Annotated in this window: 45 protein-coding genes and 1 tRNA gene (1 of these 46 only partly in view); 16 read left to right on the top strand and 30 right to left on the bottom strand. The window is 61.4% G+C overall.

The window, feature by feature from the left end; translation table 11 throughout:
• Nucleotides 1-37: 37 nt before the first annotated feature.
• From PXK01_RS05905 to PXK01_RS05785, 25 genes are all read right to left on the bottom strand, one after another.
• Nucleotides 38-643: a hypothetical protein gene (locus PXK01_RS05905; RefSeq protein WP_274859239.1), complete on the bottom strand. Its 606-nt coding sequence runs from the start codon at nucleotides 641-643 to the stop codon at nucleotides 38-40.
• Between the two features lie 344 nt (nucleotides 644-987).
• Nucleotides 988-1,335: a hypothetical protein gene (locus PXK01_RS05900; protein ID WP_274859237.1), complete on the bottom strand. Its 348-nt coding sequence runs from the start codon at nucleotides 1,333-1,335 to the stop codon at nucleotides 988-990.
• Nucleotides 1,336-1,429: 94 nt separating this feature from the next.
• Entirely contained in the window at nucleotides 1,430-1,948 is a 519-nt protein-coding gene (locus tag PXK01_RS05895) for a hypothetical protein (protein ID WP_274859236.1), read from the bottom strand.
• A gap of 50 nt (nucleotides 1,949-1,998) precedes the next feature.
• Nucleotides 1,999-2,208 carry a hypothetical protein gene (locus PXK01_RS05890; protein WP_274859235.1) on the bottom strand — a complete coding sequence of 70 codons (210 nt, stop codon included), beginning with the start codon at nucleotides 2,206-2,208 and terminating at the stop codon, nucleotides 1,999-2,001.
• A 229-nt stretch (nucleotides 2,209-2,437) separates the two neighbouring features.
• Nucleotides 2,438-3,166 carry a hypothetical protein gene (locus PXK01_RS05885; protein ID WP_274859234.1) on the bottom strand — a complete coding sequence of 243 codons (729 nt, stop codon included), beginning with the start codon at nucleotides 3,164-3,166 and terminating at the stop codon, nucleotides 2,438-2,440.
• 51 nt (nucleotides 3,167-3,217) lie between these two features.
• The gene (locus PXK01_RS05880) at nucleotides 3,218-3,676 is read right to left on the bottom strand and encodes a hypothetical protein (RefSeq protein ID WP_274859233.1); all 459 of its coding nucleotides are present in this window, start codon (nucleotides 3,674-3,676) and stop codon (nucleotides 3,218-3,220) included.
• 321 nt (nucleotides 3,677-3,997) lie between these two features.
• The gene (locus PXK01_RS05875; RefSeq protein ID WP_274859232.1) at nucleotides 3,998-4,348 is read right to left on the bottom strand and encodes a phage tail protein; all 351 of its coding nucleotides are present in this window, start codon (nucleotides 4,346-4,348) and stop codon (nucleotides 3,998-4,000) included.
• On the bottom strand, nucleotides 4,348-6,834 hold the full coding sequence (locus PXK01_RS05870; protein WP_274859231.1) for a hypothetical protein: 2,487 nt from the start codon (nucleotides 6,832-6,834) through the stop codon (nucleotides 4,348-4,350). Before PXK01_RS05870 ends, PXK01_RS05875 begins: the two co-directional genes overlap by 1 nt.
• Nucleotides 6,835-6,844: 10 nt before the next feature.
• Nucleotides 6,845-8,464 (bottom strand): terminase large subunit, encoded by a 1,620-nt coding sequence (locus PXK01_RS05865; RefSeq protein WP_274859230.1) that lies wholly within the window; start codon nucleotides 8,462-8,464, stop codon nucleotides 6,845-6,847.
• A 2-nt stretch (nucleotides 8,465-8,466) separates the two neighbouring features.
• The gene (locus PXK01_RS05860) at nucleotides 8,467-8,856 is read right to left on the bottom strand and encodes a P27 family phage terminase small subunit (RefSeq protein WP_274859229.1); all 390 of its coding nucleotides are present in this window, start codon (nucleotides 8,854-8,856) and stop codon (nucleotides 8,467-8,469) included.
• Entirely contained in the window at nucleotides 8,853-9,173 is a 321-nt protein-coding gene (locus PXK01_RS05855; RefSeq protein WP_274859228.1) for a phage head closure protein, read from the bottom strand. Before PXK01_RS05855 ends, PXK01_RS05860 begins: the two co-directional genes overlap by 4 nt.
• A gap of 2 nt (nucleotides 9,174-9,175) precedes the next feature.
• Nucleotides 9,176-9,595: a DUF3168 domain-containing protein gene (locus PXK01_RS05850; RefSeq protein ID WP_274859227.1), complete on the bottom strand. Its 420-nt coding sequence runs from the start codon at nucleotides 9,593-9,595 to the stop codon at nucleotides 9,176-9,178.
• Nucleotides 9,592-10,026 (bottom strand): HK97-gp10 family putative phage morphogenesis protein, encoded by a 435-nt coding sequence (locus PXK01_RS05845; RefSeq protein ID WP_274859226.1) that lies wholly within the window; start codon nucleotides 10,024-10,026, stop codon nucleotides 9,592-9,594. Before PXK01_RS05845 ends, PXK01_RS05850 begins: the two co-directional genes overlap by 4 nt.
• Nucleotides 10,013-10,309: a head-tail connector protein gene (locus PXK01_RS05840; protein ID WP_274859225.1), complete on the bottom strand. Its 297-nt coding sequence runs from the start codon at nucleotides 10,307-10,309 to the stop codon at nucleotides 10,013-10,015. The genes PXK01_RS05845 and PXK01_RS05840 overlap by 14 nt, the downstream gene beginning before the upstream one ends.
• Nucleotides 10,309-10,992, bottom strand: coding sequence for a hypothetical protein (locus PXK01_RS05835; RefSeq protein WP_274859224.1), 684 nt, complete (start codon nucleotides 10,990-10,992; stop codon nucleotides 10,309-10,311). The genes PXK01_RS05840 and PXK01_RS05835 overlap by 1 nt, the downstream gene beginning before the upstream one ends.
• The gene (locus tag PXK01_RS05830; protein ID WP_274859223.1) at nucleotides 10,989-11,588 is read right to left on the bottom strand and encodes a hypothetical protein; all 600 of its coding nucleotides are present in this window, start codon (nucleotides 11,586-11,588) and stop codon (nucleotides 10,989-10,991) included. The genes PXK01_RS05835 and PXK01_RS05830 overlap by 4 nt, the downstream gene beginning before the upstream one ends.
• The gene (locus PXK01_RS05825) at nucleotides 11,575-11,724 is read right to left on the bottom strand and encodes an HNH endonuclease (protein WP_274859242.1); all 150 of its coding nucleotides are present in this window, start codon (nucleotides 11,722-11,724) and stop codon (nucleotides 11,575-11,577) included. Before PXK01_RS05825 ends, PXK01_RS05830 begins: the two co-directional genes overlap by 14 nt.
• A gap of 194 nt (nucleotides 11,725-11,918) precedes the next feature.
• The gene (locus PXK01_RS05820; RefSeq protein ID WP_274859222.1) at nucleotides 11,919-12,545 is read right to left on the bottom strand and encodes a hypothetical protein; all 627 of its coding nucleotides are present in this window, start codon (nucleotides 12,543-12,545) and stop codon (nucleotides 11,919-11,921) included.
• A gap of 2 nt (nucleotides 12,546-12,547) precedes the next feature.
• Entirely contained in the window at nucleotides 12,548-14,104 is a 1,557-nt protein-coding gene (locus PXK01_RS05815; protein ID WP_274859221.1) for a phage major capsid protein, read from the bottom strand.
• Nucleotides 14,101-14,424, bottom strand: coding sequence for a gene transfer agent family protein (locus PXK01_RS05810; RefSeq protein ID WP_274859220.1), 324 nt, complete (start codon nucleotides 14,422-14,424; stop codon nucleotides 14,101-14,103). Before PXK01_RS05810 ends, PXK01_RS05815 begins: the two co-directional genes overlap by 4 nt.
• Nucleotides 14,421-15,611 (bottom strand): phage portal protein, encoded by a 1,191-nt coding sequence (locus PXK01_RS05805; RefSeq protein ID WP_274859219.1) that lies wholly within the window; start codon nucleotides 15,609-15,611, stop codon nucleotides 14,421-14,423. Before PXK01_RS05805 ends, PXK01_RS05810 begins: the two co-directional genes overlap by 4 nt.
• 89 nt (nucleotides 15,612-15,700) lie before the next feature.
• Complete coding sequence (locus PXK01_RS05800; protein WP_274859218.1) at nucleotides 15,701-17,275, bottom strand: DUF6538 domain-containing protein; 1,575 nt, start codon at nucleotides 17,273-17,275, stop codon at nucleotides 15,701-15,703.
• A gap of 89 nt (nucleotides 17,276-17,364) precedes the next feature.
• Nucleotides 17,365-17,440 (bottom strand) — tRNA-Val (locus tag PXK01_RS05795).
• Nucleotides 17,441-17,514: 74 nt separating this feature from the next.
• Nucleotides 17,515-18,090 (bottom strand): histidine phosphatase family protein, encoded by a 576-nt coding sequence (locus PXK01_RS05790; RefSeq protein WP_274859217.1) that lies wholly within the window; start codon nucleotides 18,088-18,090, stop codon nucleotides 17,515-17,517.
• Nucleotides 18,091-18,111: 21 nt separating this feature from the next.
• Nucleotides 18,112-18,582 (bottom strand): Lrp/AsnC family transcriptional regulator, encoded by a 471-nt coding sequence (locus PXK01_RS05785; RefSeq protein ID WP_274859216.1) that lies wholly within the window; start codon nucleotides 18,580-18,582, stop codon nucleotides 18,112-18,114.
• Between the two features lie 129 nt (nucleotides 18,583-18,711).
• Between PXK01_RS05785 and putA the strand changes: the two genes are divergently transcribed.
• Both putA and PXK01_RS05775 read left to right on the top strand, forming a co-directional pair.
• Nucleotides 18,712-22,137: a bifunctional proline dehydrogenase/L-glutamate gamma-semialdehyde dehydrogenase PutA gene (gene putA / locus PXK01_RS05780; RefSeq protein WP_274859215.1), complete on the top strand. Its 3,426-nt coding sequence runs from the start codon at nucleotides 18,712-18,714 to the stop codon at nucleotides 22,135-22,137.
• A gap of 61 nt (nucleotides 22,138-22,198) precedes the next feature.
• A complete protein-coding gene (locus PXK01_RS05775) occupies nucleotides 22,199-22,981 on the top strand; it encodes a rhomboid family intramembrane serine protease (protein ID WP_274846669.1) in 783 nt (260 codons plus the stop codon).
• Nucleotides 22,982-23,085: 104 nt separating this feature from the next.
• On the opposite strand, the gene PXK01_RS05770 is transcribed toward PXK01_RS05775, so the two are convergent.
• Nucleotides 23,086-23,871, bottom strand: coding sequence for an inositol monophosphatase family protein (locus tag PXK01_RS05770; protein ID WP_274859214.1), 786 nt, complete (start codon nucleotides 23,869-23,871; stop codon nucleotides 23,086-23,088).
• A 220-nt stretch (nucleotides 23,872-24,091) separates the two neighbouring features.
• On the opposite strand from PXK01_RS05770, the gene PXK01_RS05765 reads away from it, so the two are divergent.
• On the top strand, nucleotides 24,092-25,132 hold the full coding sequence (locus tag PXK01_RS05765; protein ID WP_274846667.1) for an NADP-dependent oxidoreductase: 1,041 nt from the start codon (nucleotides 24,092-24,094) through the stop codon (nucleotides 25,130-25,132).
• 63 nt (nucleotides 25,133-25,195) lie between these two features.
• Here PXK01_RS05765 and PXK01_RS05760 read toward each other — a convergent pair whose 3' ends face one another.
• On the bottom strand, nucleotides 25,196-26,101 hold the full coding sequence (locus PXK01_RS05760; protein ID WP_274846666.1) for a LysR family transcriptional regulator: 906 nt from the start codon (nucleotides 26,099-26,101) through the stop codon (nucleotides 25,196-25,198).
• A 95-nt stretch (nucleotides 26,102-26,196) separates the two neighbouring features.
• On the opposite strand from PXK01_RS05760, the gene metF reads away from it, so the two are divergent.
• Together metF and PXK01_RS05750 are read left to right on the top strand one after the other, a co-directional pair.
• A complete protein-coding gene (metF, locus tag PXK01_RS05755; protein ID WP_274846665.1) occupies nucleotides 26,197-27,066 on the top strand; it encodes a methylenetetrahydrofolate reductase [NAD(P)H] in 870 nt (289 codons plus the stop codon).
• A gap of 98 nt (nucleotides 27,067-27,164) precedes the next feature.
• Nucleotides 27,165-27,656 carry a PaaI family thioesterase gene (locus PXK01_RS05750; RefSeq protein WP_274846664.1) on the top strand — a complete coding sequence of 164 codons (492 nt, stop codon included), beginning with the start codon at nucleotides 27,165-27,167 and terminating at the stop codon, nucleotides 27,654-27,656.
• Nucleotides 27,657-27,674: 18 nt separating this feature from the next.
• On the opposite strand, the gene PXK01_RS05745 is transcribed toward PXK01_RS05750, so the two are convergent.
• The 3 genes from PXK01_RS05745 to PXK01_RS05735 are packed head-to-tail and all read right to left on the bottom strand — an operon-like array spanning nucleotide 27,675 to nucleotide 32,233.
• Nucleotides 27,675-28,757, bottom strand: coding sequence for a DUF2235 domain-containing protein (locus PXK01_RS05745; RefSeq protein WP_274846663.1), 1,083 nt, complete (start codon nucleotides 28,755-28,757; stop codon nucleotides 27,675-27,677).
• On the bottom strand, nucleotides 28,735-31,032 hold the full coding sequence (locus tag PXK01_RS05740) for a xanthine dehydrogenase family protein molybdopterin-binding subunit (protein WP_274859213.1): 2,298 nt from the start codon (nucleotides 31,030-31,032) through the stop codon (nucleotides 28,735-28,737). Before PXK01_RS05740 ends, PXK01_RS05745 begins: the two co-directional genes overlap by 23 nt.
• Before the next feature lie 43 nt (nucleotides 31,033-31,075).
• Complete coding sequence (locus tag PXK01_RS05735; protein ID WP_274859212.1) at nucleotides 31,076-32,233, bottom strand: type III PLP-dependent enzyme; 1,158 nt, start codon at nucleotides 32,231-32,233, stop codon at nucleotides 31,076-31,078.
• Between the two features lie 133 nt (nucleotides 32,234-32,366).
• Here PXK01_RS05735 and PXK01_RS05730 point away from each other — a divergent pair, with 133 nt between their 5' ends.
• The 11 genes from PXK01_RS05730 to PXK01_RS05680 all read left to right on the top strand — a co-directional run.
• The gene (locus PXK01_RS05730; RefSeq protein ID WP_274846660.1) at nucleotides 32,367-32,810 is read left to right on the top strand and encodes an Lrp/AsnC family transcriptional regulator; all 444 of its coding nucleotides are present in this window, start codon (nucleotides 32,367-32,369) and stop codon (nucleotides 32,808-32,810) included.
• Between the two features lie 282 nt (nucleotides 32,811-33,092).
• Nucleotides 33,093-36,230 (top strand): valine--tRNA ligase, encoded by a 3,138-nt coding sequence (locus tag PXK01_RS05725; protein ID WP_274859211.1) that lies wholly within the window; start codon nucleotides 33,093-33,095, stop codon nucleotides 36,228-36,230.
• A gap of 172 nt (nucleotides 36,231-36,402) precedes the next feature.
• The gene (locus tag PXK01_RS05720) at nucleotides 36,403-36,696 is read left to right on the top strand and encodes a DUF1330 domain-containing protein (protein WP_274859210.1); all 294 of its coding nucleotides are present in this window, start codon (nucleotides 36,403-36,405) and stop codon (nucleotides 36,694-36,696) included.
• Between the two features lie 41 nt (nucleotides 36,697-36,737).
• Nucleotides 36,738-37,202, top strand: coding sequence for a tellurite resistance TerB family protein (locus PXK01_RS05715; protein WP_274846657.1), 465 nt, complete (start codon nucleotides 36,738-36,740; stop codon nucleotides 37,200-37,202).
• Nucleotides 37,202-37,642, top strand: coding sequence for a tellurite resistance TerB family protein (locus tag PXK01_RS05710; RefSeq protein WP_274846678.1), 441 nt, complete (start codon nucleotides 37,202-37,204; stop codon nucleotides 37,640-37,642). Before PXK01_RS05715 ends, PXK01_RS05710 begins: the two co-directional genes overlap by 1 nt.
• Nucleotides 37,639-38,424, top strand: coding sequence for a phosphate/phosphite/phosphonate ABC transporter substrate-binding protein (locus PXK01_RS05705; RefSeq protein ID WP_274859209.1), 786 nt, complete (start codon nucleotides 37,639-37,641; stop codon nucleotides 38,422-38,424). The genes PXK01_RS05710 and PXK01_RS05705 overlap by 4 nt, the downstream gene beginning before the upstream one ends.
• A gap of 123 nt (nucleotides 38,425-38,547) precedes the next feature.
• Complete coding sequence (locus PXK01_RS05700; protein WP_274859208.1) at nucleotides 38,548-39,360, top strand: ABC transporter ATP-binding protein; 813 nt, start codon at nucleotides 38,548-38,550, stop codon at nucleotides 39,358-39,360.
• Nucleotides 39,361-39,401: 41 nt separating this feature from the next.
• Nucleotides 39,402-40,112, top strand: coding sequence for a transporter substrate-binding domain-containing protein (locus tag PXK01_RS05695; RefSeq protein WP_274846654.1), 711 nt, complete (start codon nucleotides 39,402-39,404; stop codon nucleotides 40,110-40,112).
• Nucleotides 40,113-40,239: 127 nt separating this feature from the next.
• The gene (locus tag PXK01_RS05690) at nucleotides 40,240-41,121 is read left to right on the top strand and encodes an ABC transporter permease (protein ID WP_274859241.1); all 882 of its coding nucleotides are present in this window, start codon (nucleotides 40,240-40,242) and stop codon (nucleotides 41,119-41,121) included.
• Complete coding sequence (locus PXK01_RS05685) at nucleotides 41,118-41,924, top strand: ABC transporter permease (RefSeq protein WP_274859207.1); 807 nt, start codon at nucleotides 41,118-41,120, stop codon at nucleotides 41,922-41,924. Before PXK01_RS05690 ends, PXK01_RS05685 begins: the two co-directional genes overlap by 4 nt.
• Nucleotides 41,925-42,070: 146 nt before the next feature.
• Nucleotides 42,071-42,492 carry the 5' portion of a glutamine synthetase family protein gene (locus PXK01_RS05680; protein ID WP_274859206.1) on the top strand. 898 nt of this gene lie beyond the right edge of the window, so the window shows 422 of its 1,320 coding nt (coding positions 1-422); it begins with the start codon at nucleotides 42,071-42,073; its stop codon lies beyond the right edge, outside the window.

Below are 42,492 nucleotides of genomic sequence, written 5' to 3'. Positions count from 1 at the left end.
GCCATCAACACCATGATTTATATAGGTAATGTCGAGTTCAGGACAGCGAAATCAGCGGGTTACTTGGGGAATACGGGACAAAATCAATAGCACTCAAAATCGCCTCAAGTCGGCGTCCGTAAATTGGTTCGTGATGGGCTAAACGGTTTCGTGTCTCGTATATGACCTCCAGATGACTCGCGATCAAAGACCGATCATAGGTCTTGTTCGGAAATACCCGTTTTAAGGACCTCTTCCACAGAGCTTTTTCATAGTGTTCGGAAAACAGACGCTTCCAAAAAAACATTGTCAATTGAGCCACGATCTGGCCGTCAACCACCGTGATTGTCTCTTGTCGTTTTTGCGCCAACTTTCGATGTTTAATGCCAGCAGGCACTCCGCCCGGAAAAGCCGCGGGATCCAAGGCACTTTTTTCACCACCGGTCATCTTGGAATAAGCTGCTCTTTGCGCATGCTTTGACGCAGTTTTGATGGAAAGCACCTCTAGTCCCGCCCACTTCAGGCTAGGGGGAGGTGAACGCAGCCAGCCAGCGGCACCAAGGTCCCGATCAAGAGCGTGACAAACGGCATTTCGCAAAGAGACCTCAATAAGCCCCGTCACCGCCAAAATCGCCACCCCAAGGCTCATTGTTGCTTGATGCAATTCGATTGCATCCTGGTCGGATCGCGTCAGATCCCGAAATGTTTGCAGTCTCGGCTGTGACAATAGTTGAGATATGTCCCCAACGTCCGAACTTGATAGAAACCTTGACAAAGCATCCTCCACCCTGTAACTATGGCCTTGAAACGTCGGGATCACGGTCGGCAGCGCGCTTTGTTCGTGACGGACCCCCGACGCTATAGAAAAAGGGTCGTTCAGAAATGAACGGCCCTTTAACATTTAGGCCTTCGCATCCACCAGAGCCTAAACGTATAGATTGAAAAGACACAAGAAAAATCCCGCCAGCTTGCACCGGCGGGTTCGTCTTTTTGTGGTGACCGGTAGCCCTACGCGACAGCCCCCACGCGCTTATTCTCGATCATCTCATCAATGAGCGTTTCCGCCGTGCGATAGGTGCCATCGCTGGGACGGTGCAAGGTCACATAGACATCTTCGGTTGACGCCTCACGCTGAGCGACGATGGGGCCAACCAGCGTATCGGTGAAAAATTCGATGCGGTCATACTTGGAGCTTGCCAATGCGCCGCCCTTCAACTCGATCTGTGCAGCCTTCCAGCTATCGCCGGGCGTATCGTGGATGAGACGAAGAAAGACATTAAACTGTTTGCGCCCGAAGGCCACGCGGATAGTTTCAGGGGGTGTCGGCTGAGAGTATTCTTTGATATTGTCAGTCAAGTGTTCATTCCTTCGGTTGAACATTTCAAAAAGCGGCTTGGTCTGGTGTCGAGTGTAGGAATTTGATTACCAGATCAGCCGCGACTATGAGCGCCTAGACGCCCGTTACTTTCCACTGTGGGAAAGACCTGCGAACCTGCTTGTTGAGCTGGTCCAGCATCTTGTTAAGCCGCACGGCCTCTTTCATGGCTTCGCCCCTATCCTTCTCGGTCGAGCTTTCCAGCTCTGACAGGCGCGCTTCAATCTCCTGGCGCTTGTAGCGGTTGACTGCTTCCGCGAGTAGCAGAGCAACATCTTGCAGAATTCCAATTGTCGCCTCTGCGCGGCCAAGCGCTCCTTTGGCATCGCCAAACAGATCACCATCGCCATGCGTTTCGCGGTCGAGCACGAATTCCTCGGGGTCGCGCTCATCAACGAATGGCGGCAACTCGAACCCCGCCAACGACGAATAGTTGATCAGATCGTCAATGCCGGGATCGTTCTGTGCAAACACCGAAAAGGGTGTGAGAAACAAATCAGCTGCGGCGTCACCACCTTTCTTGAATTCCTTTTGCTTCTTGTCTTTTTGGCGTTCGCGATAGGCACGCTGTTTCTCAGCCGGGGTCAGGGCCATTGGCTTTCTCCTTGGTGGTGGTAACGGTCTACTCCGTTACCGTGATCAAGTCAAGCAACGTCTGAGATTTTTTCTTCGCGCTCGGCATCATCCAAGACGCTCCGGGGCCAAACGCCACCTACCTCACCAAGGATGCGCACAATCTCGACCTCAGGGTGAACAGGCTGCTCGGCAACCAGCCGCAACAGCTCCGCACGGAGCGCGGCATAGGTTTCGTCGTCAATGTAGGTGTCGGTAGGCTGGGTGGTCGTCGTCTGCATGGTTGCGTTCCTCTCGAAGCGATTTGCACCCCGAGACTCGCACATGCGGAATCCAGCAATCAAGCCGGAAAATCACCTAAGTCATTGCTTTTAAAGGAAGTAAGAAGTTACTTACCTTGGTTCGGACCCCACACCGGCTAACTTACTAACGGTGAAAAATGGCGCAGGGTCCGATCCCAAGAGAAAGCGGCCTTTGCACCGCATGTTGCAAATTTGACACACCTTAGATTCAAGCACAAGCTCTTTTCGCAAGCCGACGCGCACGAGCTTGCTCAACGGCCACCTCAACCGCTTCGGTGAGCGCTGCTCCGGTCAGCCCCTGCCCATCGGGGCCGAACTTCGCTTTGGCGCGCGCCCGGTTGGCGCTGTCTGCTTTCTGGTCTTTAACGTGCTGCGCCCGTTCTTCCGGGGTCATGGCGTCCAGCACATCTTTCGGCGTCATGGTGTTGGGCCTGTCCTTGTCGCGGCGACTGGCGTTGTATTCTTCGCGACCCTCTCCGGCACGCCATTCATCGGTGGCACGGCGCTTCCGCCAGCCCTCGTCAGTCGCGCGGGACTGCTCTACCTTGAACATCCTCTTGGCCTCAGCCAGATCAGCCATCGCCCGGTGGTATTCATCACTACCCGGCTCCACTGCGTCGCGCCAGATTTCCGCCTCTGTAACGGCCTCACGCGCCTTGTCGTAAGGGGTGAACGCCGGTGCGTGGTCCACGCGCTCATAGGCCGGTTCCTCGGCTTCTGTGGGCGCGCTGGACGGTGCCTGGGGGGCTTCCTGCCCCAAGTCGTCCAGCTCCGCCAACAGCGCTTCATGCCGCGCCGCCTCACGGCGCTTGAATTCCCCATCGCTCACCCCGTTGTTCAGATCACGTTGGCGGTGGTCAGGGGTGGCACCATCAAAGAATTCACGCAGGCGCTCCGCTTTTTCCAGCTCATCCCAGTCACTATCTGCTATATTCATGGGTAGTCTTACCAGCATGAGGGGTCGGAGTTGGCGCGCCGCCCCTCTTTCCTATGCAGCGTCAGGCAAAGCCATTTCGATCAAGCGCGCGAACTCATCGGCAAGACCACGGTCGAACATCTTGGCCGGGGCGTCAGCCGGGATGGAAATCGCGATTCCCTGCCCCCTGCCTTTCAGGCCAAAGTTCATCTGCTTTTCTGCATTGATGCTGATCACCGTTTTCGCGCTGCGCTCACCGGAAAGGAAGTCGCGTATCTCGGATGCAAGCTGCGCGGCCTCGGAATGTGAAAAACCGATTGTCTCGCCATCATCGAACCTAATCGCCAAGCCATCGGCCAGCGCGTTGATTTTCACGCCGGGTATCTCATGCGCGATCAAGCCTTCGCTCTGGGCGAACTCGATCAGCTTGGCAAGAACCTCGCTCATGTTCACCGCGCCCATGTTCGCGGCCATCTGTTTGAGCTGGGTAATACGTTCCTGCGGAACCTTTAAGGTGGGGTGGTTAGACATTGGGCATCCTTGTGATTGGGTTGCCCTAAATGTAAGGGAATACCCTTTAGGGCGCAAGGCAAATTTCGCCGCGCAGATTAAGTCGTGGCTCAAGAACTGCACCGGAACAGCAACGCTAGCCGGGACGGTCTCTTGTAGCCGGAAAAGCCAAAAAGTAGAATTTTGCCCGCCACCCTTTATTTTCTTATGTATATGATAAGTAAGAGGTAGGAATAAGTCATAGTAATACGTGCAGAATTCTACTTTTCCAGCGGGCAGAATTCCACCCTCACCGGGTGGGCAAAATTCTACTATTGACGGGCAGAATTCTACTTTCTCCGGCTACCCCTCAGCCCCGAACCACTGCATCAGCTTGGCCTCAAAACTCCACGGTGCGGCGTCCGCTCCTGACCATGCCGGGGCAGTCCACTTCTGTGCAGTGTTGAACCCACGCGGCTGATACCAGAACGGGCGATAGCCGCCCCGATCTTCGAAGAATTGCCGGATTGTGGCGAACTGGGTTTCTGTGAGCGCATCCCAGTGCAAGGAAATCTCATATGCGATGTGGTTCAGCCCGTTCGGTGCCGCCTGTGTGTAGCCGTCGCCAAAATCTGCTTTCAACAATTTGATCTTGGGTGCGTGCTTGTTTCCCGGTGTAGGTGCTATCGGCGGGGTGAAAGTCATAAGTGCCATTAGCGCCGCCCTCTGTTGTTCAAGAGATTGCCGGGCCTGCCCTGCTTTCTAATCTCATCGACCACGACACCTCGCATGGTCATTTCCATTTCACGCGCCATCTTCTTGGCGAGGTCATTATTCTGTTCGGGGCTTCCCGCAGATCCGTTCACCGTCACCGGCGCGCTGATATTGATCACCTGCCCGGCGTCCTCCACAGGCCCGGAGCGCGCTGCCTGTGCGCTTCTCAGGGGTGCCGCACCTCCTACCAGGCCACCAGAGGCGTAACCCCTCTTGGCGGCGCTGTGCAGCGCTTCTAAGTTCCCAACACCAATCCGGCGCGTGGCCTCCTTTGAAAGAACATACTCGCCCTTGTGCACCACCCCGGCAGGTTCGAACTTGCCACCGTCGCCGGTGTAGCCGCCACTTGCGAAACCACCACTCAGCACGGATGCGAAGCTGTTGAGCCACCCCTGCCCACCACCGGCAAGGCCACCCAGCAGGCGCAGGAAGAACTTCTGCGCCGCATAGCGCGCCAGGTCTTTCATCAGGTTCGCCATCGCCTCGCGGAAGCTCATGGTGCCGGTGATCAGCCCTTCGAAAGCGGTTGCCGCCGAATTCTCGATCTGCATCCGGGCATCATCAATCTTGCGCAGCCCCTCGGCGGCCAGATCGGCTTTTCTGGAACTGTCGGCATAAGCCTGCGCCAGCCGCGAAATCTCAGAGCGCAGCGCCGGGGTGATGGACAGCCCCTGCATCTGGGCCGAATGCAGCAGCTCCGCTTCGCGCCGTGCGACCTCGATAGCCATCTCATAATCGGTGCCAGCGGCGGCAGCGGCCATCATGGCGGCGGCTTCCAGTTCAAGCGCTTTCGTTTCGTCGATAATCGACTGAACGGCGCGGCCAAAAGTGTCGCCCTTGCCGCCGCCGCCCTTCCCGGCGTTGCTGCGCGCCACATCGGCGGCGATCTTGGCCGTTGCGGCAACTTCTGCCTGTTCGCGTGTCAGCGTCACACCTTCGGCGGCGGCGCGCTTCATCACAGATGCGATTTCGCGCTCGATGGTCAGGCGCTCGCGCGACATAGCGTTGCGCTCTGCCTCACCGGAAAGGAATTCGTCTAGCTTGGCTTTTTCGGCTTTCCAATCGCGCATGGACTGCGCGTCAGCTTCCCGGAAGGTCTGCATGGGCGTCTTGGGCGCTTCCACCCCGGCGGCATCGGCCAGAGCTCCTTTAAGCGAGGACGCCAGCCCGAGAACGGTCTGCAAGACGCCGCCCAGCTTCATCACCTGCGAGATAGCGTTGCCAAACTCCACCTTGTCGGCTTCTTCCAGCGTATCAAAGGCGGCAGCCGCCGCCGTCTGCACCTCGTCCAGCTTCTGCGCGAAATCCTCGCCGGTCAGGGTGCCTTTGGCGAACTCGTCGGCCAGCGTGATCATTTCCGCCGCTGTGCCTGCCAGCTCGGTCGCGGCTTCATCATAGCCCCAGCTCCGGGCCAGATTGGACGCCTGCAAGAGCTGGGCGGCGGTCAGGCGCACGGCGTCACCAAGCTGATCGTAGGACTTCCGCAGCGCGCCCAGGTCGCGTTCCTGCGCGTCCACCACATCGCGGTTCTTCTCAAGGGCGTCATACAGATCATCGCCCAGCACCGCCCGGCCCTGTTTCTCACCCGGGAAAATGTCATCCAGCTTGGAGCGCAGGTCTGCGATTTCAACAACGCCATCGGCCACCGCCACGGCCACGCGCTTGCCGAACATGGCGATACGCGCGGTCAGCTCGTCGAACTTGCGCGAAACCTCATCGGCCTTGGCGATCACGTCATCACCCAGAACAAGGCCCAGTTCGTGCGCACGGTCCACGGTGCGGCGCAGCCCGTCCTCGCCCTGATCCACCAATTCAACAAAGCGCTCGCCAGCGGTGCCGCCGAACAGCTCATCTGCCACGCGGATACGTGCAGCCACGTTAAGCCGCTTCATCCGGCCCATGATCTCAAGCAGAAGGTCGGACGGGTCTTTCAGCTTCTCGCGCAGTTCGTCGGCACCATAGCCCAGCCGCGCGAACGCCTCTGCGCCGGTGCCGCCGCCTGTCGTGATGAACTCATCGGCCTGAATATTCATCTCGCGTAGGCCGTCCGTCATCGCATCTATACCGATACGGTTAGCTTCGGCCACATAGCGCCATTCCTGAAAGTCCCTGAGCGGCACCCCGGCGCGCTTAGCTTCGTTGCCGATCTCGGCAATCCCGCGCGTGGTTTCGCGCAGCGCCTGCACGGTCGCCGCCGATCCGATCCCAGCCAGCAGGGGCAGGCTCATACGCTTGAACGCCCCGGCCATCGCGTCGCCCATCTTGCCGTAGGTCTTGCCGATCCGGTCTGCCGACTGCTTGGCCCGCCGCTCCATACCCTGCGCGGCCCTGCGCTGCGCCCGGTTGGCGCGCTCAAGGCCCTTTTCCAGTTTGTCGATCCGCGCTTCAATCGGGACGATCAGGCCGGGCATACTCACATCATTCATTGCTCATACCTCAGAAGGTGAAAATCTCGGCATCTTCGCCGGTGTATTGGCTGCGGCTTGTTTCACCGGCGACGGCGCGCGAAACGGCCATCGCAGACGTAACCGCGCCGTCTATATGGTCGTGTTTCGGGTCGGCTTTGGTCATTCGGATATTGCCGCTATCCCCAGCGACAGCCGCCACCCCTGCGAAGTGATCACGCAGCACCGGGTTGCCGTTGTGCCTGATCCGCCGTCCGTTCACGGCGCGCACCAGTTCACCAGTGGCAGGCCCCATCGTCGCCGATCCCTGCCGCATCTCAACCATGGGCAGGCCCTCACCGTGCAGCTCAGTTGCCGCCACCTGAAATTTCCACGGGTCATAGGTGATCTGTTCGACATTGTGGCGCGCACAGATTTCGCGGATCAGGTCTTGCACGTCCTGTTGTGGGATCACCGGCCCAACGCTGGCCGTCAAATGGCCCTCACCAATCCAGCGCTGATAGGGCCGCCCTTCGTTCTTCTCACGCTCCTGCAAACCCTCACCGGCGACGATGAACCACGGCTTGATTGTGATCTGTCCATCATCATGCCGCCACGCGGCCACTACGGCGGCGAGGTCGCCCGACTGCGCATAGTCAACGCCCAGGTAGCAAGGCAGCGCCTCAAGGTCGCTTTCGTCATCCTCGAACTGCCGGGCGTCGTATGTGTCGAAGTTGAACAGCGGGTCGCGGCTGTTCCCGTGCCAAATGTTCAGATTGTATTGCTGGAACTCATAGCGCTTGGCGTGGTTATCCACCGCCTCTTTCGCATCGGTGCGCAGCTTTTTCAGGTCGTGAAAGCCCAGCGACAGGCCCGGATTGACCTTGTGCCAAAGCGCCTCGTCCTGCCAGTCGTCGCCCTTTTCAGGTTCAAAGATGATCGGCAGGAATGACGGGTTATCGATCTCGCCCAGAGCGATTTTGCGGGCATAGTTATAGCGCTCAGCAGCCAGCCCTTCACGGCCTCGCCCTGCGGTAGTGGCAATAACAGTCAGACCGCCGGGGCGCTTCGCCATCCCGGATTGCAGGGCTTCCCAAAGCTCACGGCCAGCGCTGCGCCATGCGTGAATTTCATCAACGAGAACGAAAGTCGGCGTGGTGCCGTGCATCGCCTTGCCGTCGCTAGACGCGGCCTCCAAGGTTGAGCCATCGCGCAAAGACTTGATGGTTTTGGGTGCGTTCGTAGGATCATAGATCTTCGTCGCCCGTATAAGGTGCCGATCTTCGCGCACGATATTGGCGGCCTCACGAAACCCGATAGAGGATTGCTTACGATCGGCAGCAGCAAAGATGATCTGACCGCCGGGCAGCTTCTGCGGCCCCAACAGATGTAGGATGGAAAGGGCGGCGGCGAGACTAGTTTTCCGATTGCCGCGTGGGATCATCAAGAAAACCTCGCGCACCATCCGTTCGCCGTCTTCATCAACAGGCCCATAGATGCGCCGAACAATCTGCTCTTGCCATTCCGCGAGCTGCAAGGCGCGCTTGGGGGCAGTGCTGGCCGGATGCTTGAGCGCGCGCAGGAACTGCACAGCCCGTTCACCGTGCCCCATCGGGTCCGGGAGCGAGCTGCCATCGAACAGCCAATGCGGATATGTGCTGGCGGTGCTCATACTCAGATATTCAGCGGGTTCACATCGTCGTCATCATCCGGCAGCCCTGCCCCGATCCGGGCGCGGCTTGTCGGGGTCAGGCCGTATTCGGCGGCGAGCTGGCGCGCGGTCTGCATGTAGCGGATTTGCAGGCCGCCAAGTTTCAGATCGGGCAGCCCTCCGGCGGTCATGGTGTCGGCGATGGTGCGCGTGGCACCTACAGCCGCGCAGTAGTTTTCCACCCCAGCCAAGTCACCCTTCGTGATGATCCGCCGGGCGATGAGCTGGGGCATGATCCGCTTCCACTCTGCCTTAGCAGGGGGTGAAAGGTGCTTGGGCACCGGCGGCGCTTTGGTCAGGGCGTCACTATCCGGGGTCAAGGACGGCTTCACGCCGCGCGAATGCACGCTCATGCCGCCACCTCAGAGCAGCGCAGCTCAAGGCCGCGTTTACGCCCCAGCTCCGCGATCTCGTCAATGTCATAGGCCTCGCCGTCACAGGTCACGCGGTCAGCCGTGGTGATCCCGGCAAGATACCGGATACGGAACACCGCGCCGCCTGCGTCAGCCTCGCCGAACCCAGCCAGGTATTCGTCGGCGCTGCGCTGCACCAGCTCCGCCCGGATAGTTGCAACGGGCAACCATTCAGACATGACAGCGCCGGACGCCGCCACGGTCTCACCTTTTCGTTCAATCGTAATCTGCCGATCAAGTTTGCCTGCCCTGATCATGGTCACACCCTCCACCGGATCACGCCTTCGACGGTGCCGACGCCGTGGCAGTAGGCCCGTTCCGGGTCAGGATCGCGCATGTAGGTGAAGCCGGGGCGCTCATAGGCATCAATCCCCACCGTGGCGCTGGCCGGGGCATCCCAGAGCGCCAGAGAAGCCGCCGCACCGATCTGCCGGGCCATGTCTGCCCCGTCTTCAAGCGCCCATATATGCAGGTCGATGATAACGCGCGTCAGGAACTGCCCGCCACTCGCCCGGCCCAGGTTGATCATCTGGGGGTTCGCCAAAATGATCGTGGGCAGCTTGTCGGGGCGCGTCGATCCGGCCCGGATGTGTTCGGCAGGCACAAGGGCGCTCACCTCGGGGTGCGCGATCAGAGCGGCCCGGATTGCGGTCTGGAACTCCAAGCTGGGGTCAATCATGCGTCACCCTCCGCTGCATTGCGCACCGCCCGGCCAATGGCGCGGCTGATCCGGCGCTTCGCCTTGGGCATTGCCAGCCGGGCACCGGGCCGCATGAACGGCTGTGCCTCCTGCCGCAAGGTGCCGAACTCCTGCAAATGCCCATGCCGCACCTTCTCATTTCCGGCAGTCACCAGCGCCTGATTTTCGCCAGCGTTGCGTTTGCCGCCGCCCTCGGCATAGGCCGGGGTGGTCTGACCGGGTTCTGTCACGGTGATGGACGCATCAAGGTCGCCTTCGTCCACAGGGACAAAGACGCGCATCATCGCGGCCACTTCCTCCGCACCCTTGATCAACGCCGGGCGCACGTCGCGCACCACGGCGTCAGGAATGGCACTCAGGCGCTTGCTCAGGATCCGCGACTGTTCAGACAGACTCTTAGGCTGCGACATGGCCGGTCACTGCCTCCCTGTAGGGTGCCAGCAGCTCATAGACGCCGAACGGCACCGGGCGCATGGTCACGTCGCTGGCCGTTTCACGCTGCTCATACCAGTAAGCGGCAAGCTGTAATGCGGCCTCGGTCAGCACCGCATCACCAGAAGCGAAGGCCGTGCCTGTGTGGTGGCCGATCCAGATTTCGGCAGCGTCCAGCTTGTGCACAAGCAGAGCGTCATCAAGATCATGGTCAAGATTGAGCTGCGATTTCAGCAGGCTCACGGGTGTTTGGGCAGTCATCAGCTCGCCTTCCTTTCTGAAAAACTTATTTTCGGTCTGTCTTGTGCGGACCTCCCCCCGCCGGTCCCCTCACACGTGCGAAAGTCGGAACCCACCCCCGGCCTCCCTTTAGACATCTTGCGAACAGGCTGGGTTAGCGCACGCTCAACACTCCACCCTTTGCGGATGCGGTTGTTCAACGTGCTGTAGGGAATTCCGGTCACCCTTGCCCATTCGCTCAAGTTCCGTTCCTCACCGTCATATGTGAGATAGATATCTGTTTCGCGCTTGTTGTAGCCCAACCGTTTCGCTGATCCGGTTTGCACTGGAAGCGTGAGAATATCCTCGATGCGCCACCCCTTTTTGTATCGTCTGCGCAAGGTGGCGTGCTTGATGCCGGTCAGCTTCGCCCAATCGTATAGGCTGCGTTCTTCGCCATTGAAGGTAAGAAACAGATCGGTTGAGCGGCGTCTGGGTTGCCGGGGTTTCTTCGGCTTGGGCTTCACCTCCCCAAGAGCTGCATCCAGGTAAGAGCCGGTCAGCTTGTCACCGGGCTTGGCTGTAACAGGCGTGGTGATTGCTTTCGCCACCGGCCAACCATTGCGCAGCCGCCTTGTGATGGTGTCCGGGGTAATTCCGTAGTCCAGCGCCCAATCGGTGATGGACTGGGTTACTCCATCGAAGGTGATCTGCTTGGGGGTCATGCGCAGCGCTCCTGCATATGCACGTTGTGATTGATCGCCTCCACTCCCCTCGCTATGGATGTATATGGCAAGAACACATGAGGAACGGATCGATGGATGTTGGGCAAATTGGCGAATACATCGGCCTCGCCACCAGCGCAGTTGGGCTTACCGGCAAGGCGACAGACACCATTGGCAGCATCAAGGCCCTGTTTGAGGGTGGAAAGACGCCAGATGATGAACAGGTTCAGCGCCTTTTGAATACCCTCGCTGCGGAATTGACCTCTGCTAACATGATGAATGTGCAGATCAGCGAAGCGCTCCGGAACCTCAGCCAACAGCTCCAAAAGGAAGACGCTTTCGAACAGGAAAAAGCGCGGTATGAGATGTTCCAGACCGGACAAAACGACATTGTTTTCCGGCTCAGGGAAGACGCAGCCAATGGCCAGCCAATCCACTTTATTTGCCCAGTTTGCCTTAACAGCGCAAAGCTGATTAGCTTTGTGTCTGGTGAAGGAGACTATAAACTCTGCCAAACTGACCGCAAACACAGGTTTCGCTTTAAGAACACGCCGCCGCAAAGAGTTCCGCGCAATAGGAGCTTTATCTAGCACCATACACCTCCTGCCTCTGCTTGTGGCGGTTGTGACAGGACGCACACAGCGGCTGCCAGTTGGTGCGACCCCAGAACAGGCGCTCATCGCCACGGTGGGCTTTGATATGGTCAACCACAGTCGCAGGTGCGCCGCACATGCGGCAGGTGGGATACAGCTTGAGAAAGGCGTCACGGGCAGCGCGCCAAGCACGGTTGTAGCCACGCCGGGCAGCACTGGGGCGGTTGGCATCGTGGCGCTTGTTCCGGGCACGGGTGCGCGCGATCTGACAGGCGCAGCGCTCACCGTGGGGCACGATGTTGCCACAGCTGCAGATATGGGGCGGTTTGGGCATTACAGGGCCATCCCCTCGCGCAACTCGGACAGGTCTTTCAGGGCGCGCAGCCCTGCCCGGTCGAAGTCAGGATCAAGACCCAGGTCGGCGTTCTGCTTGCGCTGTTCCTCAGTCGGGCCGGTGTCGGTGTCTTCTGCCTCACCGTGAATGGCCTTGAGCTTGGCGAAATGGGCGGTGATTGCGTCGGTGATCTCCCGCGGCGTAGCGTTCCACGCGGTTTCCGGGGGCCAGTGCAGCCACCCGGTAGCAAAGCCATACAGCTCCTTGAACAGATCGCCCCACGGCGTCGGGGTGGCCGTGCTGGACTGTTTGGTGGTGGTCTCCGGGGTCTCAGGGAAGAATGCCGCCACCAGCTCAAAGCACGGCACCTGTGCGGCCGTCTGGAAGTCCTTGAGGGGGTGGGCAGCAGCATGGGCAAAGAGCGGCTCTGTGGACTCCATACCGGCTGCGGTGGTGATCACCTGCCAGATGGTCAGGGTGTCGAATTCTTCGATCTTGCGCAGAAGCGCCGGGAAGCCACCGTGCAGACGTTCAAGGTGGAGTGCAGCCCGCAAAGACGGACGCAGGAACACGGCGTTGCCGCCGTATTCCAGTGCGATTGCATCATATGCGAGCTGCGACTTCATGGTTACGCGGCGGCCATCGTCAGCTTGCGGAAGGCATCCGGGCGAACCACACCAGCACCGACGCGGCGGCGCGCATGGTAGCGCATCAGGCCGTTGGCGCGCTGCGTGTAGGGGTCTGCCAGCACGGCCAGCGACAGCCGGTCATAGATGCGATAGCCGCGCTTGAAGTCGCCGAAGATGATCGGTTCGGCGCTTGCGCCGATGTCCGGCATGTCCACGGCTTCCACCACAGGGCGGCCAAGGATCGTTTCCGGCTGACCAGCCTGATAGGACGGCTGCCACAGGTAGTTGCCGTGGCCGTCCTTCAGAGTGCGCAGGGCTGCGAGCGTCTGGCCGTTCATCACCCAGGTGCCTGCGTTCCGGTAGGTGGCCGGCAGGGCATACATGAGCGCGATCAGCTCATCCGAGTCGATTGCGGCGGGCGCGGCTGCCACGGTCTCTGCGATGTTCGCGTTGACCATGAACCCGGCAGGCTCAAGCGCGGTGTTGCCGCTCACGAACGACACGTTCTCTTTCTGGCCGAAGTCTTCGGCAAGGGCGAGATTGACCTCGCTCAGCACGTTGGCGCTGTCTTCGGCAAGCTGAAGGGACATATCCACGAACGTGGCGATTTCCTTCACTGCGATTTCCGACTGATCGAAGGTCGGTTCGCTGCCGGTCCGGGCGTCGGTCTCGCCAACCCATGCGGCGTTGGTGATCCCGGTGCGCTTCGGCAGGATGATGTTCGCCGCGCCGGTGGTGCGCACATCAGCGATACCGCGAATGGGGCTGTATTCCACCAGATTGCGGATGAACTCGCCGCTGACGTCCTCGGGGGCAAGGATGTGGTTCGCGGTGTCGCTGGCCGTGGTCAGCGATTTCTTCTCGCCGGTGCACAGATAGTGGGTGAACGCCTTGACCTCTTCGGCAGGCATCACCGGGTTGGCAGCGCCGGTGATCTGGGGGCGGTTGCCTTTGGCTTCCAGCCGGTCCAGCCGGTCCTTGATCTCGTTGAACGCCTTGGTGTCGATCTGCGGCACCTGCGGCGTGTCATTGGCCGGGGTCGCGGCCTTCTTCTCGGTTTCGATTTCCTCGTTTTCCATGTTGGGGGTCTCCTTGAGGGGCTTGGGGGTCTGGGGGGCATCCGATTTGATGGAAGTGATCTGCGCGCCCGGATGCGCGGGGACAGCGACAACAGAAATTTCGTGCAGCTCTGCGGCGGTGATGGTGCGGCCCTTGGCGTGGCGCTGCGCCTTCTTGGTGACAAAGCCGATGGACAGGCCCGACACGGCCTTGGTGCGGATCATGGCGCGCACCTCGCGCGCCCGTTCCACATCTTCCACAAGCAAGCGACCTTTGACGGTCAGGCCCTCGGTAGTCTCGGCAATCTCATCCCAAACACCGACAACTTGGTTGTGATCGTGGGCAAAGAGCATCGGCAGGGTGCCGGGCGTAGTGAGCGCGCCCTTTTCGATCACGTCACCCACCCGATCAGGGCTACCGAACGGCCAAGCAATGCCGGTGATCTCCCCGGCGTCGGTGACGGCCAGCGCCGCCTTTATCTCGATACGGTCGGTCATGCGGCTGCCTCGTCGTCGGCAACACCCCCCCAGCGCGCGTCCAGAATGTCGAATGCCAGTGGGAACAGGTCGTCAATTGGCTGATTACGCGCGTAGGTATCAACAAGCTGAGCAGCCCTTGCCGGGCTGGTTCCGCCGCCGATCAGGCCAAGGCGGATAATCTCGATCAGATCGGTGAGCCTGAACTGCGATTTGACGGTGCGTAGGTAGAGCGTGCCGATACCCAGATCAGCGATACGTTCAAGCTCTGCGATCATGTCATCGGTCAGCGCGAAGGTATGTTCGCCATCACCGAAAAAGGCGGTGTGCGTCAGGTTCATGCGGCGTTGTCCTTGCTGCGGTTGTCCGGGGTTGTGATGTGCGGATTGTCCAGCGTGTCTCCGCCGGGCATGGGCGGAAGGTTCAGCCCGGCGCGCACCTCGTTGGCGGTGATAGAGCCCATGCTGCGATACTGGCCGTAGGCGGTGGCACGGGCTGCGACGTCGGTGGTCAACAGATCATCGGTGACGGCCTCAAGGTAGGCTTCCTTGCGTTCCTCGGGGGTCAGCAGGCACCGGGCGTATGACCAGCTCCACGCAGTCAGCCACGGCTTGAGCGTGATCTGCATGAACTGCCGGGCCATTTCCTCAGTATTGCTCCAAGTTCCACGGCTCAGCTCAAAAAGCATGGTGGGCGGCACCCGGAACACGCGCGCAATTTCCCTGATCTGTTCAAGCCGGTTTTCGGCGAACTGGGCATCGGCCAGCGTGGTGGACAACGGCAGGTAGTCCATGCCTTCGTCAAGCACGGCGGTGCCGCCTGACTTGGTGCCGCCGTGGGTGCTGAACCAGCTTGCGGCCAGTTTCTTCTTGGCGTCCACATCAAGGATTTTCTGCGCCTTGATCACACCAGAGGGGCGGCCACCGTTGGCAAACAAGCCGCCGATATGGGTTTCAAAACTCAGTGCCAGGGCGATAGCTTCCCGGCCCAGCGTGATCGGTGACACGCCGCCAATCGCTTCGACGCGCAGCACGTCGCGATAGGACAGCCGAACCTGCCCAGCGTCGGTGCTGACGCGATAGAAGGGTTCGCCGTCCGGTTCCTGATCGGGTTGCACCTTTCCGGGTTCCAGTCGGTGCAGCTCATAAGGGGTGCCATCGGCAAGGCGGATCACCTGGGCGTGGCCTGCCCCATGCAACAGGGCATCAAGTGTCAGGTCACGGCGCAGCTCTGCGGCGCTTGTCCACTCATTCGCCTCATCATGCACAAGACGATAGGCCGGGTGATCGGTGAGCGCGGCCTTAGTGCTGCGCTCATAGAGCTTCACCGGCAGCGCGCCGATGGTTTCCGAGATAAGCCCGACTGCGCAGGCCACGGCAGGAACGCGCATGGCGTTGCCGGGGCCGATGGATACGCCGGAAGCGGTGGGAAGCACCCCGAACAGGCTCAGGGCGTCGGGGTCGGTCAGGGTTAGCGCCTTTTCTTCGGTGCCGAACCCAAGTGCATGTTTGATCTTCTGAAAGGCCATGTTGTCCGCTGCGAAATTGTCAGTGTTGCAAAATTACCACACCTAGATTCGCAGCGGAAGGAAAAAGTTACAGTCGCAACCAATTGAGCCTAACTCAGGTCATAGAAGGTCAGCTTGTTGATTGCGTCGATCTTGGCTTTCATGCTCACATCGCCGTAATTGTCGGACTCATCACGGCCCGTGTGCCCCTGAATGGCATCATAGACACGCTTCAAGATACCCAGCTCAATACACTGGCTCTTAAAGCGGTGCCGCCATGCGTGATTGGGTGCCAGCCCCTCCGGGGTCAACTCGTTATTGTGAAGCCACGCCCTGAGCTGCGCCGCTGCCTGTTCCGACTTCTGCCTATACTTCTCCGGGTCGGTGCCGTTGTGAAACAGCGGGCCGGGGTGGGCAGCTTCAACAAATCTGATGAAGCCCTGTGAGATAATCTGCGGATGCAGCGGCACATCACGATAACCGCCTGACTTCACGGTCCCAGCGTCTGGGGTGATCCGCGCCACCCACTGGCTGTCTACCTTGCGAATATCCTCTTTGCGCATCTGGGTAATCTCAGACACGCGCGCGCCGGAGAAAGCGCAGATGATCGGCACCCACTCCTTGGCTGCGATCAGGTTGGGCTTTTCTCGAACGCGACCTTTCTCGTCTGAGTGTGGTGCATATCCCCGCGACGCCTTTAAGACCTTCTCCGCCTCTACGTCCGTATAACCACGTTCCCTACCGTAGACCTTTTTGGATTTGCCCTGCCTAACGTCCTGAGCGACATTCTCAGGCAGGCGCTCATTCTCCACAGCCCATTTCAACAGCGAACGCACCGTCGATAGATCAACGTCGCTCACTGTCTTAGCCGACTTGGTTTTCATCAGATGATCACGCCACGCCAGCAAGTCCTTCTTGGTTATGCGGGCAGCGTCGTCGTGTTTCAGAAACTTGCGCAACCCTTCGATCACCGGGCGTTGCCGTCTGGCACCGTCGCGCATGAAACCTGCTTGCTTGCGGGCAGTGACGTAGTCAGCCCAGAGCTTGGACAAACTGACCGGCTCCGGCGCGTTCTCTGGGGGCTGGGCATCCTTGATGATCGGCGCGCTGGGGGCACCAGTGAAATCGCCTTCGTCGCGTTCTGCGACCCGTGCCAGCGCCTCTAGCTCGGCATGACACAGGGCACGGGCAATCTCGCGCCACTCAGGGCTACCGGTTTCGGCGTCAAGGTTGCCAGCGGCCCGGAAGCGTTCGATCTGAGCACCCACAAGCGCGCCAAGCTCAGCATCGTTGGCATGACCGGCTATCGCATCGCGCAGTCGCTTCACAAGAAGATCATCTATCCCGATCTGCCCAAAACCCGCAAATGAAGGGCTATTCCGTATCTCATCATCAAAGGCGAGCCGCTGCATGTAGTGGCTGTGCGCGATCTGATCCGGGGCCAGCGGATAGAGCGCCGGGGCGCTCCGGGGTGCCCCAGCACCGGCCTCACGCTCAGCCAGTGCGATCTTGTGTTGGAGCTGAGCCACCGCGCCCGGCAGAAGCCTGAGCGCCTGCCGGTAGTCGCCACCCAGCGGAGTGCGCAGCTCGGTCTTGCCGACGATTCCGCGCAAGTCCTTCGGAACCACAAGCCGCGCATGGTAGCGCCCCCTGCGATTCACCATGTGCCGTGTCTTGCCAGCCATGAGAACGCCTTTTGTAACCAAAGTTGTAACCATGAAGCGGACACAACCCCTTGCTTGCAAGGCTTTTCTTTGGTTTCAAAAGGTTGGAATGGTGGGTGATGAGAGACTCGAACTCCCGACATCTTCGGTGTAAACGAAGCGCTCTACCAACTGAGCTAATCACCCGCTGGGCTGGGATTTAGAGAAATCCCAAAGCCTGTGCAAGAGGTGCATCACGTTTTTTCTGCAACAAATGCAGATCAGCGCAGAACAGTTTCCACGCCCCGCTCCAGGACATAAACGCAGCCCTGTCCATTCTCCAGCTGCGCCAGTGCGGGCCGGTCCAGCCCGCAGACAATGCCGCGCATCACCTGGCCAAGCAATCCATGGGCCACAACAACCGATGGCCCGCTCAGCGTTTCCAGAAAGGCCAGGGTGCGCGCATAAAACGGGCCATAGCCCTCACCGCCCGGTGCTTCGCAGAACATATCCATCGGGGTCGAGTTACGTTCGAAATACCCCGGATCCGCCTCTTTCAGATCCGCAAGCCTGTGACCCTGGAAATCACCAGCATGCACTTCGGCCAGCCGTGCATCCGTTTCAAAACGCCGTGCTGCCAAAGCGATCTCTGCCGTCTGCTGCGCCCGCCCCAGGGGCGAGACAAAACAAGGCGGGTTCTCGGCCGTAAGAATCGGCGCCATAATCTCGGCCTGACGCCGGGCATGGCCAATCCCGCGTTCGCTAAGGCGGCTTTCCAGCTGCCCCTGCACGCGTCGCTCGGCGTTCCACTCGGTCTCTCCATGGCGCAGCAGCCAGATCTTCGGGTAATCGCTCATCTGAAATTTCCTTATTATTGGTTATAGCTGTGCAAGGGCGCCGTCTTCCTTCACCGCCTGCATCGCCACATAGGTGGAGGTCGAGGCCACATGCGGCAGGGATGAAATCCGCTCTCCCAGCACCTCGCGGTAGGCGGACATGGAGCGGGTACGCACCTTCAAGAGATAGTCGAAATGCGACGCCATCATATGCACCTGTTCGATCTCGGGCACCTTTACCACGGCCGCATTGAAACGCGACAGGGCCGCCTCGCGGGTGTCGTCCAGCTTCACCTCGACAAAGGCCACGTGATCCAGACCCAGGCGGATCGGATCCACCAGCGCGCGATAGCCGGTGATCACCCCTTCAGACTCCAGCCGTTTCAGGCGCGTCTGGGTCGGTGATTTCGAAAGACCGATACGGCGCGCCAGGTCCGCAACCGAAATCCGGCCATCCTCTGCCAGCACGCTCAGAATCGCCCGGTCGTATCGATCAAGATCGGAAAAGTTCATTTGCACAGTCTTTGCACCAAACATCAGGTCATTTGCACAGCATTGCCCATATGATCGGGCGATTAGCCTCATCATTCAAGTGTATTCTAATCATTAGACCCGGCACCTTGCCATGTTGGAGATTTCTGCATGCCCCAAACACCTGACACCCCGTTCCAAAAGCTACGTGATCGCATCGATGCCGGGACCTATGTGGACCAGACCGCCATGCGCGACCAATTGGTTGCAACAGCCGCGCTGACCACCAGCGCGCGGCAGGCGATCTGTGCGAATGCTGCGGCATTGGTAAAGGACATTCGCGGCCACTCCGCACCGGGATTGATGGAGGTCTTCCTGGCCGAATACGGGCTCTCCACCGATGAAGGCATTGCCCTGATGTGCCTGGCCGAAGCGCTGTTGCGGGTACCGGATGCCGACACTATCGATGCGCTGATCGAGGACAAAATCGCCCCCTCGGACTGGGGCAAGCATCTGGGTCATTCCTCTTCACCGCTGGTCAATGCCTCGACCTGGGCCTTGATGTTGACCGGTAAGGTGCTGGACGAAGACAAGCCCAGCCCGGTGCGGGCGCTGCGCGGCGCGATCAAGCGCCTGGGCGAGCCGGTCATCCGCACCGCCGTGGGTCGTGCCATGAAGGAAATGGGCCGCCAATTCGTGCTGGGTGAAAGCATCGAAAGCGCGATGAAACGCGCCGCGGGCATGGAGGCGAAGGGCTATACCTATTCCTACGATATGCTCGGCGAAGCCGCCCGGACTGAGGCGGATGCCTCCCGCTATCACCTGTCTTATTCCAAGGCGATCTCAGCCATTGCCGCCGCCTGCACCAGCGATGACATTCGCAAGAACCCCGGCATTTCGGTGAAACTATCGGCCCTGCATCCACGCTATGAGCTGGCCCAGGAGGCGCGCGTGATGGAGCAGTTGGTGCCACGCCTGAAGGCGCTGGCGCTCTTGGCCAAGGCCGCTGGCATGGGGCTGAACGTCGATGCGGAAGAGGCCGACCGGCTGTCGCTGTCGCTGGAGGTGATCGAGGCTGTGGTCTCGGACCCTTCGCTGGCGGGCTGGGACGGTTTCGGCGTGGTCGTGCAGGCCTATGGGCCGCGCACGGGCCTTGCCATCGATGCGCTCTATGAAATGGCAGAGCGGTACAACCGCCGCTTCATGGTGCGCCTGGTCAAGGGCGCCTATTGGGACACCGAGATCAAGCGCGCCCAGGTCGAAGGCGTCGATGGATTCCCGGTCTACACCAGCAAGGCGCTGACCGATGTGTCCTACATCGCCAACGCCCGCAAACTACTGGGCATGACCGATCGGATCTATCCGCAGTTTGCCACCCACAACGCCCATACCGTCAGCGCCATTCTGCACATGGCTGAAGACAAGAGCCTGTTCGAATTCCAGCGCCTGCACGGCATGGGGGAGACCCTGCACCAGATGGTCAAGGAGCAGAATGGCAACAACTGCCGGATCTACGCCCCGGTCGGCGCCCATCGCGATCTACTGGCCTACCTGGTGCGGCGCCTGCTGGAAAACGGCGCCAACTCCTCTTTCGTGAACCAGATCGTGGATGAAAACGTGCCGCCCGAAGTGGTGGCCGCAGATCCCTTTGATGCCGTGGCAGACATCAGCCGCAGCATCCCCACCGGACCGGAGCTGTTTGCGCCAGAGCGCGCGAACTCGAAAGGGTTTGATCTGGGCCATGCCCCGACACTGGCCGCAATCGAACAGGCCCGCGCGCCCTGGCGCAGCCACAACTGGCGTGCCGCTCCGCTGCTGGCAGGCGACACCGCGCCAGAACCCGCCGAGGATGTGACAAACCCCTCAGATCTGACCACCGTGGGCCAGCTTGCCCCGGCCAGCGACGCCGATGTGGAAACCGCCTTGACTGCAGCCCACCCCTGGGACGCCTCAGCCGAAACCCGCGCTGCAGCCCTGAACAAGGCCGCCGACCTCTACGAGGAACACTATGGTGAGCTGTTTGCGTTGCTGGCGCGCGAAGCCGGGAAATCTATTCCCGATGCCGTGGCAGAGCTGCGCGAGGCGGTGGATTTCCTGCGCTACTACGCCGCCCGCATCCCCGATGCGGCGCCCGCTGGCCTGTTCACCTGCATCTCCCCCTGGAATTTCCCCCTGGCGATCTTCACCGGGCAGATCTCGGCGGCTCTGGCCAGCGGCAATGCGGTGCTGGCCAAACCGGCCGAGCAAACCCCACTCATTGCCCATCGCGCGGTCGAACTGCTGCACGCGGCAGGCGTTCCGCAGAGCGCCCTGCAGCTGCTGCCCGGACCGGGCAGCCGGGTGGGAGCGGCGCTCACTTCGGATCCGCGTGTCTCGGGCGTGGCCTTCACCGGCTCTACCGAGACCGCCCTGCGCATTCGCCGCGCCATGGCTGACACCCTGCGCCCCGGGGCGCCGCTGATCGCGGAAACCGGCGGGTTGAACGCGATGATCGTGGATTCGACCGCCCTGCCGGAGCAGGCCGTGCAATCGATCATCGAAAGCGCCTTTCAGTCTGCCGGTCAGCGCTGCAGCGCCCTGCGTTGCCTCTACGTGCAGGAGGACATCGCCGAGGATCTGCTGAAGATGCTGAAAGGCGCCATGGATGTGCTGACCCTCGGCGATCCCTGGCATCTGGACGTGGACAGCGGCCCGGTGATCGACGCCGAAGCGCGCGCGGGCATCCTGGCCCATATAGATCAGGCCCGTGCCGAGGGACGCGTGCTGAAGGAGATGCAGACACCCCAGGGCGGTACCTTCGTGGCCCCCACCCTGATCGAAGTGTCCGGCATCGGCGCCCTGGAGCGCGAAATCTTCGGCCCCGTCCTGCATGTGGCGCGGTTCAAGTCACAGGATCTGGATCAGGTGATCGACGATATCAACGCCACCGGCTACGGGCTGACCTTTGGCCTGCACACCCGGATCGACGACCGGGTGCAGCATGTCTGCGACCGGATCCACGCCGGCAATATCTACGTCAACCGCAACCAGATCGGCGCCATCGTCGGCAGCCAACCCTTTGGTGGTGAAGGCCTGTCAGGCACCGGCCCCAAGGCGGGCGGGCCAAACTACATGGCGCGCTTCTGCGCCCCCGATCGCCAGAGCAGCACCGAGACCTGGCAGGCCTCGATGACCGAACTGCCTCCGGCAAGCGGCACGGCGGCACCGGCGGCAACAACCTCCCTGCCCGGCCCCACCGGCGAATCCAACCGGCTGACCACATCGGCCCGCCCGCCACTGTTGTGCCTTGGGCCGGGGGCCGAAGCGGCTGCAGCCCAGGCCCAGGCGGTCCATGCGCTTGGCGGGACTGCCATTGAGGCAAGCGGCTTGTTCGACCTGCACCGTTTGCAGTTCATCGAGGGCATTGCCGGTGTCCTGTGGTGGGGCGACGAGGATACTGCCCGCCGGATCGAGCAGACCCTTGCCAAACGGCAGGGGCCGATCATTCCGCTGATCCCCGGTAAGCCGGACCCTGCGCGTGTTCATGGCGAACGCCACGTCTGCGTCGACACCACGGCGGCGGGCGGCAATGCGGCCCTGCTGGGCGGTGCGGCCTGAAGCGGCAGCCTTACCCGATAACCCCTTGACGCTGGGCTGAAACCGGCCCAGCGTTCGCCCCATGTTTCCGCTGCGCGATCACAATCCATCGGGGCGCACGCCCTATGTCGTCTACCTGCTGATGGCTGCGAATGTGGCGGTGTTTCTCTATGCCATCACGACCTATACCAGCGACAGATCGATGGCCGGGTTCTTCTATAGCTACGGCATCATCCCGCGCGAGGTTTCCTACGGGGGCGGCTTTGGAACCCTGTTCACCTCCATGTTCCTGCATGCGGGCTTCATGCATCTCGCGGGCAATATGCTGTTCCTGTGGATCTTTGGCGACAATCTGGAAGACGAGATGGGCCACCTGCCATTCCTGGGGTTCTATCTTCTCTCTGGAATCGGTGCAGGAGTGTTGCATGTGATGGCGGCGCCCATGTCCATGGTGCCCACGGTGGGGGCCTCCGGCGCGATTGCCGGGGTGATGGGAGGATACCTTCTGATGTTCCCCAAGGCGCGGATCGATATCCTGCTGATCCTGATCATCTATTTCAGGGTCTTCTCGATCCCCGCCTTCATCATGCTGGGGCTGTGGTTCGTGATCCAGTTTGTCGGCGGGCTTGGCTCGGACCCGGATACGGGCGGTGTCGCCTATTGGGCGCATGCCGGTGGCTTTGTCGTCGGCATGGTGCTGTGCCTGCCCCTATGGCTGAAACGGGGCGGCCCTGCCTATTGGGGCCGCACCCACGGGCAGCCACCGCATGCGGAAACCCAGTACAGCTATAGCGCCACCCGCGTTCCGCGCATTCCGCGCCGGGTGGATGCAGGCAGGCGCAACCCTGGCCCCTGGGGCAAGTAATCCTATCCACAGCCCTGCCTTCCAGCCCTGTGGACGCACAGAAAAAACGCGCCCAGCCGAGGGGGCTGAACGCGTTCCTTCATGTGGGTAACTCTGCTTGGGCGTCAGCCCCGGATCACCTTGGTGAAATTCTCGTAGATCGCCTCATTGGCGCAAACGACCTCGCCGCTCTCCAGGATGCCTTGCTCGGGATCGATCGCCTCGATCAACCCGCCGGCCTCTTTCACGATGATGATGCCGGCTGCCAGATCCCAGGCGTTGAGACGGCGCTCCCAAAAGCCGTCGTAGCGACCCGCAGCGACATAGGCCATGTCCAGCGCCGCCGCGCCCCAGCGGCGCACACCAGCACAGGCAGGCATCAAGCGCGCCAGGTCCTGCAGGGTCGCAGGCAGGTCGGAACGTCCACCAAAGGGCAGACCAGTTGCAAAGATCGATTCGATCATCCGATGGCGCCCCGACACACGGATCCGGGTGTCGTTCATCCAGGCACCGGTGCCCTTCTCGGCAAAGAACATCTCGTCCTTGGCAGCATCATAGATCACACCCGCGACAACCTGGCCCTTGTGTTCCAGCGCGATGGAGATCGCCCAATGCGGCAGGCCGTGCAGGAAGTTGGTGGTGCCATCGAGCGGATCGACGATCCAGCGGCGTGTCGGATCCTCGCCGGGGGTCTCTCCACCTTCCTCGGCCAGCCAGCCGTAGGTGGGGCGTGCGCCCATCAGCTCGTCCTTCAAGATCTTCTCGGCGGCGATATCCGCCTTGGAGACAAAATCCCCCGCACCCTTCATCGAGACCTGCAGATTCTCGACCTCGCGAAAGTCTTTCACAAGGGAGCGGCCTGCCTTGCGGGCGGCCTTGATCATCACGTTGAGGTTCGCGCTGCCAATCATGTCTGCAGACTCCTGTATCGGTCGGGGGAGATGCCGGTCAAACCGTGCCTATACGCGCCCTATCCCCCGTTGCCAAGAGTGAATGCCCGGCGCGACAAGGGATCCTCACCGCACATGTTCCGTCGGGTTATTCCCGCAATGGGTTGCATTGCGCAAAACTGAACCACAGAGTTCAGATCAACGAACGCCTTGGATGCGAACAACAGGGAGGAGAAACCCAATGACAGAACAGATGCAGCGTATCGTGCTGGCCAGCCGCCCGGATGGTGAGCCAACAGACGACAACTTCCGCCTGGAAACCGTCGACATGCCCACACCGGGCGAAGGCGAAGTCCTTGTGAAATCGCACTATATGTCGCTGGACCCCTATATGCGCGGGCGTATGGATGATGCAAAATCCTATGCCGCGCCAGTGCCGATCGGCGGCACCATGGAGGCCGGCGCCGTGGGTGAGGTGATCGCCTCGAACAGCCCCCATTTCCAGCCAGGCGATTTTGCCTTTGGCATGCTGGGCTGGGCCAGCCACGGCTGCCTGCCCGCAAAGGAGCTGCGCAAACTCGACCCCGCGCAGGGGCCGATCACCGCTGCGCTTGGCGTTCTCGGCATGCCCGGGTTTACCGGATGGCATGGCTTGACCGCCTATGGACGCCCGCAGGCGGGCGAAACCCTGGTGGTGGCCGCCGCCACCGGCCCGGTGGGATCCATGGTCGGGCAGCTTGCAAAACTGGCTGGCCTGCGGGTGGTCGGCATCGCGGGCGGTGCGGACAAGTGCAAGCTTGCGACCGAGACCTTCGGATTTGACGAATGCCTGGATCACCGCGCCTATGCGGATGCAAAATCCCTGCGCAAGGATCTGGCCGCAGCCTGCCCCAAGGGGATCGACATCTATTTCGAAAACGTCGGCGGCAAGGTGCTGGAGGCGGTGCTGCCGCTGATGAATTCCCACGGCCGCATCCCGATCTGCGGCATGATCGCCTGGTACAACGCCGGCGGCCTTGGTGCCGGGGCCTCGGATGCGGCGCTGACCGGTCCCAATATCTGGCGCAACATCCTGGTCAAGTTCCTGTCGGTCAACGGCTTCATCATCTCCAACCACTTCGACCGCTACCCGGAGTTTCTGAAGGAAGTCGCCCCCAAGGTCGCATCGGGCGAAATCCGCTTCCTTGAGGATATCGCGAGCGGTCTTGAGAATGCGCCGGATGCCTTCCGTTCGATGCTGAAGGGCGGCAATACCGGCAAGCAGATCGTCAAGCTGATCTGAGGCAGCCAGAGCCGAAGATGACAGCGCCCGCCGTCCCATGACGGCGGGCGTCTTCCATTGTGATCACTGCTGTTGCAGCTTGCGCGCCTCGATCTTGGCCAGGCGGATCAGCTCCCGCATATAGGGTTTCTCCCGGTCCTCGCTGCGCACCGCCGCATAGAGCCTGCGGGTGATCCCCTTCTTCGTGAGCGGGCGGGTGACGTAATCCGAGGAATACTTGACCTCGCGCACCACCCAGTCCGGCAGCACCGAAACGCCACGGTTCGAGGCCACCAGCAAGAGGATCACCGCCGTCAGTTCCACCTGGCGGATCGCGGCAGGCTCCACCCCGGCCGGCATCAGAAGCTGGCTGAACACATCCAGACGGGATTTTTCCACCGGATAGGTGATCAGGGTCTGATCGCGGAAATCCTCGGCCTCCACAAAGGGTTTCGCCGCCAGCGGGCTTTGCGAGGACGCCACGAAAACAGGTTTGTAATCAAAAAGCTCGATGAACTCGACGCCCGGAATCGTATCGGGGTCGGAGGAGACCACCAGATCCACCTCTTCCTTTTGCAGCGCGGGCAGCGCGTCAAAGGCCAGACCGGGCCGAATGTCCACATCCACATCGGGCCAGCTTTTGCGGAAGGCTTCGAGTACCGGGAACAGCCATTCGAAACAGGCGTGGCATTCAATCGCGATATGCATCCGTCCGGCGTGGCCTTCACGCAGATTGGCAAACTCGGCCTGGGCCGCCTCCACCTGCGGCAAGACCTGCTCGGCCAGGCGCAACAGCCTTAGCCCCGCAGGCGACAGCTTCATCGGCTTGGAGCGGCGCAGGAACAGCTCCACCCCGGCCTGTTCCTCCAACCCCTTGATCTGATGGCTGAGGGCGCTTTGAGTGATGTTCAATTGATCGGCGGCGCGCGCCAGACCACCGGCCTCATGAATGGCCTTGATGGTACGCAGATGACGGAACTCCAGATGCATCTTGTCGCATTGCTCATGTTGTTCTTGAGAATTATGAGTTTGTTTCACAATTCCACCTGTGCGACAAGAGCTCAACTCAGTCGGAGATCCCCAAAATGAAGACCCCTGACATCTCTTTTGAATTCTTCCCGCCCCAATCGCTGGAGGCGTCGTTCCGCCTGTGGGACACCGTGCAGACCCTGGCCCCCCTGGACCCGCGCTTTGTCTCGGTGACCTATGGCGCCGGTGGCACCACCCGGGACCTGACCCGCGATGCGGTGGCAACATTGCACAAATCCTCCGGCCTCAATGTGGCCGCGCATCTGACCTGCGTGCAGGCGACCAAGGCGGAAACCCTTGAAATCGCAGACCGTTTTGCCGAAGCCGGCGTCAATGAAATCGTTGCCCTGCGCGGTGATCCGCCAAAGGGCGAAGGCCAGTTCACGCCCCACCCCGAAGGATTTGCCAATTCGGTCGAACTGATCGAAGCCCTGGCGGAGACCGGCAAATTCACCATCCGTGTCGGCGCCTATCCCGATCAGCACCCCGAAGCCGCTACCGCCCAGGCCGATGTGGACTGGCTCAAACGCAAGCTGGATGCGGGCGCGGATGAGGCGCTGACCCAGTTCTTCTTTGAGGCGGAGACCTTCTTCCGCTTCCGCGATGCCTGCGAGAAGGCCGGAATCGATGGTTCGAAACTGACACCGGGCATCCTGCCGATCGAAAACTGGAAAGGCGCGCGCAACTTTGCCCGCCGTTGCGGCACCAAGATCCCGGCCTGGGTCGAGGAGGCCTTTGAAAAGGCGCTGCGCGATGACCGCGCCGATCTGCTGGCCACCGCGATGTGCAGCGAGCTGTGCACCGAGCTGCTGGAAGGCGGCGTCGACAAGCTGCATTTCTACACGCTGAACCGCCCCGAGCTGACCCGCGATGTCTGCTTTGCCCTTGGCATCACGCCCAAGGTCTCGTTCGAGAACGTGGCGTAAGTCTTGCTGCCCCTCTGATGCGCCCCTAGGCTCATTCCAAAATGGAACTCTGTTTGCCCGGCCCTGTCGCCGGGCAATTCAATTGGATGAGGCGTATCATGTTCACCGCAAAATCCCCGGCTGATCTTTTGCCGCTGGCGGAAATCACCCAGCTTTCCGGCCTTGAGTTCATGCAAGGCATCCTCGATGGCAAGCTGCCCGGCCCGCCCATTGGCGCAGAGCTTGGCTATCGCCTGCATGAGGTTGCGGATGGGCGCGTGGTGTTTCGCGGCACGCCTGAGTTTGCCATGACCAATCCGATGGGCACCGTGCATGGCGGCTGGTACGGAACCCTTCTGGACAGCGCCATGGCCTGCGCGGTGATGACCCGGGTCCCCAAGGGCTCTGCCTATACGACGCTGGAATACAAGATCAACATCCTGCGCTCGATCCCCCTTGGCATGACGGTGGATTGCACCGGGGAAATCGATCACGTGGGCCGCTCAACCGGTGTTGCCCATGGGGAAATCCGCGGCGTCGAGGATGGCAAGCTCTATGCCACCGGATCGACCACCTGCATCGTGATGAAGCTGCCACCGGCCAAAGGCTAGGCGGCAGCCCCCTGTGCTTCAGCGCGCCGTGCGCCAGGGCCAGAACAGGCGCCACGGAGACCGTTTTTCCTTGATCACATAGCCCTTGGCACTGCTGTGCAGCCGCTCGCTTGGATCTTCACCGATACGGCGGCGGCTGCGCAGGACAAAGATCTTGCCCCAACCGCGCCAGGTTCCGACCGAAGGCGCGTTTGGATCCACCGGGAAGCGCATCCGCCAGTCCTGCGGCAGGGGAAGGCCGCAATCCTCGGCCTTTTCCAGCATCCAGACGAGCGAGAGATTGGCGAGGGGGCGTGCCTCCTCGGCACCGCCCAGCTGCCCGCCCACATCACCATGGGCGCCGCGGAACCACATCTGCTCGACGCGGCCGTTGAAATCGTCCTGGCAGGACCACAGCACCGGCGCGAAGACATCCCGCGTCTCGTCCAGGGCCAGGGCGTGGTAGCCATTCTTCACGTGGGGGCCAAGCTTGTCGTTGTGGAACCCATGCGGATCCTTGGCCCAGCGCCACAGGATCGGCAGGCGGAAGCCCAGCGCCTTCACCGTATCCCAAACACCGATCATCTCGATCTGGGCTTCGCTGTGGCAATAGGCATCGTGAAAGGCGCGGGCCACGTCCGGGTCCTGACCTTCCTGATAATGCCGGTAAGCGGTGCGGATATTGCGCTCGGTCGCATGGTCGGGGCGCAACAGCCCCACCTCGCCGATCACCCCGGCGAGTGATCGCACCGCATAGGCGCCCCGGCTGTAGCCGAACAGGTAGATGCTGTCACCGGGACGGTAGCGCGAGGCGAGATAGCCATAAGCCCGGCGGATCTGCCGGTTGATGCCCTTGCCTACGATCACGTCCCGCGCGCTGGACCAGCCGTTCCACTGCACGCCGCATTCGTAGAACACCGACACCTCGGGCCCCATCTCACGGCACATCTGGTAGGTCTGCCCGGCGTGGGATTCCTCGCCGGGGCGCAGGGATGTCATGGTGCCATCCAGGATGATGACATGGGCCTGCGGCCCGCGCATCGCGGTCTCGCCGGAATGTTCCGAGCGCAAGGGGCGCCCGAGCCATCCAAGCAGACGTTTACTCAGCCGCGACAGTTTCATCCCTTAGCACTTCCCATAGTTTCAGCGGCGTGAACGGCATGTCCATCTGGCGCACGCCGCGCGCCCAGACCGCATCCTGCACCGCGTTGGCGACCGCCGCCATGGCGCCCACCGTTCCGGCCTCGCCACAGCCCTTCATCCCCATCGGGTTCTGGGTGGAGGGCACGGCTTCGGTCGCAAATCCCATCATGGGCACATCAGAGGCCCTTGGCATGGCATAGTCCATGAACGATGCCGTGAGCAGCTGACCTTCGCTGTCATAGACCACCCGTTCCAGCATGGCCTGCCCCAGCCCCTGGGCGACACCGCCATGCACCTGTCCTTCGGCCAGGGCCGGGTTGATCAGATTGCCGAAATCATCGACGACCGTATAGCGATCCACCTCGGCCGCGCCGGTTTCGGGATCGATCACCACCTCGCAGATATGAGCCCCGTTCGGGAACGAGCGCCCCGGAAGCGTGGCCCGCGCAGAATGGCGCAGCAGATCGGTGCGACCTTGCGCGCGGGCCATCTCTGCGGCCTCCACGAAAGTCGGCGTCAGGTTCGATCCCGGTGCACGGAAGGTTTCACCGTCAAAATCCACAGCGTCTTCGTCAACGCCCAGCTCCTCTGCCAGGAAGGGGGTAAAGGCTTCGATCATCTTGTCCACAGTAGCCAGCGTCGCGGTGGCCTGCGTGGTGACCGAGCGTGAGCCGCCGGTACCGCCGCCGCGCGCGATCAGGTCGCTGTCGCCCTGGATAACGGAAATCTGCTCTGCCGGGATGCCGGTCTGATCGGCAAGGAACTGAGCATAAACGGTTTCATGCCCCTGTCCGTTGCTTTGCGTGCCGACATAGATGTTCACCCGGCCGTCCTCCAGAAACTCCACTTCCGCGCCTTCCGAAGGATCACCCAAAATGCTTTCGATATAGTAACACAGTCCCACGCCGCGCAGCAGGCCCTTGCCTGCATCCGCCGCCTTGCGCGCGGCAAACCCAGCCAGATCCGCCTCTTCGGCGGCGCGGTCCAGCACCCGGTTGAAATCGCCCACATCGTAGGTTTCGCCCACGATTGTCGGATAGGGGAAGGCGGCGGGGGCGATAAAGTTGCGGCGGCGCAGCTCGAGGGGATCCACGCCCAGCTCGCGCGCGGCGCGGTCCATCACGCGCTCCAGCACGTAGATCGCCTCGGGGCGGCCTGCGCCGCGATAGGCATCGACTTGCGTCGTGTTGGTATAGATCCCCTCTGCGCTAAGCCAGGCTGTCTTGATGTCATAGACGCCGGTCAGAACCCTGCTGAACAGCGTGGTCTGGATGATCTGGCCAAAGGGCGCGTTATAGGCGCCAAGGTTGCAGCGCGTATGGACGCGGTAGGCGGTGATCTTCAAATCTTCGTCAAAGGCCAGTTCCGCCAGCGAGGTCAGATCGCGTCCGCCATTGTCCGACAGCATGGATTCGGAGCGGTCCCCCATCCACAGGACGGGCCGCCCCAGCACACGCGCGGCATGGGCCACCGCGTAATACTCCGGGTAGGGCTGCGATTTCATGCCAAAACCGCCTCCCACATCCGGGGTCACCACATGCACCTGTTCCTCGTCGAGGCGCAGCTTCTTGGCCAGGTTGCCCTTCACACCCCAGACGCCCTGCCCGCCAAAGGTGAAATGCAGACGGTCCTCGCGCCAGTCGGCAAAACAGCCGCGCGGCTCCATCGCATTGACGATGATCCTGTTGTCCTCGACCTGCAGCGATACGGTATGGGCCGCCTTGGAAAATGCTTCTTCGGTGGCCGCCTCATCCCCCATACCCCAGTCGAACGCGCGGTTGTCGGGCACATCGGGGTGCAAGGGTTCGCCGCCCGGCACAATGTCCAGCTTGACCGGCAGATCGTCGATTTCCAGCTCGATCAGCTCGCCCGCATCGCGCGCCTGATCCAGCGTTTCGGCCACGACAACGGCCACCGGCTCGCCCACGTGGCGCACCCGGTCATGGGCCAACATCGGGCGATGCGGTGCCGCGGCGCTGCTGCCATCGCGGTTCTTGATCAGGATGCCATCGATGCCCGTGTCATATCCGGCATCCACGTAGTCCTGATAGGTCACGACCATCTGCACGCCCTCGGCCGCGCGGGCGTCATCGACGTTGAGTGCGGTGATCACCCCATGGGCCACCGGGCTGCGCAACACCCAGGTCTTCAGCGCATCCTTCGGCGCGGCGTCTTCGATATAGCTCCCATGTCCGGTCAGAAACCGGACATCCTCGGTGCGTTTGACTGGCTGGCTTTTTCCGAATTTCTGCATGCTCGTCCCCTCCGCGCGCGTGGTGCTTGCTTTGGGGCCGACATTAGCCTTCGCGGCCCGCTTGTCCAGAGAGGGCGATCACGGTCGCCACGTCAGAGAGCCCATATCCATTGAACTGGGTGCTCATGGCCGAAGAATAGGCACCAAGCCCAGGAAAGAGCACATAGTCGCCGATCATGCTGTCTTCGGGCAGCGGCAGGCCATCCGGCAAGCGATCCAGACTGTCGCAGGTCGGGCCAAAGACGATGCGGGGTTTTCGCACAGCTCTCCTGTGTCGGCCTTCGGCGCTTACGACCTCGACCCGCCCCGGCAGGCCCATGTCGCGGATATCGACAAGCCCGCCATAGATCCCGTCGTTGAGGTAGACCACCTCGCCCCCCTTGCGCAGCCCCTTGATACGGGCCGCCAGGGTGAAGGCCTCTGACACCATGGCGCGGCCCGGCTCGCAGATCAGCTGCGGCGCCTCGGCACCAAAAGCCTCGGTCACGGCGGCGCCGATTGCGGCAAAGACACTCTCCAGATCGGGCGCATTGCCGTTGCGGTTGGCGGCGAAGCCACCGCCCACGTTCAGCCGCGCCACCTTGACGCCCGTTGCATCGACGATCCGGCGCGCCGCGTGGATATATTCGACCCAGGCCGCGGCATCTTCGCATTGCGTGCCGGGATGGAAACACAAGGCGGGCGTCCAGCCCATCGCGGCGACCTCTTTTAGCAACGCCACAGCCTCTTCCGGTGCGGCGCCGAACTTGCTGCCAAAATCATAGGCCGCACCCGCGACAGGCAGAGCAAACCGCACGGCGATCTCGCAGCTCCGCGGCACCTCGCGCAGTTTCTCCAGCTCGCTGGCGTCATCCACCGACCAGCTGGCCACACCATGGGCAATCCCGGCGGCGATTTCTGCTTCCGAGCGTACCGGGTTATTGTAATGCATCACCGCATCGGTGCTGGCGGCCCGTACCGCCTCCATTTCCGCAGGCGAGGCCACATCAAAGGCAGACACGCCCGCCGCAACCAGATTGGACAGCACCGCCGGATGCGGGTTGGCCTTGACCGCATAGGTCACCAGCCCCGGAAAACCGCACAGGAACCGCTCCGCCGTCTGATGCAATACCTGCGGCGCAAAATAGAGGATCGGGTGATCCGGGGTGCGGCGCGCAAGGTGGGTTTCAGGGTCAAGCCAGAGCGGAGGGATATGCTGCATCGAAAACGGGACCTCGGTTGGACAGTCAGGGCGAATTTGCCGGTTTTCGTTCAATATCCCGCAGTTCCACGTCGATTCCCGCCGTCACATTGCCTATAGTGACGGAAAATATCGGCAAATAGGCAAATACTTCATGCAGATCGACGAAACAGACCGGCAACTTCTGTCGCTGTTGCGGGACAATGCCAGGCGATCCGTGGCCGAGCTCGCCCGGAGCATGGGGCTTGCCCGCACCACGGTACAGACGCGGATCGAACGGCTGGAGACCCTTGGCGTGATCTCGGGCTATACGCTGAAACTGTCGCCTGCCGCGCGTCCGCCGCTGCAGGCCACGGTGCTGATCTCGATCGAACCGCGGAGCGGCCCCGACGTGCTGGCGCGGTTGCGCAGCCTGCCCGGCGTCGAGGTCGTTCACACCACGTCCGGGCGCTTCGACCTCTTGGCGCAGGTGGTGGCCCAAAGCACGGATGAACTGGACGAGACCATCGACCGCATCGGCGAGGCGCGCGGCGTGCGCTCCTCCGAAAGCCTGATCCATCTGGCCACCAAACTGGACCGCAGCGGGATGCGCGGATAGGCGCTCGACCCGAGTGATATGTACCTGAAAACTAGTGCGCCCGGCCAACTTTGCGGTGACCCGCATCAAAGTCTGGCCGGGCGGCTTTGTGAATTGCGGGAGGAGGGAAGGGCCCGCTGTTCTCTTCATCTTTAACACTAGCAAGGCAGTGTTAAGCCACCGTTACCCGGCCGCCCGTTATCCTGGTGCCCCCGCCCTGCCCCGCCTTCCCACTTTCCCTTTGCCGCCCCCTTCTGTAAGGGAGGGAGCGATCCGAATTGACATGCACGCAGGACCAAACCGATGGCGATGGAAAAGACATTCAATGCAGCCGAGGCGGAACACCGCCTGTATGAGGCCTGGGAAAAGGCCGGTTGCTTCAAGGCCGGCGCAAATGCCAAGCCCGAGGCCTCCACCTATTGCATCATGATCCCGCCGCCCAATGTCACCGGCGTTCTGCACATGGGCCACGCCTTCAACAACACGCTGCAGGATATCCTGATCCGCTGGAAGCGCATGCAGGGCTTCGACACGCTCTGGCAGCCGGGGCAAGACCATGCCGGCATCGCCACCCAGATGGTGGTGGAACGCGAACTGGCGAACACCCAGCAGCCCTCCCGCGCGGAGCTGGGGCGGGACGCTTTCCTCGAAAAGGTCTGGGAATGGAAAAGCCAGTCCGGCGGCACCATCGTCAACCAGCTGAAACGCCTTGGTGCGTCCTGCGACTGGTCGCGCAATGCCTTCACCATGTCCGGCGCCCCCGGTGCGCCCGAAGGCGAAGAGGGCAATTTCCACGATGCCGTCATCAAGGTCTTCGTGGATATGTACAACAAGGGCCTCATCTACCGTGGCAAGCGGCTGGTGAACTGGGACCCGCATTTCGAAACCGCGATCTCCGACCTTGAGGTGGAGAATATCGAAGTCGCGGGCCACATGTGGCATTTCAAATACCCGCTGGCGGGTGGTGCGACCTATACCTACGTCGAAAAGGACGAGGACGGGAATGTCACCCTGGAGGAGGTGCGCGATTACATCTCCATCGCCACCACCCGACCCGAAACCATGCTGGGCGATGGCGCGGTTGCGGTGCACCCTGATGATGCGCGCTATGCCCCCATCGTGGGCAAGCTGGTGGAAATCCCCGTCGGCCCCAAGGAACACCGCCGCCTGATCCCGATCATCACCGATGAATACCCGGATCCCGACTTCGGTTCGGGCGCGGTAAAGATCACCGGTGCCCATGATTTCAACGACTATCAGGTCGCGAAACGCGGCGGCATCCCGATGTACCGCCTGATGGACACCAAGGGCGCGATGCGCGCCGATGGTGCGCCTTATGCCGAGGCCGCAACCACCGCCATGGCTGTCGCCAAGGGTGAGCAGACCCTGTCTGAGGCCGAAGCCGACGCCGTGAACCTGGTGCCTGAAGACCTGCGCGGTCTGGACCGGTTCGAGGCGCGCAAGGCCGTTGTCGAGCAGATCACCGCCGAGGGCCTTGCCGTGATGGTCAAGGAGACCACCAAGGACGAGGACGGCAACGAGGTGGAAACCCTGGTGCCGCTGGTCGAGAACAAGCCGATCATGCAGCCCTTTGGGGACCGCTCCAAGGTGGTGATCGAGCCGATGCTGACCGACCAGTGGTTCGTGGACGCCGAAAAGGTCGTCGGCCCGGCGCTGGAGGCCGTGAAGAACGGCACCGTCAAGATCCTGCCCGAAAGCGGTGAGAAGACATATTACCACTGGCTGGAGAACATCGAACCCTGGTGTATCTCACGCCAGCTGTGGTGGGGTCACCAGATCCCGGTCTGGTATGGCTTCGATCTGTCGGGCGAAGGTTTCACCGACGATGAAGGCGACGGCGCCCTTGATCTGGTGGAAAACCTGCGCCTGATGTGGGAACAGAAGCTGCTGATCGGGGAAGAGCCGCGCCACTGCGCCGCCGATTTCGACAGCGTCAAATCGCAGTTCGACGACATTCTTGTCGGCCTGCCCGCCCCGCTGAACCACGCCGCTGTGGTCGAGGTCGAAACCCGCGCCGAGGCGGTTCATGCCTTCGCTGCCGCCCTGGCCGAATATGAGACCACGCAGGATCCGACCAAACTGGTCTACCCGGTCTGGCGCGACCCCGATGTGCTCGACACCTGGTTCTCCTCCGGCCTTTGGCCGATCGGCACGCTGGGCTGGCCCGAGGATACCGAGGAACTGAAAAAATACTTCCCGACCTCGACGCTGGTCACAGGCCAGGACATCCTGTTCTTCTGGGTCGCCCGCATGATGATGATGCAGCTCGCCGTCGTGGATCAGATCCCGTTTGATACCGTCTACCTGCATGGCCTGGTACGCGATGCCAAGGGCAAGAAGATGTCGAAATCCACCGGCAATGTCATCGACCCCTTGGATATCATTGACGAATACGGCGCCGATGCGCTGCGCTTCACCAATGCGGCGATGGCCTCGCTTGGCGGCGTGCTGAAGCTCGATATGCAGCGCATCGCGGGCTACCGGAACTTTGGCACCAAGCTCTGGAACGCCATCCGCTTTGCCGAGATGAACGAGGTCTTCACCGATGCGGTACCGCAGAAGTCCGTTGCGGATCTGATGCCCGCGCAGGCCGTCAACGCCTGGATCATCGGCGAGACCGCCCGCGTGCGCGAAGAGGTGGATGCCGCAATGGACGCCTTCCGCTTCAACGATGCGGCGCAGGCGCTTTACGCCTTTGTCTGGGGCAAGGTCTGCGACTGGTATGTGGAACTCTCGAAACCGCTTCTGCAGGGCGAAGACGCCGCTGCCCAGGCCGAGACCCGCGAAACCATGCGCTGGGTGATGGATCAATGTCTGATCCTGCTGCATCCCATCATGCCCTTCATCACTGAGGAACTCTGGGGCCAAACCGGCACCCGTGCCAAGATGCTGGTGCACGCCGACTGGCCCGTCTATACCGCCGCCGATCTGGTCAATGCCGAGGCCGACCGGGAAATTAACTGGGTCATCTCGGTGATCGAGAACACCCGCTCCGCCCGCGCCCAGATGCATGTGCCCGCAGGCCTGAAAGTGGCCATGCTGGTGACCGAGATCGATGAGGCCGCCCAGACCGCCTGGGACCGCAACGAGGCGCTGATCAAACGTCTGGCGCGCATCGACAGCCTGACCAAGGTGGATGCCCTGCCCAAGGGCTGCGTTTCGATCTCGGCCCCCGGTGCCTCCTTCGGGCTGCCGCTCGCCGATATCATCGACATCGACGAGGAAAAGGCGCGCCTGGAAAAGACCCTTGGCAAGCTGGCCAAGGAGCTGGGCGGTCTGCGTGGGCGTTTGAACAACCCGAAATTCGTGGCCTCCGCCCCGGATGAGGTGGTGGAAGAGGCGCGCGAGAACCTGGCGCTGCGCGAAGAAGAAGAGACCAAGATCAAAGAGGCGCTCGCCCGTCTCTCCGAGATCGGCTGACGGTCAAGACATAGCCGCCCACCGCATGTGGGCGGCTTCCTTTGAATTTGCTTGCCATTTCTAACGCATTTTTGAGATTTTGAAGCAGGAAACGGGGAAAATCGGCCAAGGCAGCCCATTGTCTTTGCGCCTCTTCTGTTTCAGCTTGGCAAAAACAATAAAGGGATTCCGCATGCCAAAAGGATATTGGGTGGCCCATGTCGATGTCGATGACATGGAACGTTACAAGGACTATGTGGCGGCAAATGCAGCGCCTTTTGCAGAATACGGCGCGAAATTCCTGGTCCGCGGCGGCCCCAAGGAAGTGCGCGAAGGCAAGATGCGCGCCCGCACGGTGGTGATCGAATTCAAGGATTTTGAAACCGCCAAGGCCTGTTACGACTCGGTTGCCTACCAGGATGCCAAGGCCTTGCGTGACCCGGTCTCGACCGGGGATATGGAAATCATCGAAGGCTATGATGGCTAAGTGCCGTTGGCCGCTGTTCATTTGCAGGGTAATCTGACCTCATGCTGAAAAAGTTCTTCCAGGCCCTTCGCCCGCCGCAACCCCCGGCCCTGCCGGACCCGGATGCCGAACTGGCGCTTGGCGCATTGATGGTGCGCGTGGCGCAGTCGGATCGGGACTATCAGCTGGAAGAGATCAGCCTGATCGACCGGATCCTGGCGCGGCTTTACCAGCACAATGCGATCGAGGCCGCCAAGGTCCGCGCCAACTGCGAGAAACTGCATGCGGCGGCCCCGGAAACCGATACCTTCGGGCGCCTGATCCGCGAAACCACCGGGCTGGACGAACGGCTGGCGGCGCTGGATGCGCTGTGGGAGGTGGTGCTGGCGGATGGCAACGAACACGAGGGCGAGGTCAAGATCGTCGAGGACGCGCGCAAGGCCATGGGGCTGTCCTATGCCGACAATGAGGCCGCGCGGGAACGGGCTCGGCAAAAGCTGGGCGCCCCGACAGGAAAGGGTGAATGATGTTCCAGGAACTACTGAAGCGCCTGCTGTCTCCGGCCCAGGAAACCCTGGGCGACAGCGATGCCCGCCTTGCCCTGACCGCGCTTCTGGTGCGGGTCGCGCGGTCCGACCATAACTACGCCGAGGTGGAAAAGGACCGCATCGACCGCATCAACCAGTCGCGCTACGGGCTGGACATGGGCGGCGCGATCCTGCTGCGCGAAGAAGCCGAAGCGATGGAGGCAGAAGCCCCCGACACGGTGCGCTTTACCCGGGCGATCAAGGATGCGGTGCTCTACGACGACCGGATCGCGGTGATCGAGGCACTGTGGCAGGTGGCCCTGGCCGATGGCCAGCGGGATGCCGATGAAGACACGCTGTTGCGGCTGTCCTCCAGCCTGCTGGGGGTGAATGATCGTGACAGCGCCCTGGCCAGACAACGGGCGGAGGCCGCGCAATGATTGCCTATCTCGGAATGTATGATCGTCCGGAGACCGCCGAGGCCAACGACCGGCTGTGGAGCGCGATCCGCAACGCGCTGGCGGGATCCTTTGACGGGCTGCCCGAAGCTCCCGACCGCAACAAGGATGCCTGGTCGGCCTGGACCGCCAAGGATCTGGTGCTTGGGCAGACCTGCGGCTGCCCGCTGCGCACGCGTCTTTACGGCGAGGTGCAGCTGGTGGGCACGCCCGACTATGGCCATGAAGGCTGCGCGCCGGGCCATTACTACAGCGTCTTTGTCACCCGCAAGGAGGGCGGCATCGGCACCCTTGCGCAGGCTGACGGCAAGACATTTGCCTATAACGACAGCCTGTCCCAATCGGGCTGGGCCGGGCCCTTGATCCATATGCAGGACGCAGGGCTCTTACCCGGCAGCCTGTTGGAAACCGGTAGCCACAGGGAATCGGCGCAGGCCGTTGCCGAGGGGCGCGCGGATTTTGCGGCTCTGGATATCCTGTCGTGGCAGATGATCCAGAAATACGACGATTTTGCCGCCGATTTGCAGGTGGTTGACCGCACGGGCGCCACGCCGGGACTGCCCTTCATCACAGCACTTGGCAATGATCCGCAGGTGCTGTTCGAGGCGCTGGAACAGGCCATTGCGACCCTGGACGCCGAAGCCGCCGAGACGCTGCATCTCAAGGGGATCGTCCAGATCCCGATGGCCGACTACCTGGCGGTTCCCACCCCCCCTGGCCCGGTTCTGACCGAGCAAAAGATCCGCGCGCGCGCAAAGGCGTAAACCGCCGATCATTTTGTCGACAGCACTGCCCAATTCGCAGCATTCCCGACCAGATCAGGCGGTTTGCACATTGCATTCCGCCTTTTTTTGGGTCCAATAAAGAAAAATTTCACCAACCGGACGATGCTGACCTTGACCACCGCCATGACCGTTACGACGCCTGAGACAGACACCACGCCCGTGCTGGAGATCCGTGGCCTGCACAAATCCTATGGCGATCTGGAGGTCATCAAGGGCGTGGATATCACCGCGCCGCGCGGCTCGGTCGTGTCGCTGATCGGCTCCTCCGGCTCTGGAAAATCCACGCTTCTGCGCTGCTGCAACCTGCTTGAGGACAGCCAGCAAGGCGAGATTCTATTCAAGGGCGAACCGATCCAATGGAGCGGCAGCGGCCAACACCGCCATCCCGCCGATCCCAAACAGGTGCTGCGCATCCGAACCAATCTTTCGATGGTGTTCCAGCAGTTCAACCTCTGGTCCCATATGACCATTCTGCAAAACGTGATGGAAGCGCCGTTGACGGTGCTGAAACGCGACCGTGCCGAGGTCGAAGCCTCTGCCCGCAAGTATCTCGACAAGGTCGGCATCGGCGACAAATGCGATGTCTACCCGGCGCAGCTTTCGGGTGGGCAGCAGCAGCGCGCCGCGATTGCCCGCGCCCTGTGCATGGAGCCCGAGGCGCTGCTGTTCGATGAACCCACATCGGCGCTGGACCCGGAACTGGAACAGGAAGTGGTGAAGGTGATCAAGGATCTGGCCGCCGAAGGGCGCACCATGATGATCGTGACCCATGACATGAACATGGCCGCCGATGTATCGGACCATGTCGTCTTCCTGCATCAAGGGTTGATCGAGGAACAAGGCCCCCCGGACGAGGTCTTTGGCAACACCCAATCCGAACGCCTGAAGGCTTTCCTGTCCTCGACCAAACGCTAAGACAATAAACGACCAATAACCAACCAAACGGGAGTAAACTCATGAAATCCATTCTTCTCGGCACCGCTGCCCTGGCCCTGACCGCGGGCGTTGCTCTGGCAGACACCGTGCGCCTTGGCACCGAGGGCGCCTACCCTCCCTACAACTTCATCAACGACAAGGGTGAAGTGGACGGTTTCGAGCGCGAGCTGGGCGACGAGCTGTGCAAGCGCGCCGCACTCACCTGCGAGTGGGTCACCAACGACTGGGATTCGATCATCCCCAACCTGACCTCGGGCAACTATGACGCCATCATCGCCGGCATGTCGATCACCGCGGAGCGCGAGGAAGTCGTCGACTTCACCCAAGGCTACACCCCGCCGTCGCCCTCGGCCTATGCCGCACTTTCCGCAGATGTGGACCTGGCCGGTGGCATCATCGCAGCCCAGACCGCGACCATCCAGGCCAACCACGTGGTCGACACCGGCGCCACCCTGGTCGAATACCCGACCCCGGATGAAACCATCGCGGCCGTCGTCTCTGGCGAAGCCGATGCGGTTCTGGCCGACAAGGACTTCCTGGAGCCGCAGGTGGAAGGCTCTGATCTGATGTTCGTCGGCGGCGATGTCCCGCTCGGCGGTGGCATCGGCATGGCCTTCCGCGAAAGCGATGACGAGCTGCGCGGCAAATTCGACGCGGCCATCACCTCGATGAAGGAAGACGGCAGCCTGAACGCGCTGATCACCAAATGGGAAGTGGGCGGCACCTGGTAAGCCCTGCCTGCCCTTTCCAAATGACTGGCAAAGGGGGGCAAGGCTCCCCTTTGCTGTATTTTCCAGTTGCTCCCGCGCTCCGCCCTGTAAAGGCGCTGCGCGCGTGACATAGACGAAGAGGTCAGCCATCTTTTCCTATTGCTCAGACCCGGCCAGCCTGGAGGGCCTCCAGTGGCTGTCCTGCTACCTGACCACCGGAAAGCACATGGGGTTCTATGTCGCTTTTGGGACGGTCCTCTTGCTGCTGGCCATCACGGCTCCGATGGCGCTCCTGTTCGGTTTTGGCGGCGCCATCGCGGCGCGCGCCCATTTCCTGCCCCTGTCCTGGCTGGGCAAGGGATATATCGCCATCGTGCGCGGCGTGCCGGACATCGCCTTCTTCCTGTTCTTCGTGATCGCGCTGGATCAGGGCATCGAATGGCTGCGTCACACAATCAAATGCCCCGACTGGGATCAGCCGATCCGCCAGGGCAGCGATTTCCTAGTCTGTGACATTGCCAAGATGCCGCTTGGGACCTCGCCGCAATGGATCCACGAGGTCTACGGCTTTACCCTTGCTGTGGTGACCTTTGCCATCGTCTTTGGCGCCTTTGCCGCCAATGTTCTTTATGGCGCCATGACCGCCGTGCCACGCGCGCAGATCGAAACCGCCGAAGCCTATGGCATGACCCGGCGACAGGCCTTCTGGCGCATCACCGTGCCGCAGATGTGGACCTACGCCCTGCCCGGCCTGTCGAACCTGTGGATGGTGCTGATCAAGGCCACGCCGCTGCTGTTCCTCCTGGGCGTCGAGGATATCGTCTATTGGGCGCGCGAGCTGGGTGGCAGCAAGACCGCCAAGTTCACCGACTACCCCCATGGCGACTGGCGCATGTGGTACTTCCTGGCGCTGCTGGTCTTCTACCTCGCCTTCACCAAGGTGTCCGAGGTGGTGCTGGAGCGGATCTCGGCCCGTCTGTCGCATGGACAAGCCACGCTGGGCGGCGAAGCGCAAAGGAAAGCGACATGAGCTGTCTTGAGACCATCGAAGCCTATGCCATCCGTTCGCTGGGCTATGGCGAACGCCTGCTGCCCCGCAGCGATTTCACCCTGTGCGAGCATTTCACCCTGATCGGATCGGGGATGATCTGGAACATCTACTTTGGCACCCTGGCGGTCATCAGCGGCTTCTTCTTTGCCAACCTTCTGGCGGTGGCCAAGAACTCGCCCTCTGCGATCTGGCGCAAACCGGCGGAGTGGTTCATCTTCGTCTTCCGCGGCTCGCCTCTCTTTATCCAGTTCTTCTTTGCCTATTTCCTGTTCCTGGAGCTGAAAGGCATCTCGCCGATTCTGGATGCCTTCTCCTCGGCCTGGCTTGGGGCGCTGGTGGTTCTGTTCCTCAACACCTCTGCCTATAGCGCGGAAATCTTCTACGGGGCGCTGCGGTCGATCCCCCGCGGCGATGTCGAGGCGGCCGATGCCTATGGTCTGACCGGCTGGCACCGCTTCCGCCGCATCATGTGGCCAACGATGATGCGGCTGGCCTGGCCCTCTTACACCAACGAGGCGATCTTCCTGTTTCACGCCACCACGCTGGTGTTCTTTTCCGGCTTTCCGGCCTGGCGGCAAAAGGGCGATGCGCTTTATTATGCGAACTACTTTGCGGACAAGACCTTCAATCCCTTTGTCCCCTACCCGATCCTGGCCTTCTACTTCATCCTGTTGACGCTTTTGATCATCGGTCTCTTTGGCCTGGTGAACAAATGGCTGAACCGGCATGTCCCGCAAGAGCGCAGGGCAAAACTGAGGCTGAAGCCAAACCTCATTCGCTAAGATCACCTGCAGTGCAACAGGTAGAAATGGCTCCTTCGGGGGCCATTTTTCGTGCAGATCCTCACTCTCGGATTTTTTTGATCAAATTTTGATTGCGTCTTTCCTTGGCTCCGGTAGAACTATGAGCACCAACAATGGAGCCCCAAATGGACCTCTCTGGCCTCAGAACCGTCCGCATTGCCGCCTGTGACATGAATGGACAGATGCGCGGCAAACGCATGCCCGCAAGCCTTGCCCTCAAACTGGATGACGGCACCGCCCGAATGCCTGTCTCGGTTCTGAACGTGGATATCTGGGGCCGCGACATCGAGGACAGCCCGCTGGTCTTTGAGACCGGCGATGCCGATGGCATCCTGTTGCCAACGGATCGCGGCGCTGTCCCCATGCCCTGGCTCAGCACCCCTTCGGCACTGATCCCGATGACCATGGTTCTGGAGGACGGCACGCCCTTCCTCGGCGATCCACGCCAGGTTCTGGCGCAGGTGCTGGAGCGCTACACGGCGCGCGGCTGGAAAGTCGTTGCCGCGACCGAGATGGAGTTCAACCTGGTGGATGACGGCGGGGCGCA

It is taken from the genome of Phaeobacter sp. PT47_59, from assembly GCF_028890025.1.
GTDB lineage: Bacteria > Pseudomonadota > Alphaproteobacteria > Rhodobacterales > Rhodobacteraceae > Phycobacter.
Note: the sequence above shows the minus strand (reverse complement) of the source record. Positions and strands in the feature narration are given on the sequence as shown.

What these genes read in the sequence shown, in the direction of transcription:
- PXK01_RS05700 (WP_274859208.1), top strand. Translation starts at nt 38,548, where the DNA reads ATGCTGACCTTGACCACCGCCATGACCGTTACGACGCCTGAGACAGAC.
- PXK01_RS05685 (WP_274859207.1), top strand. Translation starts at nt 41,118, where the DNA reads ATGAGCTGTCTTGAGACCATCGAAGCCTATGCCATCCGTTCGCTGGGC.
- PXK01_RS05790 (WP_274859217.1), bottom strand. Translation starts at nt 18,090, where the DNA reads ATGAGCGATTACCCGAAGATCTGGCTGCTGCGCCATGGAGAGACCGAG.
- PXK01_RS05745 (WP_274846663.1), bottom strand. Translation starts at nt 28,757, where the DNA reads ATGAAACTGTCGCGGCTGAGTAAACGTCTGCTTGGATGGCTCGGGCGC.
- PXK01_RS05750 (WP_274846664.1), top strand. Translation starts at nt 27,165, where the DNA reads ATGTTCACCGCAAAATCCCCGGCTGATCTTTTGCCGCTGGCGGAAATC.
- PXK01_RS05880 (WP_274859233.1), bottom strand. Translation starts at nt 3,676, where the DNA reads ATGTCTAACCACCCCACCTTAAAGGTTCCGCAGGAACGTATTACCCAG.
- PXK01_RS05815 (WP_274859221.1), bottom strand. Translation starts at nt 14,104, where the DNA reads ATGACCGACCGTATCGAGATAAAGGCGGCGCTGGCCGTCACCGACGCC.
- PXK01_RS05765 (WP_274846667.1), top strand. Translation starts at nt 24,092, where the DNA reads ATGACAGAACAGATGCAGCGTATCGTGCTGGCCAGCCGCCCGGATGGT.
- PXK01_RS05870 (WP_274859231.1), bottom strand. Translation starts at nt 6,834, where the DNA reads ATGAATGATGTGAGTATGCCCGGCCTGATCGTCCCGATTGAAGCGCGG.
- PXK01_RS05725 (WP_274859211.1), top strand. Translation starts at nt 33,093, where the DNA reads ATGGCGATGGAAAAGACATTCAATGCAGCCGAGGCGGAACACCGCCTG.
- PXK01_RS05825 (WP_274859242.1), bottom strand. Translation starts at nt 11,724, where the DNA reads ATGTGCGGCGCACCTGCGACTGTGGTTGACCATATCAAAGCCCACCGT.
- PXK01_RS05785 (WP_274859216.1), bottom strand. Translation starts at nt 18,582, where the DNA reads ATGAACTTTTCCGATCTTGATCGATACGACCGGGCGATTCTGAGCGTG.
- PXK01_RS05705 (WP_274859209.1), top strand. Translation starts at nt 37,639, where the DNA reads ATGATTGCCTATCTCGGAATGTATGATCGTCCGGAGACCGCCGAGGCC.
- PXK01_RS05800 (WP_274859218.1), bottom strand. Translation starts at nt 17,275, where the DNA reads ATGGCTGGCAAGACACGGCACATGGTGAATCGCAGGGGGCGCTACCAT.
- PXK01_RS05895 (WP_274859236.1), bottom strand. Translation starts at nt 1,948, where the DNA reads ATGGCCCTGACCCCGGCTGAGAAACAGCGTGCCTATCGCGAACGCCAA.
- PXK01_RS05835 (WP_274859224.1), bottom strand. Translation starts at nt 10,992, where the DNA reads ATGACCCCCAAGCAGATCACCTTCGATGGAGTAACCCAGTCCATCACC.
- PXK01_RS05695 (WP_274846654.1), top strand. Translation starts at nt 39,402, where the DNA reads ATGAAATCCATTCTTCTCGGCACCGCTGCCCTGGCCCTGACCGCGGGC.
- PXK01_RS05855 (WP_274859228.1), bottom strand. Translation starts at nt 9,173, where the DNA reads ATGATCAGGGCAGGCAAACTTGATCGGCAGATTACGATTGAACGAAAA.
- PXK01_RS05885 (WP_274859234.1), bottom strand. Translation starts at nt 3,166, where the DNA reads ATGAATATAGCAGATAGTGACTGGGATGAGCTGGAAAAAGCGGAGCGC.
- PXK01_RS05865 (WP_274859230.1), bottom strand. Translation starts at nt 8,464, where the DNA reads ATGAGCACCGCCAGCACATATCCGCATTGGCTGTTCGATGGCAGCTCG.
- PXK01_RS05830 (WP_274859223.1), bottom strand. Translation starts at nt 11,588, where the DNA reads ATGGTGCTAGATAAAGCTCCTATTGCGCGGAACTCTTTGCGGCGGCGT.
- PXK01_RS05805 (WP_274859219.1), bottom strand. Translation starts at nt 15,611, where the DNA reads ATGGCCTTTCAGAAGATCAAACATGCACTTGGGTTCGGCACCGAAGAA.
- PXK01_RS05875 (WP_274859232.1), bottom strand. Translation starts at nt 4,348, where the DNA reads ATGGCACTTATGACTTTCACCCCGCCGATAGCACCTACACCGGGAAAC.
- PXK01_RS05735 (WP_274859212.1), bottom strand. Translation starts at nt 32,233, where the DNA reads ATGCAGCATATCCCTCCGCTCTGGCTTGACCCTGAAACCCACCTTGCG.
- PXK01_RS05850 (WP_274859227.1), bottom strand. Translation starts at nt 9,595, where the DNA reads ATGATTGACCCCAGCTTGGAGTTCCAGACCGCAATCCGGGCCGCTCTG.
- PXK01_RS05740 (WP_274859213.1), bottom strand. Translation starts at nt 31,032, where the DNA reads ATGCAGAAATTCGGAAAAAGCCAGCCAGTCAAACGCACCGAGGATGTC.
- PXK01_RS05810 (WP_274859220.1), bottom strand. Translation starts at nt 14,424, where the DNA reads ATGAACCTGACGCACACCGCCTTTTTCGGTGATGGCGAACATACCTTC.
- PXK01_RS05760 (WP_274846666.1), bottom strand. Translation starts at nt 26,101, where the DNA reads ATGCATCTGGAGTTCCGTCATCTGCGTACCATCAAGGCCATTCATGAG.
- PXK01_RS05845 (WP_274859226.1), bottom strand. Translation starts at nt 10,026, where the DNA reads ATGTCGCAGCCTAAGAGTCTGTCTGAACAGTCGCGGATCCTGAGCAAG.
- putA (WP_274859215.1), top strand. Translation starts at nt 18,712, where the DNA reads ATGCCCCAAACACCTGACACCCCGTTCCAAAAGCTACGTGATCGCATC.
- PXK01_RS05730 (WP_274846660.1), top strand. Translation starts at nt 32,367, where the DNA reads ATGCAGATCGACGAAACAGACCGGCAACTTCTGTCGCTGTTGCGGGAC.
- PXK01_RS05770 (WP_274859214.1), bottom strand. Translation starts at nt 23,871, where the DNA reads ATGATTGGCAGCGCGAACCTCAACGTGATGATCAAGGCCGCCCGCAAG.
- PXK01_RS05840 (WP_274859225.1), bottom strand. Translation starts at nt 10,309, where the DNA reads ATGACTGCCCAAACACCCGTGAGCCTGCTGAAATCGCAGCTCAATCTT.
- PXK01_RS05890 (WP_274859235.1), bottom strand. Translation starts at nt 2,208, where the DNA reads ATGCAGACGACGACCACCCAGCCTACCGACACCTACATTGACGACGAA.
- metF (WP_274846665.1), top strand. Translation starts at nt 26,197, where the DNA reads ATGAAGACCCCTGACATCTCTTTTGAATTCTTCCCGCCCCAATCGCTG.
- PXK01_RS05720 (WP_274859210.1), top strand. Translation starts at nt 36,403, where the DNA reads ATGCCAAAAGGATATTGGGTGGCCCATGTCGATGTCGATGACATGGAA.
- PXK01_RS05860 (WP_274859229.1), bottom strand. Translation starts at nt 8,856, where the DNA reads ATGAGCGTGCATTCGCGCGGCGTGAAGCCGTCCTTGACCCCGGATAGT.
- PXK01_RS05715 (WP_274846657.1), top strand. Translation starts at nt 36,738, where the DNA reads ATGCTGAAAAAGTTCTTCCAGGCCCTTCGCCCGCCGCAACCCCCGGCC.
- PXK01_RS05820 (WP_274859222.1), bottom strand. Translation starts at nt 12,545, where the DNA reads ATGAAGTCGCAGCTCGCATATGATGCAATCGCACTGGAATACGGCGGC.
- PXK01_RS05710 (WP_274846678.1), top strand. Translation starts at nt 37,202, where the DNA reads ATGTTCCAGGAACTACTGAAGCGCCTGCTGTCTCCGGCCCAGGAAACC.
- PXK01_RS05775 (WP_274846669.1), top strand. Translation starts at nt 22,199, where the DNA reads ATGTTTCCGCTGCGCGATCACAATCCATCGGGGCGCACGCCCTATGTC.